The 45,477-nt window shown below is 69.9% G+C and carries 32 protein-coding genes, 1 pseudogene and 1 riboswitch (1 of these 34 only partly in view); of the genes and pseudogenes, 13 read left to right on the top strand and 20 right to left on the bottom strand.

The genetic code is table 11. The features are described 5' to 3' along the window. The first annotated feature begins 1,450 nt into the window (after positions 1 to 1,450). On the top strand, positions 1,451 to 1,699 hold the full coding sequence (locus tag ACFWYM_RS15145; protein WP_384835702.1) for a hypothetical protein: 249 nt from the start codon (positions 1,451 to 1,453) through the stop codon (positions 1,697 to 1,699). Between the two features lie 328 nt (positions 1,700 to 2,027). Here the strand turns inward: ACFWYM_RS15145 and ACFWYM_RS15140 are convergent, their stop codons facing one another. After that, positions 2,028 to 2,456, bottom strand: coding sequence for a PPOX class F420-dependent oxidoreductase (locus tag ACFWYM_RS15140; RefSeq protein ID WP_384835699.1), 429 nt, complete (start codon positions 2,454 to 2,456; stop codon positions 2,028 to 2,030). Between the two features lie 195 nt (positions 2,457 to 2,651). Here ACFWYM_RS15140 and ACFWYM_RS15135 point away from each other — a divergent pair, with 195 nt between their 5' ends. Further along, positions 2,652 to 2,996 (top strand): winged helix-turn-helix transcriptional regulator, encoded by a 345-nt coding sequence (locus tag ACFWYM_RS15135; protein WP_384835696.1) that lies wholly within the window; start codon positions 2,652 to 2,654, stop codon positions 2,994 to 2,996. A gap of 443 nt (positions 2,997 to 3,439) precedes the next feature. Further along, positions 3,440 to 5,461 (top strand): choice-of-anchor A family protein, encoded by a 2,022-nt coding sequence (locus tag ACFWYM_RS15130; protein WP_384835693.1) that lies wholly within the window; start codon positions 3,440 to 3,442, stop codon positions 5,459 to 5,461. Between the two features lie 70 nt (positions 5,462 to 5,531). Here ACFWYM_RS15130 and ACFWYM_RS15125 read toward each other — a convergent pair whose 3' ends face one another. Then, a complete protein-coding gene (locus tag ACFWYM_RS15125) occupies positions 5,532 to 6,257 on the bottom strand; it encodes a L,D-transpeptidase family protein (RefSeq protein WP_384835690.1) in 726 nt (241 codons plus the stop codon). 1,155 nt (positions 6,258 to 7,412) lie between these two features. Next, positions 7,413 to 8,396, bottom strand: coding sequence for a helix-turn-helix domain-containing protein (locus ACFWYM_RS15120; RefSeq protein WP_384835686.1), 984 nt, complete (start codon positions 8,394 to 8,396; stop codon positions 7,413 to 7,415). 150 nt (positions 8,397 to 8,546) lie between these two features. On the opposite strand from ACFWYM_RS15120, the gene ACFWYM_RS15115 reads away from it, so the two are divergent. Then, positions 8,547 to 9,971 carry an aminopeptidase P family protein gene (locus ACFWYM_RS15115; protein ID WP_384835683.1) on the top strand — a complete coding sequence of 475 codons (1,425 nt, stop codon included), beginning with the start codon at positions 8,547 to 8,549 and terminating at the stop codon, positions 9,969 to 9,971. A 602-nt stretch (positions 9,972 to 10,573) separates the two neighbouring features. Here ACFWYM_RS15115 and ACFWYM_RS15110 read toward each other — a convergent pair. After that, complete coding sequence (locus ACFWYM_RS15110) at positions 10,574 to 11,113, bottom strand: CGNR zinc finger domain-containing protein (RefSeq protein ID WP_384835680.1); 540 nt, start codon at positions 11,111 to 11,113, stop codon at positions 10,574 to 10,576. Between the two features lie 147 nt (positions 11,114 to 11,260). Between ACFWYM_RS15110 and ACFWYM_RS15105 the strand changes: the two genes are divergently transcribed. After that, positions 11,261 to 12,310, top strand: a complete 1,050-nt coding sequence (locus tag ACFWYM_RS15105; RefSeq protein ID WP_384835678.1) for an EamA family transporter — start codon at positions 11,261 to 11,263, stop codon at positions 12,308 to 12,310. Positions 12,311 to 12,387: 77 nt separating this feature from the next. On the opposite strand, the pseudogene ACFWYM_RS15100 reads toward ACFWYM_RS15105, so the two are convergent. Continuing rightward, positions 12,388 to 12,564, bottom strand: a pseudogene (locus ACFWYM_RS15100) (dTDP-4-dehydrorhamnose 3,5-epimerase family protein); the annotation flags it as partial. A 1,012-nt stretch (positions 12,565 to 13,576) separates the two neighbouring features. Between ACFWYM_RS15100 and ACFWYM_RS15095 the strand changes: the two are divergent. After that, a complete protein-coding gene (locus ACFWYM_RS15095; RefSeq protein WP_384835731.1) occupies positions 13,577 to 17,437 on the top strand; it encodes an acyltransferase domain-containing protein in 3,861 nt (1,286 codons plus the stop codon). Positions 17,438 to 17,776: 339 nt separating this feature from the next. On the opposite strand, the gene ACFWYM_RS15090 is transcribed toward ACFWYM_RS15095, so the two are convergent. Next, positions 17,777 to 19,087: a lipase family protein gene (locus ACFWYM_RS15090; RefSeq protein WP_384835675.1), complete on the bottom strand. Its 1,311-nt coding sequence runs from the start codon at positions 19,085 to 19,087 to the stop codon at positions 17,777 to 17,779. A 257-nt stretch (positions 19,088 to 19,344) separates the two neighbouring features. On the opposite strand from ACFWYM_RS15090, the gene ACFWYM_RS15085 reads away from it, so the two are divergent. The 5 genes from ACFWYM_RS15085 to ACFWYM_RS15065 all read left to right on the top strand — a co-directional run bounded on the left by ACFWYM_RS15085 (position 19,345) and on the right by ACFWYM_RS15065 (position 27,306). Continuing rightward, complete coding sequence (locus tag ACFWYM_RS15085; protein ID WP_384835672.1) at positions 19,345 to 21,396, top strand: tetratricopeptide repeat protein; 2,052 nt, start codon at positions 19,345 to 19,347, stop codon at positions 21,394 to 21,396. Positions 21,397 to 21,649: 253 nt separating this feature from the next. Next, entirely contained in the window at positions 21,650 to 23,002 is a 1,353-nt protein-coding gene (locus ACFWYM_RS15080) for a lipase family protein (protein WP_384835669.1), read from the top strand. Between the two features lie 404 nt (positions 23,003 to 23,406). Beyond that, positions 23,407 to 24,171 carry a hypothetical protein gene (locus ACFWYM_RS15075; protein WP_384835666.1) on the top strand — a complete coding sequence of 255 codons (765 nt, stop codon included), beginning with the start codon at positions 23,407 to 23,409 and terminating at the stop codon, positions 24,169 to 24,171. A gap of 297 nt (positions 24,172 to 24,468) precedes the next feature. Further along, positions 24,469 to 26,535: a discoidin domain-containing protein gene (locus ACFWYM_RS15070; protein ID WP_384835663.1), complete on the top strand. Its 2,067-nt coding sequence runs from the start codon at positions 24,469 to 24,471 to the stop codon at positions 26,533 to 26,535. A gap of 96 nt (positions 26,536 to 26,631) precedes the next feature. Further along, complete coding sequence (locus ACFWYM_RS15065) at positions 26,632 to 27,306, top strand: TetR/AcrR family transcriptional regulator (protein WP_384835660.1); 675 nt, start codon at positions 26,632 to 26,634, stop codon at positions 27,304 to 27,306. A gap of 10 nt (positions 27,307 to 27,316) precedes the next feature. Here the strand turns inward: ACFWYM_RS15065 and ACFWYM_RS15060 are convergent, their stop codons facing one another. After that, positions 27,317 to 28,819, bottom strand: a complete 1,503-nt coding sequence (locus ACFWYM_RS15060; protein WP_384835657.1) for an FG-GAP-like repeat-containing protein — start codon at positions 28,817 to 28,819, stop codon at positions 27,317 to 27,319. Positions 28,820 to 29,079: 260 nt separating this feature from the next. On the opposite strand from ACFWYM_RS15060, the gene ACFWYM_RS15055 reads away from it, so the two are divergent. Continuing rightward, positions 29,080 to 29,553, top strand: coding sequence for a DUF2690 domain-containing protein (locus ACFWYM_RS15055; protein WP_384835655.1), 474 nt, complete (start codon positions 29,080 to 29,082; stop codon positions 29,551 to 29,553). A 46-nt stretch (positions 29,554 to 29,599) separates the two neighbouring features. Here the strand turns inward: ACFWYM_RS15055 and ACFWYM_RS15050 are convergent, their stop codons facing one another. The 7 genes from ACFWYM_RS15050 to mgtE all read right to left on the bottom strand — a co-directional run bounded on the left by ACFWYM_RS15050 (position 29,600) and on the right by mgtE (position 37,928). Then, positions 29,600 to 30,091: a hypothetical protein gene (locus ACFWYM_RS15050; protein WP_384835652.1), complete on the bottom strand. Its 492-nt coding sequence runs from the start codon at positions 30,089 to 30,091 to the stop codon at positions 29,600 to 29,602. Positions 30,092 to 30,305: 214 nt separating this feature from the next. After that, a complete protein-coding gene (locus tag ACFWYM_RS15045; protein WP_384835650.1) occupies positions 30,306 to 31,367 on the bottom strand; it encodes an acyltransferase family protein in 1,062 nt (353 codons plus the stop codon). 68 nt (positions 31,368 to 31,435) lie between these two features. Beyond that, a complete protein-coding gene (locus ACFWYM_RS15040; RefSeq protein ID WP_384835648.1) occupies positions 31,436 to 32,533 on the bottom strand; it encodes a hypothetical protein in 1,098 nt (365 codons plus the stop codon). A gap of 79 nt (positions 32,534 to 32,612) precedes the next feature. Beyond that, complete coding sequence (locus ACFWYM_RS15035) at positions 32,613 to 33,500, bottom strand: geranyl diphosphate 2-C-methyltransferase (protein ID WP_384835646.1); 888 nt, start codon at positions 33,498 to 33,500, stop codon at positions 32,613 to 32,615. Between the two features lie 17 nt (positions 33,501 to 33,517). After that, positions 33,518 to 34,819 carry a family 2 encapsulin nanocompartment cargo protein terpene cyclase gene (locus ACFWYM_RS15030; protein ID WP_384835643.1) on the bottom strand — a complete coding sequence of 434 codons (1,302 nt, stop codon included), beginning with the start codon at positions 34,817 to 34,819 and terminating at the stop codon, positions 33,518 to 33,520. 35 nt (positions 34,820 to 34,854) lie between these two features. Continuing rightward, positions 34,855 to 36,267 carry a family 2B encapsulin nanocompartment shell protein gene (locus ACFWYM_RS15025; RefSeq protein WP_384835640.1) on the bottom strand — a complete coding sequence of 471 codons (1,413 nt, stop codon included), beginning with the start codon at positions 36,265 to 36,267 and terminating at the stop codon, positions 34,855 to 34,857. A gap of 281 nt (positions 36,268 to 36,548) precedes the next feature. Next, a complete protein-coding gene (gene mgtE, locus ACFWYM_RS15020; RefSeq protein WP_384835636.1) occupies positions 36,549 to 37,928 on the bottom strand; it encodes a magnesium transporter in 1,380 nt (459 codons plus the stop codon). A gap of 329 nt (positions 37,929 to 38,257) precedes the next feature. Continuing rightward, positions 38,258 to 38,429, bottom strand: a riboswitch (M-box (ykoK) riboswitch). 158 nt (positions 38,430 to 38,587) lie between these two features. Between mgtE and ACFWYM_RS15015 the strand changes: the two genes are divergently transcribed. Continuing rightward, positions 38,588 to 39,358, top strand: a complete 771-nt coding sequence (locus ACFWYM_RS15015) for a phosphatase PAP2 family protein (protein WP_384835633.1) — start codon at positions 38,588 to 38,590, stop codon at positions 39,356 to 39,358. A 24-nt stretch (positions 39,359 to 39,382) separates the two neighbouring features. On the opposite strand, the gene ACFWYM_RS15010 is transcribed toward ACFWYM_RS15015, so the two are convergent. The 6 genes in view from ACFWYM_RS15010 to ACFWYM_RS14985 are tightly spaced (at most 11 nt apart) and all read right to left on the bottom strand, a layout consistent with a single transcriptional unit that may run on beyond the window. Next, positions 39,383 to 40,708, bottom strand: coding sequence for a glutamate-1-semialdehyde 2,1-aminomutase (locus ACFWYM_RS15010; protein ID WP_384835630.1), 1,326 nt, complete (start codon positions 40,706 to 40,708; stop codon positions 39,383 to 39,385). Positions 40,709 to 40,715: 7 nt separating this feature from the next. Next, complete coding sequence (gene rfbC, locus ACFWYM_RS15005; protein WP_384835728.1) at positions 40,716 to 41,267, bottom strand: dTDP-4-dehydrorhamnose 3,5-epimerase; 552 nt, start codon at positions 41,265 to 41,267, stop codon at positions 40,716 to 40,718. A gap of 11 nt (positions 41,268 to 41,278) precedes the next feature. Continuing rightward, the gene (locus ACFWYM_RS15000; protein ID WP_384835627.1) at positions 41,279 to 42,613 is read right to left on the bottom strand and encodes a polysaccharide pyruvyl transferase family protein; all 1,335 of its coding nucleotides are present in this window, start codon (positions 42,611 to 42,613) and stop codon (positions 41,279 to 41,281) included. After that, positions 42,610 to 43,566 (bottom strand): glycosyltransferase family 2 protein, encoded by a 957-nt coding sequence (locus ACFWYM_RS14995; protein ID WP_384835624.1) that lies wholly within the window; start codon positions 43,564 to 43,566, stop codon positions 42,610 to 42,612. Before ACFWYM_RS14995 ends, ACFWYM_RS15000 begins: the two co-directional genes overlap by 4 nt. Next, positions 43,563 to 44,879, bottom strand: a complete 1,317-nt coding sequence (locus ACFWYM_RS14990) for a hypothetical protein (protein ID WP_384835621.1) — start codon at positions 44,877 to 44,879, stop codon at positions 43,563 to 43,565. Before ACFWYM_RS14990 ends, ACFWYM_RS14995 begins: the two co-directional genes overlap by 4 nt. 5 nt (positions 44,880 to 44,884) lie before the next feature. Continuing rightward, positions 44,885 to 45,477: the final stretch of a DUF4910 domain-containing protein gene (locus tag ACFWYM_RS14985; RefSeq protein ID WP_384835725.1), read on the bottom strand. Its footprint extends 661 nt past the window's final position; only the last 593 of its 1,254 coding nucleotides appear in the window; the start codon falls outside the window, past its right edge; its stop codon occupies positions 44,885 to 44,887.

The raw sequence follows: 45,477 nt of genomic DNA, 5'->3' as shown, positions 1-45,477 counted from the left end.
GCACAGCACATGCTGTGCGAGCCGGCTCTTGTTCTGCCGTCGCTGATCCTCGGTTCGAGGCGGGCAGAGGACCCCTCCGAGGCTCTGTGCGAGTGAGCTCGCAAGCCGGGCGCGGCGATTGAGGTCCGAGCCGCGCACTTCACGATTTCCTGGAAGGCAAGCCCAGTTGATGCTCTGTGGAGCAGGGCGAGTCATCCGGATTGGCGTGCGTCTTGGGTGGGCGAGGAGTCTTCTGTGGCGCTCTGGAGGTGTTCGGTGAGTTGCTGGAGTGTGGTCCAGGTGTCGGCGTCGGTGCCGTCGCCCACCGGCGACGGTCAGGTCGTGGAATCAGGGGCCTGCCACTGCTTGGCGGGGGCGCCGAGGGGGACGCGCATGAGCCGCCCCTGCTTCTGGGTCTGCGTGGGCCTGCTGGTCCCGGTGCCACGGCTGGCGCGCGTGCCGCCGCCACCGGCCAGGTACAGGCCAGAGGGGGGCGACGACGTCGGCCCAGAAGGCCGACAGTGGCGGCCGGTTGGAGGCGGAGGCCGCCATTGCCACGGCGAAGCGGACCGGTGAGCAGGTAGAGGTGAGATCACTGCGCGGTGAGTCCAGCGACGCCTATGCCACCGCAGACGGGAACCTGGAGGCGCGGGAATACCTGCGCCCGGTCCGGGGCCGGACGGGCGGCGGCTGGAAGGAGATCGATACCGGTCTGGTCAGGGCGTCGGGCGGAATGGTCGCCCCGAAGACGTCGGCGGTGCGTCTCGCCTTCTCCGATTCTCCGACGGTGGGATGCCCCGCTGGTGCGGATGACCAAGGCGGGTCGCGATCTGGAGCCTTACGGCAGGGTATAGGTGCGCGTTGCTCTCGGTGAATCCGAAGTGCGCGAATCCGGCGCGGAGTTGTGGGTACAGCGCCGTGCGGACGGCTATATACCGCAATGGTGATGCAACGGTGTGCCAGAGAGTGAACGGGAGAGGGAGCTCACGGCTGTGGGTCAAGGGGGCGCAGGTTCAAATCCTGTCGTCCCGACAGAGATGTCGGTGAAAACCACAGGCAGGGGGCCCGTCCCGTGAGGGCGGCCTCTTCTTGTTGTTCTGGGGGCGGTGGGAGAGGGGTGCGGATGGGGCCTGGGTGCGGTGGTGGTGGACGAGGTGGCCGTGGTCGGCGGGGTGATCCGCATTCGGGCCCGCACGCGCCCGGGGGCCGACTGGTGCTGTCCGGACTGCCACACGCCGTCGGCTCGTGCGGGCCGGTCCAGTTCCATGGCCGCGGTCAGTTCGTGCAGAAGGCCATCGAGGTCGATCGGTTGGTTCGCGCCGGGACACTGTTGCGTGCCCTTTCGCTTCCAAGGGGCTGCCCCTCGGGCTCTGGAGGCGTGAGGCCCGACGCATCACGGTGGGGGAGATCGGTTCGGCCCGCTCTCTGGGCGTGACCAACTCAGAGCGGGATGACAAGCAAGGAGACATCTGTGAAGTCGTGGCGTACTCGCATAGGCATCGGTCTCGCTGTGGGGGCAGCGGCGGTTGCTGTTCCGTTCACCAGCACCTCCGCCTTCGCCGCAGGTCCCCCCGGCGCGGGCTGGGTACTCCAGGGCGCCGAGGCGTACCCGTCCAAGGCGGCGTGCGAAGCCTCGGAGCTCCCGAACGCCAAGGCCAACGGGTTCAACGAGGTGTGGTGCGACGACAGCAAGACCATCATGACCATCTACTACCGCTGACATCGGCGGCGTCGTTGACATCACGCTGAGAAGTACCGCTGCCCCTGGTGCCCCGCACCAGGGGCAGCGGGCTCACCGCCGCACCGCCGCACCGCCAAGGTCACAGGCACCTGAACCACCTCGCCGCTCGGATGCTGCACGCGCGTGTGGATCTCCGCCTCATGCCACTGCCCGCCGCCCCTGACCCGGATCCGGATGCGGACCCTGACCCGGATCCGGACAGGCAATGGACGCCCGGGTGTCCGGAGCGTCTCCGCAGTGGCCCCGGATGCGGCTCGTCCTGGCGAACCCGCCGTGCGTCCCCGTCGCGGACCACCGCTGCCACGGTCTAGAGGGATATCGCGATGACCTTCTGCGCGGTGATCCGCACGATCAGCCTGCTGATGTCGGCCGGCTCCGCCGGCGGGTCCTCGCCGAGATACCGCTGGGACAGTTCGCGCGGCAGCACCTTGTCCGGGTCCGGCAACAGCTCGGCGGTTCCCCGGATTTCCACTGACCGGTAGGGATTCGCACGGTCGTAGACCGTCAGGCTGATCCGCGGATCCCGGGCGAGGTTCCGTGCCTTCTTCCGCCCCGCGGTCGTGGAGAAGACCACGGAGCCGCCCCGGAGCCCGACCCAGACGACGGAGGTCTGTGGGCCGCCATCGGGGTTGAGCGTCGCCACCACGGCGAAGTTCCGCCCGTCGAACAGTTCCCGCACCGTGGCGTCGAGCGCTACCTGAACGGGAAGTTCCGCCGTTCCGTGGTCGTTGTTCACCAGTCGTACCTCGCCTCTTACTGAGCATGTGGATCGGCGCGAACGGCCCAGGCCGTCTCACGCGGAGGCACTGGCGTGCCCGCACCCCATCCTCAAAGAGCACGTCGCACAACGGAAGTAGGCACATTTATGTCACGTAGGAACGCATGCACGGCCGAGGAAGCCGCCGGCCGCGAGGTCTGCACCGTTCTCGACGTGCTCGGCAAGGTGAGCGGGAAATGGACGCTCGGCGTCCTGAGCGAAATCACGCGCGGGCCTGTCCGATTCGGTGAACTCGAGCGGGCGCTGAACGGGATCAGCCGCCGGATCCTCACGCTGACACTGCGCGACCTGGAAGAGAACGGATTGCTGACCCGCACCGTGTATCCCACGGTGCCGCCCAAGGTCGAGTACACCGCCACCGACGAGGCGCGCGAGCTCTACACCATGCTCACCGGCCTCACCGCCTGGGCCTCACGCCACCCCGCCGCACCGCCCACCCCCGTCACGTCAGCGTCCCGCCCCCGTGCGATCAACTCCATGCGGGACAGTCCGTCTTGACGGGATACCAGCCGTCACAAGGCTCCCGAACAATCAGTTCACGGACAGGTTCTGAGGTTCTGACGGGTGGGGCGCGTCGGTTGAGGGGGCGTACCGGTGGAGCTCCTCTCGACGGGCGCCCCTGATGACGTGGTCCCGACCCGCGAGCCCTCTCCTGCTCCTTTGGGGTGGGGTTGCGCACGACATCGGGACGACCGGGGAAGGGGTGGGTGCCGACGTGTGAATCTGAGGCGAGGGGGATCATCACACTGCCTGAGGAGCTGGTTGTCCCCGTGTTCCGTCTCTTGCTCACTGCCGGGCCGAGACCGCTCGGCCCGACCGCGCGTCCTCGCCTGCGCGCAGCGCTGCTGGTGGTGGCGGTCCTGGGTGCCACGGCTGCCTCGCCGGCACCCGCCGCGACCGCGTCCGCGACTGCGACTGCGACTGCGACTGCGTCCGCGACCGTGTCCGGGGCGGCGCTGGCCGCGAAGCCGCTGCCCGGCGGGCTCGGGCCGTGCGTGCCGGGCAACTGTCCGTCCGGCGACTATCCACCCATCAACAACGGGTCGATCCAGTACCGCGACAACGCCATCAACGTGTACGTCGGCGGGGACTTCCGGGTCCGGGAGAAAGCGGCTGAGGCCGAGGGGCGGGTCGTGGTGCTCGGTGACTTCGACCAGCAGAAGGGAGCGGGAGTCAGCGGCATCTACAACATCGGTGAGGCGGGCGTCGGTTCGCGCGTCGCCCCGCCGGTGGGCTCCGACTGGCTCACCACCGGTGGCGATGTGACCGTCGCCAGTGGGCAGCGCCTTCTCGCCGACGAGGGAGTCGTGCGGCACGCGGGCACGGACCGCGGCACCATCGTCGCCCAGCAGAACGTCCGGGACCCGAACGCGGCCACCCCGTACATCCCGCTGCGCAACCAGCTCACCGAGGCCAGCCGGTGCTACGCCCACCCCACCGGCGGCAGCAGCACCCGCCCGCCCACGGGAACCGCGGTGCACGCGGGCGGCGAGACGCTCTTCACCGGTGACGGCACCTCGAAGATCCAGGTCTTCAACGTCGACTTCGACCTGCAGAGCGCGAGCGGCGGGCAGGAGGGCGTCCGCTTCGCGAACATCCCGGCCGACGCCACCGTCCTGGTGAACGTCCTGGGCACCCGCCGCGTCATCAACACCTACAGCGGCACCATCGACGACTCCAGCCAGCTCAACCAGATGCGCAGCCGCCTCTTGTGGAACTTCCCGGACGCGACGTCCGTCGAGTTCAAGGGCACCGGGCAGTTCCAGGGCAGCGTCCTGATCGGTGACCAGGCGTCGACGACGACGGTGAGCCTGCCGGGCATGAACGGGCGCTTCTTCACCACCGGTTCGCTCACCCACACCAGCTCGGCCTCGGGCGGCGGCGGCCAGGAGTTCCACAACTACCCCTTTGAGGGGGACCTGCCCGACTGCGCCGTCGCACCCACCGAGGGGGAGGTGAAGGTCCTCAAGACCGACAAGGACTCCGGCGACCCGATCGCCGGGGCCATCTTCGAGCTGTGGCAGGAGACCAACGGGCAGACCGGTCTCCAGATGGGTGGCGCCAAGCCGGACACCCTCATCGGCGCCGCCTGCACCACCGAGGCGGCGGGCGAATGCGTCCAGACGGTGCCGCTGGGCGCCTACTACTGGCGCGAGGTCCAGGCCCCGCCCGGCTACGTCCCGCCCAACCCCGGTGTCCTGGGCCCGATCACCCTCACCAAGGGCAACGCCGACGCGGGTGTCTCGGTGACCGCCACCAACGCGAAGGAACGAGGCCCCGCCTTTGGTGAGGTCCGCGTCCTCAAGACGGACAAGGAGACCGGACGGCCGCTCGGCGGGGGCGTCTTCCAACTGTGGATCGAGGCCAACGGTCGCCCGGGCCTGCAGACTTCGGGCACCGACCCCGACGTTCCCAGGGACGCCCCGTGCACCACGGCGGGCTCCGGAGTCTGCGAGCAGACCGTGCCCTTCGGCACGTACTACTGGCAGGAGGTCAAGGCCCCGGCCGGTTACGACCTGCCGTCGCCCGCCGTCTTCGGCCCGCTCGCCCTGACCAAGGACAACGCCGACAAGGGCGTCTCGGTGACCGCCAAGGACACCCGGCACCGTGCTCCCAAGGGTTCCATCGCCGTGGCCAAGACCGACAAGAAGAGCGGCCGGCCGCTGGCCGGAGCCGTGTTCCGGCTCTGGCGTGAGACCAACGGCCGCCCCGGCCCGCAGACTTCGGGCGCCCGCCCCGACACCGCCGTCGGCCGAGGCTGCGCCACCGACAGGACGGGCCGCTGTGCCTTCGCGGGCCTTCCGCTCGGTGCGTACTACCTCCAGGAGACCGCCGTGCCGGAGGGCTATGCACTGCCCTCACGCCCGGTCACCGGGCCCTACCAGGTCACCGCCCGCAACGCCCCCAAGGGCGTCACCGTGAAGCTCGCCAACCGGCGTGGAGAGCACGGGAAGAAGGGCTGACCGGACCCGACAGCCGTACGGTACGGCCGGGCGCGGGCATCCCAGATGCCACGCCCGGCCGTACCGCGTGTCAGCCCAGGGTGCCCGGCTTGGCTCCCCACACGTAGACCAGGTCGCCCACCTTGAGCAACTGCCACAGCCGCTCCGCGTCGGGGACCCGCAGATTGATGCAGCCCGCCGAGCCGCCACCGTTGTACAGATCGTGGGGCGAGCCGTGCAGTGCCTGCCCTCGGTCGAAGAACTGGGCGTACGGCATCGGCGCATGGTGGAAGAGGTTCGAGTAGTGGTCGCGGTGGCGCCAGTACACGGTGTGCCAGCCGTGGCGGGTCTCCTGCCCATCGCGTCCGGTGCGCACGGGCACAGGCCCGAAGTCCACGCGGCGGCCGGTCTGCACCCACAGGAGCTGGCGGTCCATGTCCACACACGTCACCCGGCGCGGACGCACGGGGCAGTGCCCGGCGCGGTTCGGGTTCCGTCCGGCCTGGACGACGAGCATCATGCGGTACGTCCACAGGTTCGCCGTCCCGTCGGCCGGACGCACCCCCTGGCGCTGTTGGAACCGACGGATCGCCTCGCAGTCCGCGTCCGACTGCACTCCGTCCACGCGCAGCCGCAAGAACCCCTCCAACTGCCGCTGGTATGGCCCGGTGTCGGCGGTGCACCGGGCCGTGGCCGCCGGTAGGGAGGTGCTCGTCGCGGCTTCCGCGGGGGCCATGCCCAGCAGCGCCGCCCCGGTGAGCAGGACGAACGCGGCTCTACGGACCCTGGCGCGGATCGAGTACGGGGAGAGCGCCATGAGGCCCCTTTCTCTCGTTCGTCCCTCTCGCCGTCCGGTCGCCGTCCGGCTTGTTCGTCCGGGGGCCGAGTGCCTCTGTCTCACCTTCACGGTTCATCGCTGCCGAGGCACCCGCAGCGCCTCCGTCCGATGGACCCGTTAAGCCGCGATCGCCGGTGTCCGGCGCCGTGCAGCCGGCCGCCCGCAGGGAATCCGTGCACACGGGCGGGATGTCAGTCAGCCGTTGAGCGGGTGCGGGTGCGGGTGCCACTCTGATCCACGTGTACGCAGACTCCTCAGATCCTCTGCTCCGCAAGGCGAGCTGCATGCCGGCCGAGGCGGGCGAGCACCTGCTGTGGAGTGGTTCCTGCAGGAACGGCTCGCCCACGATGAGGTGGCAGGGCCGGACCGTCACCGTGCGCCGCGAGCTGTACATCAGGACGTTGGGCAGTGCGGTGCTCCCTGCTCAGGTGCGGGGGGCGAGCACCGGATGTGCGTGAAACCGGACCACTCCGTGGTGATCGCGGGGTCTCTCGATGGTCGCACGGCACTTCTTGAGTAATTGGCCGAGCAGCTCATGCCGACGCCCGGCGGGTGTCTGCTCTTCGAGCCGGCTCGGGCGTTCGCTTCCCTCCGCGTATGTGTGAACGGCACGGTGGCCCGGCTGGGCCGTGCCGTGTGGATCCAGCACCACGGCCCGATGGGATCCGGGCAGGTCCTCGCCCGGCTGTGCACCCATGACAACTGTCTGAACCCGGGCCACATGTACGTCAGCACCTTTCAGCAGGAGGTGAGGCGGTACGCGGCTCAAGGAGCGTTCGCGGGAGAACTCCACTGGAATCACAAAGTGACCGAGGGAGAGGTGCGCGAGATCCGCTCGACGCCCCTGACAGCTCGACAAGCCGCTGTGAAGCACGGGCTCAGTGTGACGGCCGTCCGTGACATCAGAATGCGCCGGACGTGGCAGCACGTTTGACGGGCGACTGGGGGTCTAGGGGTCGCAGGTTCAAATCCTGTCGTCCCGACAGAGATGTCGGTGAGGACCGCAGGCCGGAGGCCCGCACGGCCGACGCATATTGAACTCGGGATGGCTGCAACTGAGCGGCATCTCCGGCCCGTTCGGGTCGGCTGGCGGCAGGCAATGGGGCATTGTGTATCCATCCGGCAGCGTGTGCGTCATAGCCACCCGCTGCGTTGGGCCTGCAGGGCCATCTGGAAGCGGTTCGCGGCGCCGAGGCGGGCCATCAGGATCTGCAGGCGGCGGAAGAGGGTGCGGCGGCTGATGCCCAGCTCGCGGGCGATGGCGTCGTCGCTCGCGCCACCCGCGAGGAGCCACAGCAGACGACGGTCGGCCGGTGGCAGGCCACCGGGGCTTGCGGTGGTGCCGTGGAACGGCAGGGCGTTCTGCCAGGACTGCTCGAACAGCGCCATGAGCGCGGAGAGCAGGCCGCACGGCTGCACGACCAGCATGGTGTTGTGCACGTCGGCTTCCTTGATCGACAGCGACACGAGTGCGTACGCCTCGTCGATGATCACGAGTTTGACCGGCACCGACGGCAGGACCCGGGCCTGTTCGCCGGCGTTGACGCACGGTTCGATGGCCTCCTTGAGATGGCCCGGGTATTCCAGGGAGGCCCTCGAGTACACGACGCGCTGTGTCATCCCGCGCGCGAGCGTGGCCAGCGCGTCGTCCGTGGTGCCGGGCTGGGTGACATACGGGGGTGACTCGAGCTGTCGGATCTGTGTGCGGGCGCTCGCCCATGCCTGCCGGATCCTCGGGCCGACGGCGTCGCCGGTGACGACCTCGACGAGGTCGTCGTTGTACGCGGCGAGCCGCTGCCGCCTGAACGACTCGAACGCGCCCCCGACGGCGATGCGCGACTCCTCGACCTCGGCTGCCCGGTGCCGGGCGAGGATCTCCAGGCCCGCGGCCGGCGGCACCGGGGCGACCACGTCCCTGCCGCCCTCGGCGGCACTGGCCAGACCGGCGCCGACCAGTGTGTCGTACGCCTCGGTGAGTTCCGCACCGTCAAGACCGGCCGCTCGCGCGATCGCGTCCAGGGGGGCGGGTCCGACGTCAAGGAGAGCCAGATAGACCTGGGCCGCCGTGTGATCGATGCCCAGGAGCCGGAGCGCCTCGCCGAGTTTCGCAGGGGTCATACGCCGCATTATCGACGCCTCCGGTCAGGAGAGTGGCTGATCTGTGCCAGTGGCACTCTTTGGCGCTGAGCGTGCGCGGCGGCGGCTACCTTCCGCTGAGAAGCCCGTCCGGAGGTCTTGCAGAGGTCTCTTCAGAAGAAGGAGCACGCCGTGGCGAAGGGCAGGAAGAATGGTCTCTACTCAGGGATATCCGCGGAACTGTCCGCCCTGATGCGGACAGGGTGGGAGGACACCGAGCGGCACGACCTGACCCTCGACGAGCAGGCCCCGTACGCGGCCGAGCGCCGCGCCGCGCTCTCCGCCCGCTTCCCGGGCGAGCGCCTCGTGGTCCCCTCAGGGAACCTCAAGGTCCGGTCGAACGACGACACGTACCCGTTCCGGGCGTACTCGGGCTATGTGCACATGACCGGGGACCAGGCCCGGGACGGTGCTCTCGTCCTCGAACCCCGCATGGACGGCGGCCACGACGCCTACTGCTACCAACTGCCGCGCGACAGCAGGGACAACGACGAGTTCTGGACCGGCCCACACGCGGAACTGTGGATGGGCCGGCGCCGCTCCCTCGCCGAGTCGGAGCGTGTGCTCGGCCTCGCCTGCCGCGACGTCCGCGCGGCGGCCGACGACCTGGCCGCCTCCGCTGCCCTGGCCTCCGGCACCCCCACCCGGATCGTGCGTGGCATCGACCCGGCTCTGGAGGCCGCCGTCACCACCGACGAGAGCCGCGACGCCGAACTGGAAGAGGTGCTCAGCGATCTGCGCGCCGTCAAGGACGACTGGGAGATCGGTGAGCTGCGCAAGGCCGTGGACTCCACGGTGCGCGGGTTCACCGATGTCGTCGGCGAGCTCTCGAAGGCGATCGCCTCGTCCGAGCGGTGGATCGAGGGAACCTTCTTCCGCCGCGCCCGCCTTGAGGGCAACGCCGTGGGCTACGGCTCCATCTGCGCCGCGGGCGAGCACGCCACGATCATGCACTGGACCGACAACGACGGCCCGGTGCGCCCCGGAGAGCTGCTCCTGCTCGACGCGGGCGTGGAGACACACACTCTGTACACCGCCGACGTCACGCGCACGCTCCCGATCAGTGGCACCTTCACGCCCCTGCAACGCACGGTCTACGACGCCGTGTACGAGGCTCAGGAAGCGGGGATGGCCGCCGTGAAGCCCGGCGCCGCGTACCGGGACTTCCACGAGGCGTCCCAGCGCCACCTGGCGACCCGGCTCGTCGAGTGGGGCTTCATCGAGGGCCCGGCGGAGCGCGCGTACGAGCTCGGCCTCCAGCGCCGCTTCACGATGGCGGGCACCGGCCACATGCTCGGCCTGGACGTCCACGACTGCGCGCAGGCCCGGAACGAGGAATACGTCGACGCGGTGCTCGAACCGGGCATGGTGCTCACTGTCGAGCCCGGCCTGTACTTCCAGCCGGACGACCTCACCGTGCCCGTCGAATGGCGCGGCATCGGCGTCCGGATCGAGGACGACCTGCTCGTCACCTCCGACGGCCACGAGAACCTGTCGGGGGGCCTGCCGCGGTCGGCGACCGACGTCGAGGAGTGGATGGCCCGGCACGCGGGATGAATGCGGCACACGGGTCACATCGGGGCATACGCAAGCTTTAAGGCAGTCCTCGGGCCTGATTGCGGCGCGGGCGTCGGCTGAGCGTGGCGACGCGCGCCTACGGCATGGCGGATCCTTCGTAGATCCCGATACAGGCCGAACTGCATGACGGCAGCGGCCAAAGCCTTCCTCGCGCTGAAGCGGCAACGCTGTAGTAGCTCGGGCCGCGGGTGAGGGTGTTGGTCGACATGGCGGTCAGGGGGTGGAGCCAGGTGGGCACCGGGCAAGGAGGAAGCTCCACAGCGCAGTTGCCTGCGCCTACCTCAGCGTGTGGTTGCGTGCTGCGCCCGGTGAATCCGAAGTGTTCGCTTCGGGCGTGAAGTTGCGCGTACGGGGGGTCAAGGGGTCGCAGGTTCAAATCCTGTCGTCCCGACAGAGATGTCGGTGAGAACCGCAGGCCGGAGGCCGTCCGTGAGGGCGGCCTCTTTTTGTTGCTCTGGGGGCGGTGGAAGGGAGCTGGCTCCCTTCCGGTCCCCATCTCTGTTTGCTCCCCGTCGACGGGGTGTCCGGTCTCCGGCGCGGTCAACTGTCCGGCGCCGTCCGGGCGTTCCGGGGCTCGCCGCTCAGTCGGCGGCCTGCCGGGCGGCGTAGGCGCGGGACTTGGCCCGGTTGCCGCACACGCGCATGGAGCACCACCTGCGGCTCCGGTTCTTCGACAGATCCCAGAAGACCAGCTCGCAGGTGTGCTCCGCACAGCGCTTCAGGCGCAGGACGTCGCCGGTCACGCGCAGCTCCATCCAGGCGGCGGCGAGGGCGGCGAGCGGCCGGTGTTCCGGCACGAGATCGGGGTTCGGGCTGAGTGTGGTGGACCGGACGCCGGCGTAGAGGGGGACAGTGCGCAGTACGGCGTCGGCCGCCTCGACGGCGTCGGCCACGGGGGTCACTCCGACGTGCACCCCCAGCTCCTCGCGGATGCCGCCGCGCAACTGGAGGTACTGGGCGTGTGTCCCGGCGTCGAGGCCGAGGAGCCGGTCGAGCAGGCCCTGCCCAACCAGCCAGTCGGCAAGGTGTCCGGGGGTGCTCAGGTCATCAGTGCCGTACTCGAGGTTGAGCGTGTTCGCGAAGGCCTCGATCAGTTGGGCGGAAGGCGGCGGTTCGCGCACGGGCGGTCCCCTTCCTGGCGGGCAGCGATCCTGGCCCGCGCCAGGATACACCGGCTATCGCGATGACCGGTTGTGGTGCCGCGTGAGGGTGTGCGAAACTCCGCGCCGGAGGTAACCAGTGAAACGAATAGATGGTTCGGGTGTCTCATGAGCGGATCACTGCTCGTCGCCGTTGCGATCGCACTTCAGGCCCTGTCCAACGGGCTCCTCTCGGACAACCTCAGCGGCAGTGAGAGCGTCCTCCTCTCCTTCACCGCCTTCAGCGTCTCGGCCTTGGTCTTCGGCCTGGTGGCCCGCTTTCGGAGGAACGGTGAACGACAGCCGCTTCGCGGCGAGCGACTGCGCCTGATGCTGGTGCTCAACGCGGCCACCGCCGTGACCTTCCTGGGCTTCTACCGGTCCCTGTCACTCATCCCGGCTCCGCTGGCCACCGCGGTCGAGACCGGTATCGGGCCACTCGCCATAGCCTGCTTCCGGATACGGCAGTCCTCTGGCGTACGCCGCCTGGCGGAGCTGGGTCTCGGCATGCTGGCCCTGTCCCTCGCCCTGGCCGTGGCCGGCCGCATGGCCTCCGTCGGTCAGGTCGAGTCCGTACAGATCCTCGTGGGCGGTGTGGCGCTCGCCGCGATCGCCGGCTGCTCGGCAGCCGGGATCGCCGTCCTCTCCTACCGCCTGGGACAGCTGAAGGTCTCCCCGGTACAGGTCACCGCTCATCGCTTCCATCTCACTTACCTGCTCGCCCTGGCGGTACTGCTGTTCGGCGACATGCCCGCCGATGGGCCGGCCGGTACGCGGGGCGCATTCATCGTCTCGGTCGCCGTACTCGGCGTGGCCCTTCCGCTCTTCGTCCTGCAGATCGGCATGCAGCGGACCCCGCCGCTGGTGGTGACGCTGCTGGCGTCCGCCGTACCCGGCCTCACCTATCTGGTGTCGTCGTCCGCTGGGGAGCAGGGCTTCGACGCCGTGACCTTCGTTCTGATCAACGTGAGCCTCGTCGTCGCCTTCTTGGTCCCGGTCTTCGTCGGCCGACTCGCCAAGGCCACAACTCCTCGCTCCTCGCACACCCCGGCCCAGTCCAACAAGCCCTCCCCTGCCCGCGCACGCTCCTGGGGAACCTCGGCTGAGGAGCCCGGGGCCAAGGGGCAATCGTTGATCGTTGAGGCCGGGGGCCGTGACGGTCCCATGCCGCGCAGCTGAAGTCGAGGACTCCACCGTCGCCCAGCCTGGACGGATTCGTGCCGCGTGGCGGGCGGTACACGAGCCCCCCCGTGGCGGGAGACGGAGCAGTTGGCCTGGGCGAGGTGCAGTGGCTCCCCGGTGGCAGCGGCGAACTCGGTCTCCTGGTACCGCTCATGGAAACTGCCACGCTCGTCGCGTTGGACGACGGGCTCGCGCACCCACGCCCCCTCAATGGAGAGGGGGCGGAACCGCGAACGGGCATCGGTGGTCATCATGCTCTTTGGCTACGCGTCACGAGCCGATGCTCGCGATAGCCGCCACCGATGGTGCCGTGGCGGCCGCCAGCGACGGCGTATTCAGTCTGTGGCCGCTGTCGGAATCGGCCAGAACTCGGGTCCAGAGCGAGGAAGAGGAACTGTTCCGCAAGACCTGCCGCGACCCGCGAGCTCGTGTGAGCGATGTGCCGAAACGCTGCGTCTTCGTGAAGGGTTGTTCCTGGCGCCAGATCCCGCCCGTGTTCGGGGTTTCCTGGCAGGCGGTTCACCGCCGTTTCACGCAAGGGACTGGTCAGGGTGTGTGGGCTTCACTCCACACGAGCCTGGCCGAGAGGTGGCACACGTCATCCCGTGGGTAGTTGGCGGTTCTTGGCCTGGTTGTTCACATACTTCGAATAGTGGTGCTCGAACGAGGGCATCGCCTTGCCGCACGCAGCAGCACAGGAAATCATCCTTCAAGTGGTTCGCGTGCGTTGGCTTGTTAGCACCCGAGGGGTTCTCCAAGCAGTTTGTCGCGTCCTTCTAATTCGATAGCCGCAAGTCAGGATCCAGAATCTTCCGGGTGAACTGGATTAAGAAGACCGACAGAGAAGGGCGAGCATGCCGGACATGCCATGTGCCGCTATCCCGAAGACTTCCGCGATAACTCTGGATGCCATGGGTGTCCCGCTCTCCGGATTGCTCAGCGAACCATCGTCCGGAGCACCTCGGGCCGTTGTTCTGGCACTGCACGGTGGGGGAATGGGGGCTGGATATTTCAGGTCTCGGCAGCACACCCGCGGCACCCGGCACGCTTCCTCGCCATGCGGTCGGTCGCATGGATCGGCGTCGGCACTGGGGGATCCGCACCTCTACCCTCCGGAGACCTTCCGCCTCTGTCGTCCGCTGCCGGCCGCAACGCCAGCGGTTCGACGCGCAGGCGGTGGCTCGGCAGCTCGGTTGCCTTCCGCGGGTACGTGCTCCCACTCCCACGTTCCTGCTCGTCCCCATTGAAGAGATTGGATTGGCAGTGCAGGACAATGCAGAAGCAGTTGCTCTGATCGGTATCGGGTGCCGCTTTCCCGGCGGGATCGACTCTCCCGAGGCATTCTGGGGTTTTCTGTCTGATGGCAAGGTGGCAGTCGAGCCCACGCCGGAGGATCGCTGGCGGCCGTACACGAAGATCAGTCCGGAGTTCAGCGAGGCGCTGCGGCGGGCCGAGCGGCCGGGCAACTTCCTAGGGGACGTCGACGGGTTCGACGCTGAGTTCTTCGGCATCACGCCTCGAGAGGCCGAGTTCATGGACCCGCAGCAGCGGCTGGTCCTTGAGGCGTCTTGGGAGGCGTTGGAGCATGCGGGCATCGCGCCTCGCTCCGTGGCCGGCTCCGACACCGGGGTCTACATCGGTACGTGCTCCGACGACTACGGCCGGCGTCTGCTGGAGGATCTGCCGCGCATCGAGCCTTGGACGGGAATCGGCGCGCAGTTGACGGGGATCGCCAACCGGGTGTCGCACATTCTGGACCTGCACGGCCCCAGTTTCGTACTCGACTCTGCGTGCTCGGCATCGTTGGTGGCAGTGCACTTGGCCTGCCAGAGCCTGCTGACCGGAGAGACGTCCATGACTCTGGCAGGCGGCGTGAACATCATTCTGTCGCCCGCCTACACATTGACCCTGGAGGCCGCTGGGGCACTGTCCCCGGACGGTCGAAGCAAGCCTTTCGACGCGGAGGGCGACGGGTACGGAAGGGCCGAGGGCTGCGGTGTCCTCGTGCTCAAGCGGCTCTCGGACGCACAGCGCGACGGCGATGAGATCCTGGCTGTGATCAAGGGCTCCGCGGTGGCACAGGACGGCTACACCAGCGGCATCATGGCGCCGAACCCGGACGCGCAGCGGGACTTGCTCAGACTGGCTTGGGACCAGGCGGGCGTCGATCCGGCGACGGCGGGCTACATCGAGGCTCACGGGACCGGCACACGGCTGGGCGATCCGGTGGAGGCGTCCGGACTGCACGCGGTTTTCGGAGCGGGGCGTCCGGCCGATGAGCCGTGCTGGATCGGCTCGGTGAAGTCGAACATCGGGCATGCCGAACCGGCGTCCGGTGTCGCGGGCATCATCAAGGCCACGTTGATGCTGCGTGCGGCGGAAATGGCGGCCACGGTGCTGGCCAGTGAGCCGAGCCCGGACATCCCCTGGGACGAGTGGGGGCTGCGCCTGGTGACGGAGCATCAGCCGTGGCCCAAAGGGGAGCATCCGCGCCGGGCCGGTGTGTCCGGCTACGGATACGGCGGCACCATCGGCCATGTCGTCCTGGAAGAGGCTCCGCCCGTCCCCGCCAGGGAGCTGGCCGAGGTCGACGAGCCGGATGAGCCGATGCTGTTCCCGCTGTCGTACCGGTCGAAGGCAGGAGTGGCCGCGTACGCCGAGCGGCTCGCCGACTGGCTGGAACGGCACCCCGGTACACCACTGTCGGCGGTGGGACACACGCTCGCCGCGCGCCGCACGCACCTGGACCACCGGGCCGTGGTGCTGACGAACAACAGGGCCGAGCTGGTGGCGGGACTGCGTGCCCTGGCCGCCGGCGACGAGGAGCTGCCCGAGTACGTGGTCGAGGGCCCGGTCAGGAGGGGCACGGAGCAGGGCACGGTCTGGGTCTTCTCCGGCCATGGCTCGCACTGGGCGGGCATGGGCAGGGAACTTCTCGCCACGAACGCCGAGTTCAGCGCGGTGATCGATGAATTGGGGCCGATCTTTGAGCAGGAGCTGGGCTTCTCGCCGCGACAGGCCATCAAGGAGGGCGACTTCGAGGCGGTCGACCGCGCCCAGTCGATGATCTTCGCGATCCAGGTCGGCCTGGCAGCGGTCTGGCGTGCGCACGGGCACCGCCCGTCGGCGGTGATCGGCCACTCGGTGGGAGAGCTCGCCGCCGCGGTGACCGCCGGCGCGCTGAGCATCGAGGACGGCGCCCGGCTCAGCGGCCGCCGCTCGGCACTGTTGCGCCAGGTCGCCGGGCAGGGCGCCATGGCGATGGTCGCCCTGCCGTTCGACGAGGTGGAGCAGCGCCTCGTGGACCTCCCGGCGATATGCGCGGCGATCGCCTCGTCTCCGTCGTCCACGGTGGTGTCCGGTGACGCGGCAGCAGTGGACGAGCTCATACGCGACTGGAGTGGCCAGGGCGTTCCGATCCGTGAGGTCAACTCCGACGTCGCCTTCCACAGCCCGCACATGGACCCCCTCACCGCACAGCTGCGGGAGGCGCTCCAAGACCTGTCGCCGCGCGCCCCCGAAGTCCCCCTCTACACCACGGCTCTTGACGACCCGCGCGCGGAGGGCCTGCACGATGCCGCCTACTGGGTGGCCAACCTGCGCAATCCGGTCCGTTTGACCGAGGCTGTCGAGGCCGCGGTGCAGGACGGCCACCGCCGCTTCTTGGAAGTCTCCCCCCACCCGGTGGTGTCGCACTCGGTCACCGAGACGCTCACCCACCTGGAGATCCAGAACGGTCATGTCGGTCACACCCTGCGCCGTAACCGACCCGAACTTCCCACCTTCCTGGCCAACTTGGGGCGTCTGCACGTTCACGGTGCGGTCCTGGACTGGGCGGCCCTGCACGCCGCCGGCCAGCTGGCGGAGCTGCCACCGATCGCCTGGCAGCACCGTCGACACTGGCTGGACGCCCAACTGCCCACGGCTGCGGTGGTCAGCCAGCAGCACGACGTCACAGGCCACACGCTGCTCGGTACGCCCGTCGACGTGGCCACCGATGCAGGCATCCGCGTCTGGAACACCCACCTGGACGATGCCAGCCGCCCGTTCCCCGGCGGCCATGCTCTGCACGGCACCTCCATCATCCCGGCGTCCTCGATCATCCACACGTTCCTGGAGGCGGCCCCAGGGCAAGGCGGCAGCAAGGCACTCTTCGACGTCTCACTGAAGTTCCCGATCGCCCTGGCCACCCCTCGCGAGGTGCAGGTTGTGCGGGACGGGCTGACGCTGCGGCTGACCAGCCGCCCGACGGGCGCTGGGGGCCCCGGCAGCTGGATCAACCACACCACGTCCTCCACCATGGCCGATCACGCCACCCCGTTCCCCGGCGGCCAGCTCATCGTGCAGGCCCCGGAGCACCTTGAGGTCGCGGACGCGTCCGTGGTGATGGGCCGGTTGGATGCGATCGGCGTCGAAGGCATCGCGTGGCCGTGGACCGTCGAGGAGCTTCTCTCCGGTGACGGCTACCTGCGAGCCAAGATCCATGCTCCGACCGTGTCGGGTGACCAGGTCACCTGGGCCCCGTTGCTGGATGCCGCACTCGGGGTGGTGCCGGTCATTTACGGTGGCGAACCCATGGTGCGCATGCCCGCCCACATTCGCGAAGTACGCGTGGTGGGAGAAGCCCCCGAGACGGGCTACGTCGACATTCGGCTCGTCGACCCGGCCACCGACACGGTCGACATCACGATCAGCGACGAGGACGGACGCCTGCGGGCCTGGCTGCCAGGAACCCGCTTCGGAGCCCTGCGACCCGGTGGGCAGATGGTGACGGAGACCGAGCGGTCCGGTGAGCCTCAGCCGACGGAGACGTCGCTGGACGGATCGGCGTCGGACTGGCGGAATCTGCCTGCCGGTGAACTGGCGGCATGGGTGGAGAAGGAGATCGTGGGGCGGTTGGCTCGCGAGATGAAGATCCCGGCTGACGAGCTCGACCGACACCGTCCGCTCAGCGATCTCGGCCTCGACTCGGTCATGACCACCGTTGTCTGCGCCCGCTTGGAAAAGCTCTTGGACATCCGCCTGCCCGTAACCGTCCTGTGGAACTACCCGTCCGCGGACGGTCTGGTCCAGCACGTCTTGTCTCTCCTCACGCCTGAGCCGGAGACCGGCTCGGAGGAATGACCGCCGTGACGTCTCAAGGCGGCGATGGCGAACGGGAAAACGGGAGCCAGAACGGTACTCGCCATCCCCTGTTCGCCGGTGGGTCCGATGGCAGGGGCGATACCGAGCCTCATATGTGGCGAGTCGTCGACTGACGGCTTTCCTGCTCCCTCAAGCAGCCCCGACCAGTAATCCCCCGGCTGGTCGGGGCGCACCACACCATCGGTGAACTGACCAAGGCGTCTCATTCCTCCAGGGGGGGGGAGGACCGTGCCACTGGAGGGCGCTGCCGAACGCCTCGCCAACGGCGGGCAGTCCGCCCCTGCCCTGTCCGCTCAGGTCTCCGGGGGAGCTCGTGGTTCAGGTGCCGCAGTTGCCGGATGTGGGCTGGCCGGCGAACCGCTGGCCGAGCCACTCAAGTGCCGGACCGTTGCCCTGGATCGCCGTCCCGACATGGGACTGACCGGCGAAGGACTTCCACTCCACGGCGTGGCCCTTCGCGCACCAGTCGGCCCGCAGCTTCTGCCCGACCGCGTAGGGGATCGTCTCGTCCGCGTCCCCGTGGTAGAGGAACGTCGGCGCCGATGGTCGCTTGCTCCCGATGAACTGCTTGGCGATGGCCCGCTGCCAGTCCCGACGCTCCAGCGGGTTGGACGTCGTCACGTCCTCGATGGTCTTGCCGCGCCCGGCTTCCAGGGCCGTCCCGACGCATTCGTTCCGGACCACGTCGGCGAGCTTGCGGCCCTCGTCGTTGAGGTACTTGTCGAGGTGGAGAGCTGGATCGGCGGCGTTCAGGCCGACGGCCGACATCAGCAGATAGCCGGCGCTGTCGCTGCCCTCGAGCGAGTCGGCGACCTTGGCGAGGTCTGCCGGAACACCGCCGCTCGCCGTGCCCTTGACCTTCAGTTCGGGAGCGTAGGACGCGGCCATCTCGGCGGCCTTCGCGCTCGCGCCGCCGCCCTGCGAGTAGCCCATGATCCCGACAGGCGCCGTTGCGTCGACCCCGTACTGCGCGGCTTCAGGGTGCCGCTGGGCCGCACGCGCCGCGTCGAGCACCGCACTGCCCTGCGCCTTGGCGACCATGTAGGTGTGGTCACCCGGCGTGCCGAGGCCCTCGTAGTCCGTGACGACGACCGCGTAGCCCCGTACCAGCGCGGCGTTGACGAGCGGTGCCTCGGCTGTGGTGCCGCCAGGGAATCCGGCGGAGGGTGCGCACTTGTCACCGAGGCCGACGGTGCCGACCGCATAAGTGATGAGGGGGCGCGGTGTCGTCCTGCCGTCGTCGGGGACGATCACGGTGCCGGAGACCGCGTTGGGCCGGCCGTTGGCAGAGGTCGACCGATAGGTGATCTTCCACGCCTTGGTGGGGGTGGGCACGCCCGGCGTGTACTGGAACGAGGACGGCTCCGAGCTGAGGATTTCTCCGGGGGCCGTCTTCTTGCCCGGCTTCTTCCCGCCCGGCCGATGCTTGTCCTTGTGATGCTTCCCGTGGTCCTTGTGGTGCTTCCCGGCGCCGGTGGCCGCCCCGGTGGGCTGGGCCGAGGAGATCGCGTGCGGGGCGTTGTCCGGCGTGTGACCGCTCTGCGCGGCGGCGGACCCGGGCAGTGCGAGTACCGCGACCGCGACGGCGGCTCCCGCCGCCACCGTTCGCCTTCGTAAGGCTGATGTCATGCGGCTCTCCCAACTCTCCTGTGGGGGAAGGGGGTTGACGGCAGAACCCTAATGACCCGTCAGTAGTGTGGCCATAGCTGTAGCAGTGGTCCTTGGCGTGGTCGGCACCCCGCAGTTCTTCGAGAGCGTGAGACACTCCCCGCAGGTGGACGCCGCAGCCCATTCTGCGCCTCAGGGGAGGGGCAATGAGGCAAGGACAGAACGTAGCGCTGCGGACCAGGGAGGCCGTGTTCCGGCTGAGGTGGCCGCTCCACCTCATGGCGGTGGTGAGCGGGGCCACGGGGGCCGCGCTGGCGAAACAGTGGTGGAGCGGGCCCGCCGCGGTCGGAGTCGGAGCGGGAATTCTCGGCGCCCTGGAGCTCATCACCGAAGGTCTGCGTTCCTTACGCGAGCGTCGCGTGGTCTGGTCCGGCCGACTGGAGGAGGCGCGCGGGCCATCGCTTCCGCTGGTCATGGACGTAGCGGATCTCGCCGCCTGGCGGGTGGGCCACGTCGATCGCCACGGCAGGCGCCACTACTGCCCCTACGTTCCCCGCGACCTGGACGACGGGCTGCGCAGAGCCCTCGGGCCCGGCCGCTTCGTACTCGTGGTCGGTGAGTCTGCCGCGGGTACCACCCGCACTGCCGCCGAGGCGGTGCGCGCCACCTTGTCCGATCACACGTGGATAGCGCCCAAAGACGCCGAGGACATGGAGATCGCCTCGCAAGCCGCCGGCGACCATCGCAGATGCGTGCTGTGGCTCGACGATGTCGACCGATTCCTTGGCCACCGAGGGCTGAGTCGTGAGCTGGCGGAGCAGATACTGAGTGGCGAGTCGGCGGTGATCGTCGCGACCATCAACAGCGTCGCACTTCATGACTACGAGTCCGAAACGGACAACCGGCTGACCGGCATGGACCGACACCACCATCGGGACGCGCGGGACGTGCTCGCGATGGCCACCAGAATGCGCCTCGACCGTCGCTGGTCGGCCGCAGAGGTGGAACGCGCCAGAAGGCACGGCCAGGACCGGCACCTCGCCGACGCCGTGCGCGCCGCCGCCACACATGGAATCGCCGAAACCCTGACGTGTGGCCCGCAGTTGCTCGAGCTGTGGCGCGGAGCCTGGTGCGCGGGGCGGAACCCGCGGGGCGCGGCCCTGGTCACGGCCGTTGTGGACTGCCGGCGGGCCGGCCTTCGCGGGCCGGTGCCGCTCGGCCTGGCCCGGGGCCTGCACGTGGAATACCTGGAGGAGAGGGGCGGCAATCGGCTGGCGCCCGAGACCTTCGACAGAGCGCTGGAGTGGGCGTGCAGCCGCGTCCGCGCCTCGGCGTGCCTGCTGACGCGGGAGGGGGATCCACCCGGCCTCGTTCCCTTTGCCCACCTCCAGTACGCGACGGGCCTGGAACCTGTCCCCGGCCACCTGTGGGAGGGGCTGCTCGCGCAGGCCGGCGACGGAGAGCGCTGGTATTCGGTGGGCATCGCCGCCCACCGTGAATTGCACTTCGGCTGTGCCGACCAGGCACTGCGTCGAGCTGTGGACCAAGGCAGAGCAGGGGCTTCTTTCGCCCTGGCCCGCGTGGTCGGAGACGCAGGCCGCCCTTCCGAGGCACTCGCCATGCTTCGAGAATCACGCACTACGGCGGGAGTGGACGATCTGATCCTGCGTGAGCAAAGCGCTCACTTCCATGGGGTCGCAGGCCAACTGGACACCGCCGTACGCCTCTTCGGCGAGTTGGTGAGGGACATGCGCAGTCAGCTGTCGGCCGATCATCCGGACACGATGGCAGCCCGTCACCAACTGGCCTACTACAAAGGTGAGTCAGGGGATCCTCGGGCGGCGGTCGAGGAGCTGACCGCCCTCGTACGGGATCGCGGGCGCATCGACGGAGCCGAGCATCCGCAGACCTTTGCCGCCCGCCGCAGCCTCGCGTGGGCCATCGGCCGGGCCGGCGACCTCGACAAGGCGATCGCCGACCTTCGAAAGCTGCTGGACGAGGAGAATCCCTTACGCGGTGTCCATGATCCCCATCTGCTGGCGACACAGGCGGCTCTGGCGTGGTTCCGTGGCGAGGCGGGGGACTGGCGTGCGGCGGTGGACGGGCTCACACCGGTATGGCAGGGGCGTGTTCAGGTCCTGGGCCGCGACCATCCGCACACCCTGGCCACTCGTCTGCAGCTGGCTCGGGCCACGGCCCGTCGGGGTGACGTCGACGAGGCGGCAGAGTCACTCCTGGTACTGCTCGCCGACATGCGACGGATTCTTGAGCATGCCCACCCGCACCGCAGGGCGGCCGCGGCCCTGCTGCGTGAACTCACCGGTGGCTGAGCAAGTCCTGGGCGCCATCCCTTTGTTGCCCTTTGTGCCGCTCGCCCTCGACGAGTGGCTCGTCCGGTCGCGTACTCCTGCACCACGTCCGTGCACATCTTCCTGCAGTGTCGAAAGGATTCAACAATCTCTGCCGCACCTCTGGGCAACCCGCCTTACCCGTTGGTAAGTTGCGCTCCGCGTTACCTGCCGGTAACACCCCGGTGGGCTCCAGCAGTTGTCCTGGTGCGCTGCTTCACGAGTCGAGGGAGTCATGCACAAAATCGCCGTTCGGCACATCGCAACCGCAGGTGTCACCGCGCTCGCCCTGACTGCCGCTCCCGCTGCCGCGGTCGCGTCCGCTCCGGTCGGCGGCTCGTCGTCGAAAGCCGCCTCGAGCGACCCGTTCTACACGTACGACGGCAGCAAGCCGCTGTCCTCCTTCGAGCCGGGGGACGTGCTGAAGAAGCGGACGCTGCAGTACCACGTCGTCGGCATCCCGACGCCCGTGAAGGCGATCCAACTGCTCTACCGCACCACCGACGCGCAGAACCGTCCGTCCGCCGGTGTGACCACCGTGGTGCGCAGCCCGAGTGGCGACGGCCGCAAGGCCGTGTCGTACCAGTCGTTCTACGACTCGCTGAACCCCGAGGACGGACCGTCCCGGGCGATCGCGGGCGACCTCCGTCTCGGCGGCGTCATCGCGAACGCCGAGTCCCTCTTCGTGGCGCCGCTCCTGCTGCAGGGTTACGACGTCGTGATCCCGGACACCGAGGGGCAGTCCGCCGACTTCGCGGCCGGACCGGAGTACGGGTACAACACGCTCGACTCGATCCGTGCCGCGAGCAACTCCGCCTCGGAGACCGGCATCAGGCAGGACGCCCGCTTCGGTCTCGTCGGCTACTCCGGCGGCGCCATCGCGACCAACTGGGCCGCTGCGCTCGCGCCGGACTACGCGCCGGACGTCGACAAGCGGCTGGTCGGCTACGCCGAGGGCGGACTGCTCGTGAAGCCGTCGCACAACCTCAAGTACGTCGACGGCAGCCTGGTGTGGTCCGGCGTCATCCCCATGGCCATCATCGGCGTCGCCCGCTCCTACGACATCGACCTCAAGCGCTACATGAGCGACTACGGCAAGAAGGTGTACGACAAGGTCGAGCATGCGTCGATCGTCGACGCGCTGGGCCGCTACCCGGGTCTGACCTGGAAGAAGATGGCGAAGCCGGAGTATGCGGACCCGAATTCCGTGCCCGAGTTCGTCGAGGCGGTCAACAAGATCAACCTCGGCTCGGCCCCCACCCCGTCCGCCCCCGGCTATATCGCGCAGGGCAACGGCGGTGTCGTGGAGGGCACCTTCAGCAACCACCCGGGCGTCGGCACCGGTGACGGCGTCATGGTCGCCGGGGACGTGCGCGCGCTGGCGCGGCAGTACTGCGACAAGGGCAACGCCGCGATCAAGTACCGGCAGTACGACGCGCTCAGCCACGTCGGCACGGTCCTGCCGTGGGTGCCCAGCGCGCTGAGCTGGCTGAACGACCGCTTCGCGGGCAAGAAGGCGCCGTCCGACTGCGGCAACATCGCGCCGGGCAACTCGCTGGCGCCGGACAAGCCGGTGCCCGCTTCCTGAGGAGGCGGGAAGACAGGAGAGGGTGTCCCCGGAGCGGCGGGGGCACCCTCTCCTTGTGGCTGACGGCCGCTGCCCAGTGGGTCCCTCCGCTCTGGCTCTCGCCGACGGCTGTGCGGCCTCGTCGTGTCACGTACCGCGAAAGTTGTAGGAACCGCGTACGTACCGCCAGGGTTTAGGCAGTGATCAAACCAGCGCGCGACGACGCCATCACGTTGCCGCTTCTACCTTCTCTGACGGCGCCGGTCGCCGGCCGGGGCCATCGGGCCTCGACCGATCCGGGCCCGCGTACCTCACTCCTGCCGCGCACTGCTGCGGCGGCCGGTGCGTCGACCGGGTACCGGCACACATCAAGCACCCTCGCCGCTCGCCCTCACCGCTCACGCTCTACCCACGGGGGAACCCCAATGCGCACGAAGACCCGTAAGAACTGGAAGCTCGGCCTGCTGGCCGCGACCGCCGCGCTGACGCTGGCCACCACGGCCTGCGAGCCGTCCGGCGGCGACGACAGCGGCAGCGACTCCAAGTCGTCCCCGACCGCCTCCCAGCCCGCCACCGAGAAGCCGTCCGGAGGCTCCGGCAACGGCGGCTCCGGCAACTCCGGTGGCAGCGGCGGCAAGCAGACCTCCACCCCGGACCCGGAGAAGACGGGCGACGACATCGAGGGCTCCGGTGGCGCCAACACCGGTGGAGGCGACGGGGGTTCGGACGAGGTCGGCGACTGGGACTACGCGGACCGGCAGAAGCCGCCGTCCGGTTCGGTCTGCGATCACGACGGCCAGGGCCCCTACGCGAAGATCGAGTCCGTCGACATGGGCGGCGAGAGCCCCGACGCGACCCTCGGCATCAACCTCGGCTCCTACGAGTGCGGCGACATGGGCCCCAACTTCCAGTCGAACAGCGCGACCGGGGCGGGCCAGCACGTGCTCATCGACTCGGCCCACCTCAAGGTGGTCGTGGGCGGCGGGATCGCCGAGGACCTGGGCACCAAGACGCCGTCCGTCAACGCGTTCCTCGACAAGTTGGTGAAGATGCAGGACAAGGGCGAGCTCAAGGGCTTCAAGGGCCCCGAGTTCTACTTCCGGATCGACGCCGAGTCCGATGACGTGAACGCCATGCCGGAGGACGACTCCCACATCATTTACCTGTACCAGATCATCGACGGCGACTGACGCCGATCCGCCCTCGGCCGGCCCCAGCGATGGCTGCCGGTGTCGAGGTCAACGCAGGCCGGAGGCCGTCCACTTGGGCGGCCTCCTTCTGTTGGTCCGGGAGTGTTCGGTGCCGGGCCTTGTGCGTGAAGTGACTGCCCCGTAACGTGAACGGGCGTTCATGTTCTATCGGCCGGGCCCTGTCACTCGAACTGATGGGTCGTCAAGTCCATCGCTCCCGGTCATTGACTCCGTGGACGGCGGTCGGAATCCTTGACTTGCCAGTAACTTGCATGAACATGTCAAACAAGGTGAGTGATGACCATGGCTCGACCTCCGCGCCGCAGACTCGGATCCTTCACGGTGATGTCGCTGTTCCTCGCCGTGATGGCCCTGGTGCTGGGTCCGGTGCCCAGCTCCGCGGCGGAGTCCGACTGGTGGGATCCGACCGCGCGGCCCACGCCCGACGCTCAGGTCGATGTCACGGGCGAGCCCTTCAAGGGGGCTGACGCGCAGGGGAATGTGAGGGGCTTCGTCGACGCCCATGACCACATCATGTCCAACGAGGGGTTCGGCGGTCGGCTGATCTGCGGCAAGCCGTTCTCGGAGCAGGGTGTCGCCGACGCGCTCAAGGACTGTCCCGAGCACTACCCTGACGGCTCGCTCGCCATCTTCGACATGATCACCAAGGGTGGTGACGGCAAGCACGATCCCGACGGGTGGCCCACCTTCAAGGACTGGCCCGCCCATGACTCGCTGACCCACCAGCAGAACTACTACGCCGGGATCGAGCGGGCGTGGCGCGGCGGGCAGCGGGTGCTGGTCAACGACCTGGTCACCAACGGCGTGATCTGCTCGGTCTACTTCTTCAAGGACCGCGGCTGCGACGAGATGAGCGCCATCCGTCTCGAGGCCAAGAAGTCGTACGACATGCAGGCGTTCATCGACAAGATGTACGGCGGTCCGGGCAAGGGCTGGTTCCGGATCGTCACCGACAGCGCACAGGCCCGCGAGGTCATCAAGCAGGGAAAACTGGCTGTCATTCTGGGAGTTGAGACCTCCGAACCGTTCGGCTGCAAGCAGGTCCTGGACCGGGCGCAGTGCAGCAAGGAGGACATCGACCGGGGCCTGGACGAGCTGCACGAGCTGGGTGTGCGCAGCATGTTCCTGTGCCACAAGTTCGACAACGCCCTGTGCGGGGTGCGCTATGACTCCGGCGCCCTCGGTACGGCCATCAACGTGGGCCAGTTCCTGTCGACCGGCACCTTCTGGAAGACGGAGACCTGCCGCGGCCCGCAGCACGACAACCCCATCGGCAACGCGGCGGCACCGGAGGCCGAGAAGCGGCTGCCGAAGGGGGTGGACGTCCCCGCGTACGCCTCGGGGGCGCAGTGCAACGTCCGCGGGCTGACCGACCTGGGGGCGTACGCGGTGCGCGGCATGATGAAACGCAGCATGATGCTGGAGCTCGACCACATGAGCGTCAAGGCGGCTGACCAGGCATTCGACATCCTTGAATCCGAGTCCTACCCGGGCGCCATCTCCTCGCACAGTTGGATGGACGCGGGCTGGACCGAGCGGCTCTACAAGCTCGGCGGGTTCGCCGCCTCGTACATGAGCGCCTCCGAGGGCTTCAGCGCGGAGGCCAAGGAGAAGGCCCCACTGCGCGCGAAGTACGGCGTCGGCCTGGGCTACGGCACCGACATGAACGGCGTCGGCGGCTGGCCCGCCCCGCGGGGCGGGAACACCCCGAACCCCGTCAAGTACCCCTTCCGCAGCACGGACGGCGGCTCGGTGATCGACAAGCAGACCACCGGCGAACGCACCTGGGACTTCAACACCGATGGGGGCGCGCACTACGGCATGGTCCCGGACTGGATCGAGGACATCCGGATCGTCGGCGGGCAGAAGGTCGTGGACGATCTCTTCTCGGGTGCCGAGTCCTATCTCCGCACCTGGGGCAAGGCAGAGAAGTACAAGTCCGGGGAGAACCTGGCCTCGGGCGCGGCCGCCTCGGCGTCCTCCTCGGAGTGGTGGAACCCGGCCGTCAGCTTCGCGCCCGGCAAGGCCGTGGACGGCGACCTGGGCACCCGCTGGGCCAGCGAGTGGAACAACGACCAGTGGCTGCGGATCGACCTCGGATCCGTGCAGTCGGTCAAGCGCGTCACCCTCGACTGGGAGGAGGCGTACGCGAAGTCGTACCGCGTCGAGCTGTCGGAAGACGGCACGAACTGGAAGACGGCGTGGTCCACGGACTCCGGTGACGGCGGCCTGGACACGGCGCGGTTCGCCGCGACCCAGGCGCGTTTCGTACGGATCAAGGGGCTGGAGCGCGGCACCCAGTGGGGCTACTCGCTCCAAGAGGTCGGTGTCTACAGAGACTGAGGACCCTAGAGGCTCACCTGCCGGATCAGCTGTGCTGGTCCGGCAGGGGTGACGCCCCCGCGTGCTACGTTCGCGTCTTCGGACGACCGGGGGCACGTGGTGACGGGAACGGGCAAGCCGCAGTCGGCTTCGCAGTCGGCTTCGAGGGCGCGGCTGCGGAGGCAGCCGCAGCAGGCACGCAGCCGGGCCCGGGTCGAGGCCATCCTCACCGCCGCCGACCGGATCCTGTCGCAGGAGGGGTACGAGGCGCTGACGATGCGGCGGATCGCCGAGGAGGCGGGCTCGCCGGTCGGCAGCATCTACCAGTTCTACCCCGACAAGAGCGCGGTCGTGGACGCGCTCGGCCAGCGGTACCTGGCGGCCTTCAAGACCGCCATCGACGACCTCGTCGAGCGGGCCGTCGCGGGCGAACTGACCGACCTGGTCGGCACGATGGTCGATGTCTACGCCGAGCTCTTCCGCTCCCAGCCGGGCGGCACAGCCCTGTGGGCGGGCAGGCACCTCAGCCCCGAACTCGCGCGGGCCGACGAGGCGACCAACACGCTCGTCGCCGAGGGGCTGCAGCACATCGTGGAGCATCTGACGGGCGGGCCCGGCGGCGAGCGGGCGCAGCGGGCGACGCGGATGGTGGTGTGGGCCGCGAACGCCGTGCTGCACGAGGTGTTCAAGAGCGGCGGCGATCCGGACCTGGACGTCGTGGACGAGCTGACGCGGATGCTGCACCTGTACTGGGATGACCTGCGCGGCCGGCTGACGGCCGAGGAGGGCTGAACCCGGCCGTTCAGCCGCCCGAACCTCCTTGACGCGAACCTCCTTGAGGCGTGCTCAGCGGCTTGCCGTACTGCTGAGCCGTGGAGAGGTACGGGAGGCCGAGCGTGCGGGGCGAGAAGGCCGTCGAGCCGGTGGCCGAGCCGCGGGGCAGGAGCCATGCGGCGCCCAAGGAGGCGTTCTCGCCCGGGGATCCGGCCGCGACATCCGGTACGTCGTCGGCGTTGTAGTCGCCCGCGGCGACCGCCGCACCGAAGGCGTCGCCCGCCTCGGCGACGCCCGGCACGCCGGACGTGTCCTGGTTCCACGCGGTGGACGTGGCGGCGCCGTTCGCGTCGAGCAGGCCCCGGGCGCCGCCGCGGAGCAGCCAGGCGGCGCCCGCCCCGGCCCTGCTGCCGATGGCCTCGCCGGGAGCGCCCGCGACCAGGTCGTCCCGGCCGTCGCGGTTGACGTCGGTGACGGCGAGGGCGGCGCCGAAGCGATCACCCTTCTCGGCCACGCCCGGAACGCCCGCCGTGTCCTGGTTGAGGGTCTGTGCGCGGCTGCCGAACGAGCCGCCCGCGGAGCTTCCGTAGTGGATGTGGATGCCGCCCCCCTCGGCGAGTTCCTCGGGGCCGCACGGGTCGTCGATGTTCTCGTCGGCGATCTCACGGCACTCGCCGAGCGCCAGGTCGTCGTGGCCGTCGCCGTCGAAGTCGCCGGTGGCCAGGGCGCTCACGCCGGCGTTGTCCGTGTTCCAGAAGTTCGCCATCTCCGACCGCTCGGCGTCCCATGTGAACAGGCGTACGTGGGACTGGGTGTTGGGGGTGCCCGCGGTCCAGTACGCCACGGCCAGGTCCGCGGTGCCGTCGCTGTCGAAGTCGCCGGTGGCCAGGACGGGGGCGCGGCCGCCCATGGGGGCGGCGACCACCGTGGTGACCATGCTGTCCTCGCCCTGGGCGACACGGGCGACGACCTTGTCGGTGCCGCCGATCACGATCTCCTTGTTGCCGTCGCCGGTCACGTCGGCCGCCGCGACCGATCTGCCGTACGCAGCCGACGGCGACGGCCCGTTGAGCACCGACGACGCGGGTCCGGGCCCGCGCTCCGAGCCGGCGACGGCGATGACCGTGCCCGCGTCCGTACCGCGGTCGGTGACGTCCTCGCCGGGGACCCCGACGAGCAGTTCCGCGATGCCGTCGCCGTTGAGGTCCGTCAGGGCCACGGACGCGCCGAAGCGGTCGCCCGCTTCCGGGATCCCGGGCACCTCGGCGGTGGCCTGGGTGACGCGGATGCTTCCGTGGGCGCCGACGCCCCGCGGGCCGCCCCAGACGACGTTCACGTACCCGGCCTCGGCCCGGCCGCCGACGGTGCCCTGCGGGACGCCGACGGCGAGGTCGGCGTAGCCGTCGCCGTTGAAGTCGCCCGTGACGGCGCGGGGCGCGGCGGCGACGGCGCCGGACGGGAGCGCCAGCCCGGCGGTCGCCGCGGCGGCGACCGCGATGGCGTACGTGAGGATGCGGCGGCGGTGTGTCACGGTGGCTCCCACTCGGTCGACGGGGTGCGGGGGTATCTCGTGTGACCGTCGAAGGGCGGAGCTGGTTGTACGGAGGCTGCTACCACGGGAGTTGTACGCCCCCGCCGCTACGTCGCCCGTCGGTCAACTCCGGGTTGAGGGCGCTTCAACTCCTCGGTTGACGACCGACGCACCGCCCCTGCCTAGCGTGTGTCCCCGGTGATGGAGCCAGTGCGGCTCGAACGGGCCGCACTGGCTTCTCCGACTCAAGGGGGAACACGATGCGGAAACAGATTCTGCGGGCCTCAGCAGCGCTCGCCATCACGGCAGGGATGACCCTTGCCGCCACCGGAACCGGCCACGGCCTGGACGTCAAACGCCCGCGGGACGGCCAAGACCCCATCTCCTCGGGGTGCATGTCCGACGGGCGCATCGTGAAACAGAAGACCGACAAGTACTACAGCAGCCGCTACCACGAGCACGTCAAGGTCATAGCGAGCCTCTGGTACAGCCGTAGTTGCCGCACTGTGTGGGCCATGGTCGACCACACCGTTCCGACGAACCACTGGTCGGGCATGGGCTGCAACATATGGCGCAACAGCGACATGAAGCACTACACCTGCAACCACAAGACCGGCACCAACGAAATGCTGTCTCCCATGCTCAACGACAAGAACGTCACGGGATTCGCCACCGCCTGGGCCTATGACGGCAACGACCCGCACCAAATGTTCGCCAGGACCGGCTCCTACTGAGGTCTCTGCTGCGGGCAGCGCGGCGCCCGCTGGAGAAGGAGAACATTCACGACGGCTCGTCCCACAGGGCCAGGGCGGCACGTTCGGCGTCGTTGGCGCTGTGTGCGGCCAGTTCGGCGCAGACGGCGCTGGCGCGGGGAATGATGCGCTGCGGTTCGGTCAGGTGGCCCTCGATGATGTGGGTGACGCTGAACGCGTCCTCGGTGGCCACACCCAGCACGGTGAAGGGCAGTTGCTGCTCCCACTGTTTCCACTGGGCCGCGGTGGCGAGGTAGTACTGGCTGCCGCGGTCGGCCGGCTGTGGGACTTTCACCGCGTGCGCCGTGTAGACCCTGCGGTAATGAGCAACCAACTGCCCCTGGCGGCGCATGGAATAGATCAGGTCTTTCATCCGGGCGACGTGGCGGGCGTCGTTCTCGCTTATCCGCAGGGCGGCTTTCCGGGTGGTACGCGGATCGCGATAGGCGCGATGGCCGGCGAGCCGGAAGATGTGCGAGATCAGGTCGTAGACGTTCAGCGGACCCTCGGCGATCTCCAAGGCGTGTGTGATGGTTTGCGGTGCGATGGGGGGTGGAGCGTAGGCCACTGTGGTGGCTCTCCGTTCGCGGTGGAGTTGTGTGCGGGCCCTGTGCGGGGGCCCGGCACTGATCAACTTAAGTGGCCCCAAGTCCGCTACGGGCCAGTAGCTGTGACTATCTGTCAGGGCTTCGTGAGGGCTGTGTGATCATGGCCGAGGACGTGACGTCGCCCGGTCAGGTTCTCTCCACGGGGACCAGCCGGCGCGGGAAGCGCGGCTCGACGAAGGGGCGCAGGGCGCGGCGGAGCGGGGCCGCCGACAGCAGCCAGGCCAGGGCCGCGCCCAGGAGGGTGGTGGCGAGTACCGCTCCTGCGCCGAGCAGTCCCAGCAGGTCGTACGCCCCGTATGCCTGCCCGGCGCGGACCAGCAGGCCGTGGGCCAGGAACGGGAACATGGTGGCCGTGCCGAGCTCCGTGAACCGGGTGCGTCGCGCGGGCACCAGCGCGAAGAAGGCCGCGACCAGGACGGCGGAGGCGACGAGGAGCACCGTCCGGGCGAGGAGGTAGCCGGGCCAGGCGGTGTGCAACGCGTCGTTGCCGTACTGCATGTGCAGCCAGCGGACGTCGTGGGCGGGGGCCAGGGCGTAGGAGGTGGCGACCGCCGCGGTCACGATCAGCGCGGCGGTCGTGCGGATCAGTGGGGTGCGCAGCCGGCGGAAGTGCTCCGGGCGCAGGCGCAGTCCGAGGACGAACCAGGGCAGGAACATCAGGACGCGGGGGAGGGCGAGGGCGTAGTCCACGTCGCTCAGTCCGGCGGCGAATGAGACGGCCACCGAGAGGGCGACGGGGTGGCGCACCGCTCGCCAGACCGGACTGGTGATCCGCCACAGGAAGAGCGCGATCAGGAACCACAGGAGGTACGTCGGCTCGGTCGGGTCGAGCGCGAACGGCGCGTCCCAGAGCACCGCGTACAGGGTCTTGTAGGCGAGGGTGAAGAGGAGGTAGGGGGCGAGGACCCGGGCGAGCAGCGTTCTGATCTGGTCGGGGCGGCACTCGAAGCCGCGTGAGAAGTAGCCGCACAGCAGGATGAACGCCGGCATGTGGAAGAGGTAGACGACGCAGTAGGCCGCCTTGACCGTGTCCAGGCCGGAGGGCAGAGAGCCCCAGTTGTGCCCGATGACCACCAGGGTCACGAGCAGGAACTTCGCGTTGTCGAAGAAGGGGTCGCGCTGGCGGGTGGGGGAGGCGCGGGCGGAGCGGGGGCCGGGGGTGGGCGGGGCGAGGACGGTTTGAGGCACGGCTTCCTCGAGGGATCGACGGTTCTGGTTCCGCCTTGCGAACGAGTGTGCTTCGCCTCGGTTCGTCGTCAGTCCGCCATCGGGTTGATGGTCCTGTCGGGGAGCCTGAGGCCGGTGCAGCCGCGCTGGTGGGCCTGGTCCTCGGTGAACTTGACGAGGAGCGGGCGCAGTTGGGCCCCGGTCAGGTAGGTGTGGGTGATGTCGGTGTCGCGGGAGTGGCTGTACGCCTCGTAGTTGGCGGACTCGCCGTCGCAGCGGGCGGTGGCGCGGCCGAGGCGTTCGGCCATCATCGGGCCACGGGAGCTCTGGCCGGAGCGGTGGTCGACGTTGGCTGCGAGGAGCGTCTCGAACTGCTTGTCGCTCCAGGTGCCGTACCAGCCGGTGAAGGTGGCGGCCGCCTGCTTCTTCGCGCTGTCGATGAGGGCGCAGCTGGTGATCGGCGCCAAGTCGCCGACCGAGCGGACCTGGACCTCCCAGGGCTTCCCGGACGGGTTGCGGGGGAGCCGGGCCTCGGCCAGCCAGCCGCACCCCGTGTCGGCGGCTGCGGCGAGCGACAGGTTCTTGGGGGCGGGTGCCACGGACTCCGGTGACGGCAGGGGTTTCGCGCCGCAGCCCGACTTCTCGGAGGCCGCGTTGGCGGCGGAGACGGCGATGCGCAGGGCCGCGGAGGAGGGCCTGTCGTCGCCGGAGGGCTCGATGACCTTGGTGAGGAGGCGGCGCTTGCGCCCGTACTCGTCGCGCTGGAGGGCGGGGCACTCCTGGAGGATCACCGGGCCGTGGCCGTCCTGGAATCCGGGGATGCGGTCGGGGAACACGAACCCGGGCTCGCTGGGAATGGTGAACGACATGTTCAGCTCGGACTCGACCTCGGACGGGTCGCTGTTCACGTCGACGGACAGAACGAAGTGATGGCCGTCGTTCTCGTCGACGCGGCACGTCATCCGGCCCTGGTCCAGGTGGACTTCGTTGGTGCCGGACTGCAGCCGTTCGTCGGGCAGGACGTCCCCGAGGTCGTCGGCGGAGAGGGTGCCGCCGCACAACTGGTGGGCGAACCACCAGTGCTGCCAGAACGGTTTGGCCGAGTAGGTGCCGAAGCCGAGCAGGACCGCGGCCGCCGCGGTCCATGCGGCGATCTTCGCCAACCGCTTGCTGGAGTCTGAGCTCACCGAATCCCCCTGCACCAACGCCGAGGGCCCGCCCCTCGTGGACGGGCCCCCTTTTTCTGTCAGTGAGGGTAGTAAACGATCAGACGCGGTCCGCCGCGATCAGCAGGTACTGGAAGGAGCCGTCCTTGTACGAGTTGATGAACGCGTCCTCGATGCCCGTGACCAGTGACGACGTGGCCCGCAGCTCCCAGTAGGGGAGCGTGTCGGGGGTGAGGTCGATCACGGCCTGGGGCACCAGACGGTTGTCGGCCATGGCACGCAGGTACTCGCGGCGCGAGTGGATGTTGCACTCGAAGTGCGCGTTGATCTGGGAGACCCACTTCGAGGGCTGGCCGTACCGAGGGTTCCAGCAGCCGGTGATGGTCACATAGCGGCCCCCGACGCCGAGGATGCGGGAGTGCTCGGCGAAGAGGTCGTGCAGGTCCACGTACATGCTGGACTCGTTGTTCCACGAGGCCGCGGCCTGCCCGGTCTCGAAGGGTGTGGCAAGCATGTTGCAGACGCGGGCGTGCACATGGTCCTGGATGCGGAGCTCGCGGGCCCGCCGGTTGGCGAAGTCGGCCTGCTTGGCCGACAGCGTGACGCCCTCGACCTGGCAGCCGTAGCGCTGGTGCGCCATGACCATCGAGCCGCCCCGGCCGCAGCCCGCGTCCACCACCGTGTCGTCGCGCCCGATGTCACCGAGGTGCCTCAGGAGGAACTCGGCCTGCGCAGACTCCAGTCGGTGGAGCTCGGCGATCAGCTTCTTCTCGCTCTCGCTGTCCTCGGCGTTGCCGAGAGCGGCGTGGTCGACGTCGCCGATGCCGTAGTGGTGGTGGTACAGACCGTCGACATCGCCGAGACGCAGGTTCACGGGCCTCGCCTCCCCGTCCCAGTAGCGGGCGATGTCCCCCTGGTAGGGCGTCGCCGGCTCGGGGATGAACAGGGAGGTGCCGTTGCGGGCGGCGGTGAGTTCGGTGCTGGTCACAGATGAGTCCATTCTTCCTACCAGAAGTCGGGCAGGCTGTAGCGATAGGTGTTGGTCCGGTGCCAGTGGTGGTTGCCGTCGACCCACGCGGCCACGCCGCGCAGGAAGCGCTGCAGGCTGGGGACGGGGCACTCCGCGGCCAGGGCCGCGGCTCGGTTCTCGAAGTCGTGCATGAGGTCGTTGTGGACCTCGACCGACTTCAGATAGGCGTCCCGGTCGGAGAGGCCCTCGCGTTCGGCGATCACGACCGGCAGGTTCAAGTGCCGTCCGGGAGCCTGGAGTTCCTTGGTGTACGAGTACAGGTCGTTGACGATGGTCGTCGCGTTCCCCGCGAGTGCGATGACCTGCTGCATGGCGGCCTGGGCGTGCAGGTCCGCGGGCAGTTCGTAGCCGCCGACGGTGTCGGTGATGGTCGGGCAGGGGCGGAAGTTGTTGAACTGGCGCATCGCCAGGTACTCCCACACCTCCGGGACATGGTCCTGCTGGGCCCACGCCGCTTCGGCGAGGTATCCCAGGTGGAGCCGGGCCATGTCGTGCCGGAACCGGTCGGTCTGCGCAGCGCTCGCCGCCTGTACGAAGTACTCCATGGCGGAGCGGTAGGCACGGCGGGGCGCGTCCGCGTGGAGCGACTTCGCCCATTGCGGCTGGTACTCCTCTGTCGTGTGGAGCGGGTCGAGGGCGGTGTGCGCGAGGAGCAGGCGCTCGCCGAGCCCCACGGGTGATCCGCCGTGGTCCTCGCAGTAGCAGTCGTCCACCGCGTTCTCCGCCACCATCAGGCGGGTGGCGAGCATCAGGTGGTCGACGGTGGGCGCGTCCGGATGACAGCCGACCATGTAGCGGCCCACGGAGAAGCCGTCGAACTGCTCCTCCCAGTCCTCGGGGTACAGGGCGACCTCGTCGAGCGCCCAGGTCTTGATCCGGTGGCTGACCTCCTCGACCCGTACGGGGTCGGGCTCGGGCACCGGGTGGTGGTAGAGGCCGGGGATGGGCCTGCCCTGCTCGGGGGCCGGGTCCGGGGCCGGGCCCGGCGGACTCGGGGGTTCCTCCCGTGGGGTCAGGCGCAGGCCCGCCGTCCCCAGGCCGGTGGGTCCGCGCAGGAGCTGCCCGGGGGCGGTGCTCGGGGCCGACGTCTGAACTGCCGTGCCGTTCACCGGAGATGGCGGCGAGGGGGGAGACGGGACGGGTGGGCAGGGGGCGGTGCCGAAGACCGCCTTGATGTCGCGGGCGTGGGCCGCCGCGTCGGCGAGGACGCGGGCCCCGAAGCGGGCGGCGGCCTCGGGCAGGCCCGACTGTGGCGGTGTCGGCTCGGGAGCGGGCATCCGTGGCTCCTTGGTGGGGTGGGCGGTCGGGTCCACTACCTGGGCCAGCGGGCGATCTGCACGTTCTCCAGCACGCCGACCGCGTCCGGCACGAGGATGGCGGCGGAGTAGTAGGTGCTGACGAGGTAGGAGGTGATCGCCTTCTCGTCGAGGCCCATGAAGCGGACCGACAGGCCCGGTTCGTACTCGTCCGGCAGGCCGGTCTGATGCAGACCGATGACGCCCTGGTTGCTCTCGCCGGTACGCATGCACAGGATCGAGCTGGTCTTCTCCTTCGTGATCGGGATCTTGTTGCAGGGGAGGATCGGGACCCCGCGCCAGGCCGGAACCTGCTGGCCGCCGAGGTCGACGTGGTCCGGATAGAGCCCGCGCGCGTTGAACTCGCGCCCGATGGCCGCGATCGTCTTGGGGTGCGCGAGGAAGAACTTGGAGCCGCGGCGGCGGCAGAGCAGCTCGTCCATGTCGTCCGGGGTCGGCGGGCCGGAGTGCGGCTGGAGCCGCTGCTTGAAGTCGGCGTTGTGGAGCAGGCCGAACTCCCGGTTGTTGACGAGCTCGTGCTCCTGGCGCTCGCGCAACGCCTCGATGGTGAGCCGGAGTTGCTCCTCGGCCTGGTTCATCGGACCGTTGTAGAGGTCGGTGACCCTCGTGTGGATGCGCAGAATGGTCTGGGCGACGGAGAGTTCGTACTCGCGTGGCTTCAGTTCGTAGTCGACGAAGGCGCCGGGCAGGGCGTGTTCGCCGGTGTGGCCCGCCGACATCGCGATCTCGGCCTCGCCGCGGTGGTTCTGCCGCTGGCGGGGCAGCGACCGGAACTCCTCGATGTGGTCCCGGAGGCTCTGCGCGGTGGACAGCACGGCCGTGAAGTCGGCGCGGGACAGCGTGAGCAGGGTGCCCGACGTCTCGGCCGTGGCGGTGTACTCCCACTGGGCGTCCGCGTCCAGCAGGGCGCTCTCCCCGAAGCGGTCGCCGTCGGCGAGCACGTCCAGGGCGACGTCGTCGCCGTACGCACCGACGGAGACCCGGCCGATACGGCCGTGGGCGATCAGATGCAGCTGGTCCGCGGGCGCCCCGCGCCGCACCAGGGTCTCGCCGACCTCGAAGTCGTGCTGGACGCACCGGCCGGCGAGGGCGGTCAGCGCCTCCACGTCGTCGAAGCCGCGCAGCAGGGCCAGTTCACCGAGTTCACGGGGGATCACCCGGACCTCGGCGCCGTCCTGGACGAAGTCCACGCGGCCGTCGCCGACGGTGTACGTCAGTCGCCGGTTCACCCGGTAGGCCCCACCCTTGGCCTCCACCCACGGGAGCATCCGCAGCAGCCAGCGAGAGGTGATCTCCTGCATCTGCGGGGCGGACTTGGTGGTGGTGGCGAGGTTGCGGGCGGCTGCCGTGCCCAGGCTGGACCGCTGGGGCGGCTCCAGTCGTGCGTCCGGGCTCGAGTCAACGGTCACGGGTGAACTCTCCTTGGTCGGGGCAATGCGGCCCGCATGCGGGCAGGGCAAGGCAAGGGGGCGAAAAGCGGGGCGTAGAACGGGAATCCGTCCAGATCCCCGAGGACGGTAGCTGCCGGTTCGCCCCCCGGACCAAGGGAAGCCGGGGACATTAACTCGATACGATGATCGGGGCCGCGCGATGTTTGCCCAACACCGACAAGATCAAGCCGAGTTGGAGGGCCCCGCACACCGTCGAGTGGTGCACAGGGCCCGTCGTGTGGTCACGCCTGGGGACACTCCTAGGCGAGCAGGTGGCCGAGGAAGACGTAGGCGAGGCCGAAGTACACGAACACGCCCAGCAGGTCCATGATCGAGGTGATCAGCGGGGAGCTCAGCGTCGCCGGGTCGGTGCCGATGCGGCGGGCGAGGAAGGGCAGCACCGCGCCGATGATGCCGCCGAGCGCCGTGCAGATGAGCATGCTCAGGCCGACGACCATCAGCACATCGGAGTCGAGGCCGCTCTTGGTGAAGTTCGCCAGCACGACCTCCAGCACGGCGACGCACACGCCGAGCGCCAGCGCGATGGCGCACTCGCGGCGAACGACGAACCAGACGTCCTGCCACCGCAGCCGCAGCTGGCCGAGTGCCATCGAACGGATCACCAGGGTGGCGGACTGGCTGCCGGTGTTGCCGCCCATGTCGACGATGGGCGCGATGAACGCGGCCAGCACGATCACCTCGGCCAGGATGTCCTCCTGCTGGGCGACGAAGGTGGAAGTGATCATGCCGAACACGGTCAGGATCACCAGCCACAGCAGCCGGGTGCCGAAGATCCGCCTCATCGTCGACTCCTTGAGGTCCAGGTCGGCCCCCTTGCCGAGAGCCGCGGTGCCGCCGTAGCGGGCCAGCTGGGTGGCGTCCTGCTCCTTGTCGATGTCCATGGCGTCGTCGACCGTGACGATCCCGATCATCTTGTCGTCGCTGTCGACCACCGGAACGGCCAGCAGGTCGTAGCGGCGGATGTGCTCCGCGGCCCTGTCGTCCGGGTCGTCGGCCCGGACCGTGACCGAGGAGGCGGTGACCAGCGAGGTCAGCGGGGTGTCGTCCGCGGCCATGACCAGGTCGCGCAGCGAGACGGTGCCGGTGAGCCGCCCGTCGGAGTCGACCACGTAGATGACGTAGATGGTCTCCTTGTCCGGCGCGGTGGCGCGGATGACGCGGAGGGCGGCGCGGACGGTCATGCCGGAGTCGATGGTCGTGTACTGCGAGGTGGCGGCGGAACCGGCGGTGCCCTCCGGGTAGTCGGCCAGGCGCAGTATGTCGTCCCGCTCGGCCCGGGACAGCGAGGGCAGCAGCCGCTGCCGGGCGGCGGTGTCGAGGCGGTGGTACAGGTCGACGCGCTCGTCGGACGGCATGGCCGAGACGAGAGCGGTGACGGTGGCCGGGGGCAGTTCGGCGAGAACGGCGTCCTGGAAGCCGTCGGGCAGTGCGACGAAGAGTGTGGCCGCTTCCTTGGGGGCCGCCGGCTGCAGCAGGCGGGCCACCCGCTGCGGCGGGGTGTCGAGCAGCGACTCGGCGATGTCGGCGACGGGCGCCGACAGCATCAGCCGGTGGAATGCCTCGGCGTCGGGGCGGGAGAGCAGCGTACGGACGTGGAAAGCGATGTCCTCGCGGAGCATGGCGAAACCTCACAGGGAAAAGGGCATGCCTGAGAGAGACAGGGCATGCCTGAGAAAAAGGCATGGGAAAAGGAATTCGCGCCGAAAGCAAAGAGGGAAAAGAAGAGGGGAAAAGGGGGCGCGATCAGATGAGGTACGCCGGTGACGGCGTACTGGCGCAGGGCAGACTTCCGCCCCGGGTACTCGGACTACTGCTGGAGCCGCTTCTCATAGCCGTCACCTCCTGCGGGCCGGGGCGCACGGGGGCGCCGTGGACATGCGCACGCGCAGGAGCGGGCAAGGGCGTATGGCGGGTGACGTACGTCGCACGGCACGGGCCCTGACGCCCTCGAGCACCCCTCTCGACAGAGCTTTGGCACTGCACGGCGTGCCCGTCGCGATGCGGGAGCCACTTGGGCTCAACCCTTAACCCGGGAAGAGCTGTCCTGACCCGGGGCGTCTTTCGACGTTGGGGGTCAGTGGCCTATGTCCGTACAGACGCCTCACCTAGCGAGGTGCATGCAATGGCAAGTGAAACAGATGGCACGTAATCGGTCAAAATTCGGAATAGAAATCGGCAGGCCCGAGCCGTAGTGCGTCGGAGTATGCGCGTGGTGCCGGAACTGCTCGTTGACTAGGGTGGCGAGGAGACGCTGAACCGGTGCCAAGGGCCGGTGTCCGTGGGGCAGTTGGGGGCGCTGGTGGGTGGATCGGAGACGACGGGGGTGCTGCCCGCGTTGCTGCGTGCGTGGCTCGGACTGATCGCGGCCCTCGCCGCGTCGGCCGTGGTCGCGCTGGGGGTGCTGTACGCCGGTCACAGCGAGCCCGGCAGGGTGGACCGGTGGTTCGTCGACCCGACGGCGGACAGTGTGCGGCCGCCGTGGCGGCGTATCGCGCTGGCCGTCGACTTCCTGGGGGAGCCCGCCGGGTCGGCCGTGCTGGTCGTGGGCGCCGCGGCGGGCTCCCTGGTGCTGTGGCGGCGGCTGCGCGCGGTGGTGTTCGTCGTGGTCGGGGTCGTCCTCGCCGTGGGGACCACGACGCTGCTCAAGTACCCGGTGGGGCGCACCATCCACGGCCCCGACAACCTGTCCTACCCGAGCGGGCACACCGCCTTCCTCACCGCTCTCGCCCTCATGGTGGCCCTGCTCGCCGCCGGGCGGCTCGGGCTCGGCCGGGCGGCCGGGCTGCTGTTGGTGCTGGCCTCGGGGCTGGTCGCCGGTGCCGCCATGGGCTGGGCCCAGGTCGCCCTCGGCGCGCACTACCCGACCGACGTCCTCGGTGGCTGGTGCACCGCCCTGGTGGTGGTGCCGGTGACCGGGTGGGTGGTCGACCGGACGGCCGACCGGCGGAGCGAGCGAAGGGGCGAGCGAAGGGGCGAGCGGATGGGTCCCCGCATGGATGAGCGGATCGGGGACCCGACGGCCGACGCCGGTCCTGGGGAGCGCAGTTGACGGTGCGTCATGCCGCGCTCTCCGTCACGCCAGACGACGGAACACCGGCCTCACCGGCCGCCCGGCCAGCCACGGCGTGGGGTCACCCGCGTCAAGTGCCTTGCGGTACACGGCACATGCCTGTGCCACCACCTCGACGGTGCGGTCGATGTCGGCGTCGGTGAGCGCGCTGCTCACCACGAACGACGGGGCAAGCACCCCGCCCATGAGGAGGTGGCGCAGGAACAGGGTGCGGTACTGCTGCGACGGCCCGCGGTTCTCGTCGAGGGTGGCGAAGACCAGGTTGCTGGCCCGGCCCCGGACGACGATGTGGTCGCCGACGCCCATGCTCGCCGCCGCGTCGCGGACCCCGGCGGCCAGCCGCTCTCCGAGGGCGTGCAGCCGCGCCGTGATGCCCTCCTCCACGTACGTCATCTGCACGGCCATCGCGGCCGCCAGGCAGTGCGTCTCCGCACCGTGCGTGGTGGACAGGAGGAACACGCGGTCGGCGGAGTGGCGCAGCCCGCCCCGCTCCATCAGTTCGCGGCGCCCGGCGAGGGCGGAGACGGCGAAGCCGTTGCCCAGCGCCTTGCCGAACGTGGAGAGGTCGGGGACCACGCCGTACAGGCCCTGGGCGCCCGCCTCGGACCAGCGCAGGCCGGTGATCATCTCGTCGAAGATCAGCACGCAGCCGTGCCGGTCGGCGAGTTCGCGCAGGCCCGCGAGGTACCCGGGCGGGGGCTCGGTGTGGGCGGCGGGTTCCAGGATCAGACAGGCGACCTCGCCGGCGTACCGGGTGAGGAGCTCCTCCGTGGCGGTCAGGTCCCCGTACGGGAACGCCACGGTGAGGTCGGTGGTCGCCGCCGGGATGCCGGCGGACATCGGTGTGGTGCCGATGAACCAGTCGTCGACGGAGAAGAAGGGGTGGTCGGCGCAGATGGCCACCCGTTGGCGCCCGGTGACGGCACGCGCGAGGCGCACGGCGGCGGTGGTGACGTCGGAGCCGTTCTTCGCGAACTTCACCATCTCGGCGGTCGGCACCGTCGCCAAGAAGCGTTCCGCGGCCTCGACTTCGAGGATGGACGGCCGGACGAAGTTGCTGCCGCGGCCGAGTTCGCGCCGCACCGCCGCCAGCACGCGCGGGTGCGCGTGGCCGAGGCTGACCGACCGCAGCCCCGAGCCGTACTCGATGTACTCGTTGCCGTCGATGTCCCACACGTGGGCACCCTGGCCGTGGCTGATGACCGGGGCCAGGTTCTCGGGGTACTGGTCGTCGCCCTTGGCGTAGGTGTGCGCGCCACCGGGGATCAGGGCGTGCAGCCGCTCGTTGGCCTGGCGCGACCGGGGCAGGGGGAACTCTTCGGCGTCCACGGTGACTTCAGCTCTCCTTCTGCTTCAGGACCTCGGCGAGGCTCGGCGCCTCCCGGTCCCGCTGGGACATCGACGCGACCGGCAGCGGCCAGGGGATGGCGAGCTCCGGGTCGTCGAAGGCGATCGTCACGTCCTCGGCCGGATCGTGCGGGCGGTCGATGCGGTACGAGACGTCGGCGGGCCCGGTCAGCGCCTGGAAGCCGTGCGCGCACCCCGCCGGGATGTACAGGGCCCGCTGCGTCTCGCCGGACAGCTCGAAGGTGGCCACGTTGCGGTAGGTCGGCGAGTCCGTGCGCAGGTCCACGACGACGTCGAAGATCTTCCCGTACGAGCAGCGCACCAGCTTGGCCTCGCCGTTGCCGGAGCGCAGGTGCAGGCCGCGCAGCACGCCCCGCACCGAGCGGGAGACGCTGTCCTGGATGAAGGCGTCCGGGTCGAGGCCCACCGAGCGGAACACGTCGGCGTCGAAGGTGCGGCAGAAGAAGCCGCGTTCGTCGGCGTACGGCGTCGGCTCGAACAGGTACGCGCCGTCGATCGCCGGGACTGCGGCCGCGTTCATTCCGGTCGCTTTCATGGAGTCTCCCGCAGGGATTGTGCGTGGGTGTGAGTGGAGGCGTGGGTGTGAGGGGTGGTGTTGGTGTGAGTGGTGGTGTCGGTGAGCGTGTCGGCGGTGGTGCGGGCGGTCCGTGGGAACACCGCCGCGGTCAACTCCGCGAACTGGTCCGCGAGACGCCGGGCGGCGGCCCCGTTCCGCTCGGTGAGGGTCCGCCGCAGCTCCGCCGATCGCCGCTCCAGCTCCCGGAACTGTGCGAGCAGCCGGTCCGCGTCGACCTCGCGGGCCGGGTGGCAGTACGCGGCGAGGCCCATCTCGGCCATGAGCGCGTCGCTCTTCGCCGCGTAGCTGAGGGCGAGCGTCGGCGTGCTCGTCTTCAGGGCGCAGACCAGGTTGTGGTAGCGGGTCGCCACCACGGAGCCGGCCGCCGCCGTCTCCTTCATCAGGTCGGCCAGCGAGGCCACTTCGGCCGCGGTGACCAGCGGTGAGCCGACCGCTTCGAGGATCGCGGTGACCACTGGCGCGTCGCACGCGTCGCCGGTGAGCAGCCGGACCGGCCTGCCTTCTTCGACGAGTGCGCGGACGAAGCGGGTCGTGCCGTCGAGGTAGCGGCGGTGGATCTCCTCGGCCCGGGCGCGGTCGTCGTTGCCGCCGTGGAAGTCCATGACGCCGACGCAGACCGTGCCTGGGGTGTTTGGCGGACCCGAGGGCTCGTCCGGTGACGGCGACGGTGGCGTCGGCAGGGCGAAGGCCAGGTCCGGGTAGACCTTGTCGCGCACGGTGCGCACGCCCATCTTCCGCATCGCGTCGCGGGACTGGGCGTCCCGGTACGAGCGGTAGGCGGCGAGCCGTGCCGACCAGCGCACCAGCGTCCGGGTCGGCCGGTTGCCGATCGGGGCGGCGCCGACGCCGACCAGCGCGACCCGGGTGCCGAACAGCCGGCCGGACGCGCAGAGCAGGAACAGTGCGTACGGAAAGCCCCACGGCCGCAGCGGCAGCGTGGCCTCCAGGACGCCCATGCCCGGCACGATCACCACGTCGTGCCGCCGCACCCAGGCGGCGGTGCGGACGGCGTCGACCAGCTTGCCCAGGCCCTTGCCCGCGATCGCGCCCGCCCGCGACGCGGTGCGGTACTCGCCGCGGTACCAGTGCAGCCGCGTCGCGGGGATCCCGTAGCGGTCCGTGACGACCTCGGGTCCGCCGCACAGCGCGTCCACGGGCGCGTCCGGGTGCTCGGCGCGGAGGTGGCCGAGCACGGCCTCCAGCGAGCCGTCGTTGCCGAGGTTGCCGGAGCCGAGCAGGCCGAACAGGCCGACGCGTACCGGCTGTTCGGCCGCGGAGGCACGCGTCATGTCCGCCTCCCCTCGCGGCCCGCCACCAGGTCGTCGACCGAGACGGTGAGCTGGGCCGGGTCGACCGGGGCGCGGTCCTCGACCCGCTCGCCGGCGCCCGGGCGGACCCGGCTGGTCATCCACCTGCTCAGGTGGCCGTAGCAGGCGCGCCGGTCGGCCGCGGACAGCGGCGCCCGCCGGATCGCCGCGACGAAGCCCCAGACGTACTCGGCGAGCAGCCGGGGCGTCGGGTGCAGCGGGCCGGACCGGCGCGGGTCCAGGTTGACGCACCGGGAGCGCTTGGACGGGTTCGCCCGCTCGGCGCGGGTGGGGTGGTCGCGGCGGAAGTACAGCAGCTCCGGCACCTGGTGGAAGGGGCCGTTCAGGACGATCTCGGCGACGAACGTGCGGTCCGCGTGGTGGTAGCTGTCGTGCGGCCTCACCCGGCGCAGCACGTCGGCCCGCATCACCCCGTAGAAGTCGTCGCCGCCGGGCTCGAACAGGAAGCTGCGGAAGCGCTCCGGCGCGCGCGGAGCGTCGGTGGCGAGGGTGTAGGCGTAGGGGACCGTCACCTGTCCTTCGCCGTCGATGACCGCCTGGTCGGCGTGGGCGAGAACGACGTCCGGCCGTTCGTCGAGCGCCTGCACGCAGAGCCGCAGCAGGTCGCGGGCGTACAGGTCGTCGTGCGACGCCCACTTGAACAGCTCGCCGCGGCACTCGGTGAACACGTAGTTGTGGTTCGGGGCGGCGCCGATGTTGCGGGGGAGCCGGAGGTAGCGGATGCGGGAGTCCTGGGCCGCGTACTTGCGGCAGATGTCCTGGGTCTCGTCGGTCGAGGCATTGTCGGTGATGACGAGCTCGAAGTCCTCGTAGGTCTGGCCGAGCAGGGCGTCGAGCGACTCGGCGAGGTACTCCTCGCCGTTGTACACGGGCAGGCCGATGCTCAGCCGGGGAGTGCGGCGAGAGACAGTCATGGCGTCCTCACTTGGGATACGGGGGGTTGGTGGCGCTCGCGCAGGGCGGATCGCAGCTGCAGCCACCACACGGCCGATGCGGTGACGGTCGCGGCGGCGACGCCCCAGGCCGAGCCGGTCGTGCCCGCCGCGGCCGCCCCGCCGAGTCCGCCGCCGACGTAGCAGGCGGAGGCGAAGAGCTGGCAGCGCAGGCTGCGCCGGGCCGCGGCGAGCGCGCGCAGCCCGGCCGCCGCGCCGACGCCGAGGCCGGAGCCCGCGACGCCGAGCGCGGCCGGCACGATGAGCGCCGAGGCGGAGTGCCAGACGTCGCCGAGCACGAGCTCGCCGAGCCGGTCCGGCACCAGGAGCAGCGCCACGCCCCACAGCAGCGCGGCCGCGGCGAGGCCGGAGCCGAGGAAGAAGCAGAACGTGGCGAGGCGGTGCGGGGCCTGCCGCAGCACCCGGGCCGCTTCCGGGACGGTGACCAGCGAGAGTCCCATCAGCACCGCGAGGAACGGGCCGAGCAGGAGCTCCGCTCCCCGGATCACGCCCACCGCGCTGACCCCGACGATCAACCCGAGCCCGTACGCGCGCAGTTGGGACGCTCCGCTGACGCCGACGTTCTCGACCAGATACCGGTAGCCGAGGTCACGCTGCTCGCGCAGCCACGCGCGCGCTTCGGTCAGCCGGGGCCGGATGCCGGACTGGAAGCAGCCGTACCCCGAGGCCACCGCGGCGGCCGCGCCCCAGGCGAGGACGAAGGCGGCCACGCTGTCCCCGCTGCTCATGCGGGCCGCCACGACCATGGCCGGGACGAGCGCGACGGTCGCCAGGACGTCGTTGGTGAACGCCTTGCGCCCGGTGCCCGCGGCGAAGAACGAGAACCGCCAGGCGTCCTGAAGGAGCAGCCCCGGCAGGACCACGCCGAGCGCGGCGAACGCGGGCCCCACCCGGCCGCCGAGCGCGAGCCCGGCGACCAGGCACGCCGCGCCGATGGCCCCGCCGACGCCCAGCGCGGTACCCGTCGACCGGGCCGCCGCCGAGCGCCAGGAGTCGGTCGGCACACCGCTGAAGCGCACCACGAGCGGGTCGGTGGCCAGGCCGCGGGAGACGCTGAGCACCACGCCGTAGGTCACCCAGGCCAGGCTGAACACGCCGAACGCGGAGAGCCCGAGGGAGCGGGCCACATAGACGCCCACCGCGAAGTTGTTCATGCTGCAGACCGCCTGGTCGGCGAGGCCCCAGGACAGCCGGCCGGCCATGGCCCGCTTGGCGGACCGCCGGGCGTGCCTGCCGTGGGCCACCGCCGTCGTCGCCTCCCCCTCGGTGCTCATCGCCGTCACGCCTTGATCAGCCCGGCGCCGTGCAGGGCGTCGGCGGCTACGGCGACGGTGTCGAAGGGCAGCCCGGACCGCTCGGCGACGTCCAGCAGAGCGTGCTCGCCGTCGGCGAGGCTGAGCACCCAGAGCATGGCCAGCTGGGCCTCTTTCGCGTCGCTGCGGCCGCCGAGCGAGTCGTACAACCCCCGCCGCCCCAGCTGTGGTTCGCCGTAGGGGCTGAGGTTGCGGTAGCGCCGGTTCCGGTCGAGCACGGCGAACGCCTCGCGGCAGACCGCGAGGGTGTCCGCCATCGCCTCCGCGGAGACGAAGTCCGGGTTGTCCGCCGAGGTGTGGTACTCGGGGTATCCGGCGTACGGGGTCCGGCTCAGCGAGCCCACGCCGAGGTTGAACCCGGGCGAGCAGTACTGCCGCTCGTCGTAGCCGTACGGCGTGAACTCGGCCACGCGGTGCGGGCGTTCGGAGGCGGCGAGGACGTGCCGCAGCACCCGGTCGATCTCCGCGTCGCCGCGCCTGCTCTCCTTGTACGTCAGTCGGCCCCGGTCACCGGCGCAGGCGAGCACCAGACCGTGCTTGACCCGTTCGATCCGCTCGG

Source organism: Streptomyces sp. NPDC059009, assembly GCF_042740175.1.
Classification (GTDB): domain Bacteria; phylum Actinomycetota; class Actinomycetes; order Streptomycetales; family Streptomycetaceae; genus Streptomyces.
Note: the sequence above shows the minus strand (reverse complement) of the source record. Positions and strands in the feature narration are given on the sequence as shown.

Coding starts and splice junctions, on each gene's coding strand:
- ACFWYM_RS15090 (WP_384835675.1), bottom strand. CDS start 19,087: ATGACATCAGCCTTACGAAGGCGAACGGTGGCGGCGGGAGCCGCCGTC.
- ACFWYM_RS14990 (WP_384835621.1), bottom strand. CDS start 44,879: ATGAGCACCGAGGGGGAGGCGACGACGGCGGTGGCCCACGGCAGGCAC.
- ACFWYM_RS14995 (WP_384835624.1), bottom strand. CDS start 43,566: ATGACTGTCTCTCGCCGCACTCCCCGGCTGAGCATCGGCCTGCCCGTG.
- ACFWYM_RS15030 (WP_384835643.1), bottom strand. CDS start 34,819: ATGCCCGCTCCCGAGCCGACACCGCCACAGTCGGGCCTGCCCGAGGCC.
- mgtE (WP_384835636.1), bottom strand. CDS start 37,928: ATGCTCCGCGAGGACATCGCTTTCCACGTCCGTACGCTGCTCTCCCGC.
- ACFWYM_RS15085 (WP_384835672.1), top strand. CDS start 19,345: ATGGCGGTGGTGAGCGGGGCCACGGGGGCCGCGCTGGCGAAACAGTGG.
- ACFWYM_RS15075 (WP_384835666.1), top strand. CDS start 23,407: ATGCGCACGAAGACCCGTAAGAACTGGAAGCTCGGCCTGCTGGCCGCG.
- ACFWYM_RS15080 (WP_384835669.1), top strand. CDS start 21,650: ATGCACAAAATCGCCGTTCGGCACATCGCAACCGCAGGTGTCACCGCG.
- ACFWYM_RS15125 (WP_384835690.1), bottom strand. CDS start 6,257: ATGGCGCTCTCCCCGTACTCGATCCGCGCCAGGGTCCGTAGAGCCGCG.
- ACFWYM_RS15120 (WP_384835686.1), bottom strand. CDS start 8,396: ATGACCCCTGCGAAACTCGGCGAGGCGCTCCGGCTCCTGGGCATCGAT.
- ACFWYM_RS15105 (WP_384835678.1), top strand. CDS start 11,261: ATGAGCGGATCACTGCTCGTCGCCGTTGCGATCGCACTTCAGGCCCTG.
- ACFWYM_RS15000 (WP_384835627.1), bottom strand. CDS start 42,613: ATGACGCGTGCCTCCGCGGCCGAACAGCCGGTACGCGTCGGCCTGTTC.
- ACFWYM_RS15070 (WP_384835663.1), top strand. CDS start 24,469: ATGACCATGGCTCGACCTCCGCGCCGCAGACTCGGATCCTTCACGGTG.
- rfbC (WP_384835728.1), bottom strand. CDS start 41,267: ATGAACGCGGCCGCAGTCCCGGCGATCGACGGCGCGTACCTGTTCGAG.
- ACFWYM_RS15055 (WP_384835655.1), top strand. CDS start 29,080: ATGCGGAAACAGATTCTGCGGGCCTCAGCAGCGCTCGCCATCACGGCA.